49 protein-coding genes and 1 riboswitch (2 of these 50 running past the window's edge) are annotated in these 57,671 nt (G+C 56.7%); of the genes, 26 read left to right on the forward strand and 23 right to left on the reverse strand.

The window, feature by feature from the left end; genetic code table 11:
- Positions 1 to 214, reverse strand: the 5' end (the start) of a protein-coding gene (locus O5O45_RS18045) for a fumarylacetoacetate hydrolase family protein (RefSeq protein ID WP_305906223.1). The gene continues 440 nt to the left of window position 1, outside the view; the window shows 214 of its 654 coding nt (coding positions 1-214); the start codon lies at positions 212 to 214; the stop codon falls past the left edge of the window.
- A gap of 22 nt (positions 215 to 236) precedes the next feature.
- Positions 237 to 1,640, reverse strand: coding sequence for an FAD-binding oxidoreductase (locus O5O45_RS18050; protein WP_305900756.1), 1,404 nt, complete (start codon positions 1,638 to 1,640; stop codon positions 237 to 239).
- A gap of 368 nt (positions 1,641 to 2,008) precedes the next feature.
- Here O5O45_RS18050 and serA point away from each other — a divergent pair, with 368 nt between their 5' ends.
- Together serA and O5O45_RS18060 are read left to right on the forward strand one after the other, a co-directional pair.
- Entirely contained in the window at positions 2,009 to 3,238 is a 1,230-nt protein-coding gene (gene serA / locus O5O45_RS18055; RefSeq protein ID WP_305900757.1) for a phosphoglycerate dehydrogenase, read from the forward strand.
- 309 nt (positions 3,239 to 3,547) lie between these two features.
- Positions 3,548 to 4,219, forward strand: coding sequence for a response regulator (locus O5O45_RS18060; RefSeq protein WP_305900758.1), 672 nt, complete (start codon positions 3,548 to 3,550; stop codon positions 4,217 to 4,219).
- 15 nt (positions 4,220 to 4,234) lie between these two features.
- On the opposite strand, the gene O5O45_RS18065 is transcribed toward O5O45_RS18060, so the two are convergent.
- Positions 4,235 to 6,034 carry a hybrid sensor histidine kinase/response regulator gene (locus O5O45_RS18065; RefSeq protein WP_305900759.1) on the reverse strand — a complete coding sequence of 600 codons (1,800 nt, stop codon included), beginning with the start codon at positions 6,032 to 6,034 and terminating at the stop codon, positions 4,235 to 4,237.
- A 473-nt stretch (positions 6,035 to 6,507) separates the two neighbouring features.
- On the opposite strand from O5O45_RS18065, the gene O5O45_RS18070 reads away from it, so the two are divergent.
- Positions 6,508 to 12,402, forward strand: coding sequence for an alpha/beta fold hydrolase (locus tag O5O45_RS18070; protein ID WP_305900760.1), 5,895 nt, complete (start codon positions 6,508 to 6,510; stop codon positions 12,400 to 12,402).
- 245 nt (positions 12,403 to 12,647) lie between these two features.
- Here O5O45_RS18070 and O5O45_RS18075 read toward each other — a convergent pair whose 3' ends face one another.
- The 3 genes from O5O45_RS18075 to O5O45_RS18085 are packed head-to-tail and all read right to left on the reverse strand — an operon-like array spanning position 12,648 to position 15,612.
- Positions 12,648 to 14,183, reverse strand: coding sequence for a tripartite tricarboxylate transporter permease (locus O5O45_RS18075; RefSeq protein ID WP_305900761.1), 1,536 nt, complete (start codon positions 14,181 to 14,183; stop codon positions 12,648 to 12,650).
- The gene (locus tag O5O45_RS18080; RefSeq protein WP_011395567.1) at positions 14,183 to 14,620 is read right to left on the reverse strand and encodes a tripartite tricarboxylate transporter TctB family protein; all 438 of its coding nucleotides are present in this window, start codon (positions 14,618 to 14,620) and stop codon (positions 14,183 to 14,185) included. The genes O5O45_RS18075 and O5O45_RS18080 overlap by 1 nt, the downstream gene beginning before the upstream one ends.
- Before the next feature lie 5 nt (positions 14,621 to 14,625).
- Positions 14,626 to 15,612: a Bug family tripartite tricarboxylate transporter substrate binding protein gene (locus O5O45_RS18085; protein ID WP_305900762.1), complete on the reverse strand. Its 987-nt coding sequence runs from the start codon at positions 15,610 to 15,612 to the stop codon at positions 14,626 to 14,628.
- A 337-nt stretch (positions 15,613 to 15,949) separates the two neighbouring features.
- Between O5O45_RS18085 and O5O45_RS18090 the strand changes: the two genes are divergently transcribed.
- The 6 genes from O5O45_RS18090 (at position 15,950) to tdh (ending at position 22,175) form a co-directional block, all read left to right on the forward strand.
- Positions 15,950 to 16,621 carry a response regulator transcription factor gene (locus O5O45_RS18090; protein WP_127972865.1) on the forward strand — a complete coding sequence of 224 codons (672 nt, stop codon included), beginning with the start codon at positions 15,950 to 15,952 and terminating at the stop codon, positions 16,619 to 16,621.
- On the forward strand, positions 16,611 to 18,044 hold the full coding sequence (locus tag O5O45_RS18095) for a sensor histidine kinase (RefSeq protein WP_305900763.1): 1,434 nt from the start codon (positions 16,611 to 16,613) through the stop codon (positions 18,042 to 18,044). Before O5O45_RS18090 ends, O5O45_RS18095 begins: the two co-directional genes overlap by 11 nt.
- Positions 18,034 to 19,167, forward strand: a complete 1,134-nt coding sequence (locus O5O45_RS18100; RefSeq protein WP_305900764.1) for an ABC transporter substrate-binding protein — start codon at positions 18,034 to 18,036, stop codon at positions 19,165 to 19,167. Before O5O45_RS18095 ends, O5O45_RS18100 begins: the two co-directional genes overlap by 11 nt.
- Complete coding sequence (locus O5O45_RS18105; protein WP_305900765.1) at positions 19,164 to 19,742, forward strand: helix-turn-helix domain-containing protein; 579 nt, start codon at positions 19,164 to 19,166, stop codon at positions 19,740 to 19,742. Before O5O45_RS18100 ends, O5O45_RS18105 begins: the two co-directional genes overlap by 4 nt.
- Before the next feature lie 183 nt (positions 19,743 to 19,925).
- Positions 19,926 to 21,128: a glycine C-acetyltransferase gene (locus O5O45_RS18110; protein WP_305900766.1), complete on the forward strand. Its 1,203-nt coding sequence runs from the start codon at positions 19,926 to 19,928 to the stop codon at positions 21,126 to 21,128.
- A 3-nt stretch (positions 21,129 to 21,131) separates the two neighbouring features.
- A complete protein-coding gene (gene tdh / locus O5O45_RS18115) occupies positions 21,132 to 22,175 on the forward strand; it encodes an L-threonine 3-dehydrogenase (RefSeq protein WP_305900767.1) in 1,044 nt (347 codons plus the stop codon).
- A 77-nt stretch (positions 22,176 to 22,252) separates the two neighbouring features.
- On the opposite strand, the gene O5O45_RS18120 is transcribed toward tdh, so the two are convergent.
- The 6 genes from O5O45_RS18120 to O5O45_RS18145 form a co-directional block, all read right to left on the reverse strand.
- The gene (locus O5O45_RS18120; RefSeq protein WP_305900768.1) at positions 22,253 to 23,194 is read right to left on the reverse strand and encodes a hypothetical protein; all 942 of its coding nucleotides are present in this window, start codon (positions 23,192 to 23,194) and stop codon (positions 22,253 to 22,255) included.
- A gap of 101 nt (positions 23,195 to 23,295) precedes the next feature.
- Positions 23,296 to 26,016, reverse strand: coding sequence for an ABC transporter substrate-binding protein (locus O5O45_RS18125; protein ID WP_305900769.1), 2,721 nt, complete (start codon positions 26,014 to 26,016; stop codon positions 23,296 to 23,298).
- Between the two features lie 147 nt (positions 26,017 to 26,163).
- A complete protein-coding gene (locus tag O5O45_RS18130) occupies positions 26,164 to 26,559 on the reverse strand; it encodes a hypothetical protein (protein WP_305900770.1) in 396 nt (131 codons plus the stop codon).
- On the reverse strand, positions 26,556 to 27,392 hold the full coding sequence (locus O5O45_RS18135; RefSeq protein WP_305900771.1) for a hypothetical protein: 837 nt from the start codon (positions 27,390 to 27,392) through the stop codon (positions 26,556 to 26,558). The genes O5O45_RS18130 and O5O45_RS18135 overlap by 4 nt, the downstream gene beginning before the upstream one ends.
- A gap of 195 nt (positions 27,393 to 27,587) precedes the next feature.
- Positions 27,588 to 28,211 carry a response regulator transcription factor gene (locus tag O5O45_RS18140; protein ID WP_305900772.1) on the reverse strand — a complete coding sequence of 208 codons (624 nt, stop codon included), beginning with the start codon at positions 28,209 to 28,211 and terminating at the stop codon, positions 27,588 to 27,590.
- 129 nt (positions 28,212 to 28,340) lie between these two features.
- Positions 28,341 to 29,222, reverse strand: a complete 882-nt coding sequence (locus O5O45_RS18145) for a LysR family transcriptional regulator (RefSeq protein ID WP_305900773.1) — start codon at positions 29,220 to 29,222, stop codon at positions 28,341 to 28,343.
- A gap of 138 nt (positions 29,223 to 29,360) precedes the next feature.
- Between O5O45_RS18145 and O5O45_RS18150 the strand changes: the two genes are divergently transcribed.
- On the forward strand, positions 29,361 to 30,092 hold the full coding sequence (locus O5O45_RS18150) for a sulfite exporter TauE/SafE family protein (protein WP_305900774.1): 732 nt from the start codon (positions 29,361 to 29,363) through the stop codon (positions 30,090 to 30,092).
- A 93-nt stretch (positions 30,093 to 30,185) separates the two neighbouring features.
- Here the strand turns inward: O5O45_RS18150 and O5O45_RS18155 are convergent, their stop codons facing one another.
- A complete protein-coding gene (locus tag O5O45_RS18155) occupies positions 30,186 to 30,506 on the reverse strand; it encodes a hypothetical protein (RefSeq protein WP_305900775.1) in 321 nt (106 codons plus the stop codon).
- Positions 30,507 to 30,707: 201 nt separating this feature from the next.
- Here O5O45_RS18155 and O5O45_RS18160 point away from each other — a divergent pair, with 201 nt between their 5' ends.
- A complete protein-coding gene (locus O5O45_RS18160; RefSeq protein ID WP_305900776.1) occupies positions 30,708 to 31,256 on the forward strand; it encodes an SRPBCC family protein in 549 nt (182 codons plus the stop codon).
- Between the two features lie 4 nt (positions 31,257 to 31,260).
- Here O5O45_RS18160 and O5O45_RS18165 read toward each other — a convergent pair whose 3' ends face one another.
- Positions 31,261 to 31,986: a glutathione S-transferase family protein gene (locus O5O45_RS18165; RefSeq protein WP_305900777.1), complete on the reverse strand. Its 726-nt coding sequence runs from the start codon at positions 31,984 to 31,986 to the stop codon at positions 31,261 to 31,263.
- A 253-nt stretch (positions 31,987 to 32,239) separates the two neighbouring features.
- On the opposite strand from O5O45_RS18165, the gene O5O45_RS18170 reads away from it, so the two are divergent.
- Both O5O45_RS18170 and O5O45_RS18175 read left to right on the forward strand, forming a co-directional pair.
- Positions 32,240 to 34,471, forward strand: coding sequence for a putative bifunctional diguanylate cyclase/phosphodiesterase (locus O5O45_RS18170; protein WP_305900778.1), 2,232 nt, complete (start codon positions 32,240 to 32,242; stop codon positions 34,469 to 34,471).
- 10 nt (positions 34,472 to 34,481) lie between these two features.
- A complete protein-coding gene (locus O5O45_RS18175) occupies positions 34,482 to 36,434 on the forward strand; it encodes a sensor histidine kinase (RefSeq protein WP_305900779.1) in 1,953 nt (650 codons plus the stop codon).
- Between the two features lie 169 nt (positions 36,435 to 36,603).
- Here O5O45_RS18175 and O5O45_RS18180 read toward each other — a convergent pair whose 3' ends face one another.
- Positions 36,604 to 37,428, reverse strand: coding sequence for a phosphotransferase (locus O5O45_RS18180; protein WP_305900780.1), 825 nt, complete (start codon positions 37,426 to 37,428; stop codon positions 36,604 to 36,606).
- Between the two features lie 30 nt (positions 37,429 to 37,458).
- A complete protein-coding gene (locus O5O45_RS18185; RefSeq protein WP_305900781.1) occupies positions 37,459 to 38,019 on the reverse strand; it encodes a GNAT family N-acetyltransferase in 561 nt (186 codons plus the stop codon).
- A 117-nt stretch (positions 38,020 to 38,136) separates the two neighbouring features.
- Positions 38,137 to 38,275, forward strand: a riboswitch (TPP riboswitch).
- A 51-nt stretch (positions 38,276 to 38,326) separates the two neighbouring features.
- On the opposite strand from O5O45_RS18185, the gene thiB reads away from it, so the two are divergent.
- The 3 genes from thiB (at position 38,327) to O5O45_RS18200 (ending at position 41,586) form a co-directional block, all read left to right on the forward strand.
- Positions 38,327 to 39,346, forward strand: coding sequence for a thiamine ABC transporter substrate binding subunit (thiB, locus tag O5O45_RS18190; RefSeq protein ID WP_305900782.1), 1,020 nt, complete (start codon positions 38,327 to 38,329; stop codon positions 39,344 to 39,346).
- Between the two features lie 64 nt (positions 39,347 to 39,410).
- Positions 39,411 to 40,982: a thiamine/thiamine pyrophosphate ABC transporter permease ThiP gene (locus O5O45_RS18195; RefSeq protein ID WP_305900783.1), complete on the forward strand. Its 1,572-nt coding sequence runs from the start codon at positions 39,411 to 39,413 to the stop codon at positions 40,980 to 40,982.
- Positions 40,975 to 41,586 (forward strand): ATP-binding cassette domain-containing protein, encoded by a 612-nt coding sequence (locus O5O45_RS18200; RefSeq protein ID WP_305900784.1) that lies wholly within the window; start codon positions 40,975 to 40,977, stop codon positions 41,584 to 41,586. Before O5O45_RS18195 ends, O5O45_RS18200 begins: the two co-directional genes overlap by 8 nt.
- A gap of 18 nt (positions 41,587 to 41,604) precedes the next feature.
- On the opposite strand, the gene O5O45_RS18205 is transcribed toward O5O45_RS18200, so the two are convergent.
- Positions 41,605 to 42,666, reverse strand: coding sequence for a tRNA-queuosine alpha-mannosyltransferase domain-containing protein (locus O5O45_RS18205; RefSeq protein WP_305900785.1), 1,062 nt, complete (start codon positions 42,664 to 42,666; stop codon positions 41,605 to 41,607).
- 334 nt (positions 42,667 to 43,000) lie between these two features.
- On the opposite strand from O5O45_RS18205, the gene O5O45_RS18210 reads away from it, so the two are divergent.
- The 4 genes from O5O45_RS18210 (at position 43,001) to O5O45_RS18225 (ending at position 45,717) form a co-directional block, all read left to right on the forward strand.
- Entirely contained in the window at positions 43,001 to 43,624 is a 624-nt protein-coding gene (locus O5O45_RS18210; RefSeq protein ID WP_305900786.1) for an ABC transporter ATP-binding protein, read from the forward strand.
- A gap of 21 nt (positions 43,625 to 43,645) precedes the next feature.
- Entirely contained in the window at positions 43,646 to 44,443 is a 798-nt protein-coding gene (locus tag O5O45_RS18215) for an ABC transporter permease (RefSeq protein ID WP_305900787.1), read from the forward strand.
- A 150-nt stretch (positions 44,444 to 44,593) separates the two neighbouring features.
- Entirely contained in the window at positions 44,594 to 45,028 is a 435-nt protein-coding gene (locus O5O45_RS18220; protein ID WP_305900788.1) for a GNAT family N-acetyltransferase, read from the forward strand.
- An 8-nt stretch (positions 45,029 to 45,036) separates the two neighbouring features.
- On the forward strand, positions 45,037 to 45,717 hold the full coding sequence (locus O5O45_RS18225) for an alpha/beta hydrolase (protein WP_305900789.1): 681 nt from the start codon (positions 45,037 to 45,039) through the stop codon (positions 45,715 to 45,717).
- A 68-nt stretch (positions 45,718 to 45,785) separates the two neighbouring features.
- Here O5O45_RS18225 and tpx read toward each other — a convergent pair whose 3' ends face one another.
- Complete coding sequence (gene tpx, locus O5O45_RS18230; RefSeq protein ID WP_305900790.1) at positions 45,786 to 46,283, reverse strand: thiol peroxidase; 498 nt, start codon at positions 46,281 to 46,283, stop codon at positions 45,786 to 45,788.
- 213 nt (positions 46,284 to 46,496) lie between these two features.
- Here tpx and O5O45_RS18235 point away from each other — a divergent pair, with 213 nt between their 5' ends.
- Positions 46,497 to 47,348, forward strand: a complete 852-nt coding sequence (locus tag O5O45_RS18235; protein ID WP_305900791.1) for a hypothetical protein — start codon at positions 46,497 to 46,499, stop codon at positions 47,346 to 47,348.
- Positions 47,349 to 47,361: 13 nt separating this feature from the next.
- Here the strand turns inward: O5O45_RS18235 and O5O45_RS18240 are convergent, their stop codons facing one another.
- Positions 47,362 to 47,637, reverse strand: coding sequence for a hypothetical protein (locus O5O45_RS18240; RefSeq protein WP_305900792.1), 276 nt, complete (start codon positions 47,635 to 47,637; stop codon positions 47,362 to 47,364).
- Between the two features lie 259 nt (positions 47,638 to 47,896).
- On the opposite strand from O5O45_RS18240, the gene O5O45_RS18245 reads away from it, so the two are divergent.
- From O5O45_RS18245 to O5O45_RS18260, 4 genes are all read left to right on the forward strand, one after another.
- Positions 47,897 to 48,226, forward strand: a complete 330-nt coding sequence (locus tag O5O45_RS18245; RefSeq protein WP_305900793.1) for a hypothetical protein — start codon at positions 47,897 to 47,899, stop codon at positions 48,224 to 48,226.
- Positions 48,227 to 48,248: 22 nt separating this feature from the next.
- Complete coding sequence (locus O5O45_RS18250) at positions 48,249 to 49,076, forward strand: DUF2145 domain-containing protein (RefSeq protein WP_305900794.1); 828 nt, start codon at positions 48,249 to 48,251, stop codon at positions 49,074 to 49,076.
- A 181-nt stretch (positions 49,077 to 49,257) separates the two neighbouring features.
- Entirely contained in the window at positions 49,258 to 50,388 is a 1,131-nt protein-coding gene (locus O5O45_RS18255; protein WP_305900795.1) for a sterol desaturase family protein, read from the forward strand.
- A 77-nt stretch (positions 50,389 to 50,465) separates the two neighbouring features.
- Positions 50,466 to 51,029 (forward strand): BPSL1445 family SYLF domain-containing lipoprotein, encoded by a 564-nt coding sequence (locus tag O5O45_RS18260; protein ID WP_305900796.1) that lies wholly within the window; start codon positions 50,466 to 50,468, stop codon positions 51,027 to 51,029.
- 51 nt (positions 51,030 to 51,080) lie between these two features.
- Here the strand turns inward: O5O45_RS18260 and O5O45_RS18265 are convergent, their stop codons facing one another.
- From O5O45_RS18265 to O5O45_RS18275, 3 genes are all read right to left on the reverse strand, one after another.
- Positions 51,081 to 53,381, reverse strand: a complete 2,301-nt coding sequence (locus tag O5O45_RS18265; RefSeq protein WP_305900797.1) for a hypothetical protein — start codon at positions 53,379 to 53,381, stop codon at positions 51,081 to 51,083.
- A 2-nt stretch (positions 53,382 to 53,383) separates the two neighbouring features.
- A complete protein-coding gene (locus O5O45_RS18270) occupies positions 53,384 to 55,186 on the reverse strand; it encodes an ATP-binding protein (RefSeq protein WP_305900798.1) in 1,803 nt (600 codons plus the stop codon).
- 159 nt (positions 55,187 to 55,345) lie between these two features.
- The gene (locus tag O5O45_RS18275) at positions 55,346 to 56,239 is read right to left on the reverse strand and encodes a LysR family transcriptional regulator ArgP (RefSeq protein WP_305900799.1); all 894 of its coding nucleotides are present in this window, start codon (positions 56,237 to 56,239) and stop codon (positions 55,346 to 55,348) included.
- 170 nt (positions 56,240 to 56,409) lie between these two features.
- On the opposite strand from O5O45_RS18275, the gene O5O45_RS18280 reads away from it, so the two are divergent.
- Complete coding sequence (locus O5O45_RS18280; protein ID WP_305900800.1) at positions 56,410 to 57,015, forward strand: LysE/ArgO family amino acid transporter; 606 nt, start codon at positions 56,410 to 56,412, stop codon at positions 57,013 to 57,015.
- An 11-nt stretch (positions 57,016 to 57,026) separates the two neighbouring features.
- On the opposite strand, the gene O5O45_RS18285 is transcribed toward O5O45_RS18280, so the two are convergent.
- Positions 57,027 to 57,671, reverse strand: partial view of an XdhC family protein gene (locus O5O45_RS18285; RefSeq protein WP_305900801.1) — the 3' portion only. The gene runs 291 nt beyond the window's last position; 645 of the gene's 936 nt are visible here — the last part of the coding sequence; its start codon lies beyond the right edge, outside the window; its stop codon occupies positions 57,027 to 57,029.

Consider the following 57,671-nt stretch of genomic DNA (forward strand, 5'->3'; position numbering starts at 1 on the left):
CGATCTCCGTTTCATAATGCACATCCCCTTCAGGAATAACGAGTGGGCCCCGCATGTCCACCACCGATGTGTTCGGCTTGATAAACAGGATAGGTGTGGTCGGCACCGGGTTGTTTAATTCCCGGGCGTGCTCAGCGTAATTGCGCCCTACGCACACCACTTTGCCGATCTGACTTTCAAAATCGCCGCCGCCAATAAAATGCGCCTTGACCATAGCCATCGCTCCGCTTTCCCGTTTAGATATCCAGCACTTTGCCGGGGTTCATCACATTGTTGGGATCAAACGCCACCTTGATCGCCTTCAGGTAAGCGATTTCTTCCGGAGTGCGGGTGTACTGCAGATAGTCCTTTTTCAGCAAGCCCACGCCATGCTCGGCGGATACGCTGCCCTGATGACGCTGCACGGTTTCAAACACCTGGGTGTTCACTGCTTCACACTTGGCGAAGAATTCCTCTTTAGCCAGTCCTTCCGGCTTCAGAATATTCAAGTGCAGGTTGCCGTCGCCGATATGTCCGAACCAGATGATCTCAAAATCCGGGTAGCGACTGGCGACAATTTCGTCAATTTCAGTCAGGAATTCAGGCACCTTACTGGGAACGACTGAGATATCATTCTTATAAGGCGTGAACTTGGAAATGGATTCGGAAATATCTTCACGCAGACGCCACAGATTTTTGGCCTGAGTTTCGCTCTGGCTGATAACGCCATCCACCACCCAGCCGTTTTCCATGCATTCCTCGAATACGCCCATGGCTTCTTCCAGGGTTTCTTCCATCAACGACTCAAACTCCAACAGCGCGTAAAACGGCGCTTCGCCCTCGAAGGGCGCCGTCACATCGCCGTTAGCCAAGACATGGCGCAGCGCCTTGTCGGAGAAAAATTCGAATGCGGTCAGGTCAATGCGGCGGGAAAACGCCTGCAAAACATCCATCACATGATTGAAGTGACTCAGGCCGAGCACCAGCACCGTGAGATTTTTAGGTTGACGGGTCAGCTTCATGGTGGCTTCGGTGATGAAGCCCAGCGTGCCCTCGGCGCCAATAAACAGGTGGCGCAAATCATAGCCAGTGTTGTTCTTGGCCAGACCTTTGTTGAGTTCGAGAATATCGCCCTTGCCGGTAACCACTTTCAGGCCGGCCACCCAATCGCGGCTCATGCCCCAACGGATCACCTTGATGCCGCCGGCGTTAGTGGACAGGTTACCGCCAATCTGACTGGAGCCGGCGGAGGCGAAATCCACCGGGTAAAACAGCCCCTGTTCCTCGGCGAAATTCTGCAGTTGCTCGGTAATCACACCAGCCTGACATACCAGGGTGCGGTCGGCGGGGTTGAAGTCGCTGATCTTGTTCATGGCGTCGAACGCCACCACTACCTCGCCGGAGGCCGCCACCGCGCCGGCGCTAAGACCCGTACGGCCGCCTGACGGCACCAGGGCGAAGCCCATTTCATTAGCCGCCAGCACAATCGCCTGCACTTCTTCCGTGGTTTTGGGCAACACGACAGCCACGGGATCGGGCTCGTATTTTTTGGTCCAGTCCTTGCCGTACGCCTGTAAAGAATCCGCATCCGTCAGCACTTTGCCGGAAACGACAATGGCCTTAAGCCTCTCAACGATCTGTTCCGCCGCAACCTTACTCATAGAATTTCTCAACAACACCTTGTAATCAGCGTCCGGAAAACCGCGTCGCCACTGCGCGCGCAGCCTTTTCCCTCATGGGGTGGAGAGACATCGGTCAACCGGCGATTTATATGAATATGCGAGTTCAAAAAGCGGCGATTATGGTATCATACGCGCCCTGCGCTGTAGATCCCTGATGCGATTTATGTCTGAATCCGGGGTTTGGTCACCAACAGCAGAGCCCAAAATGCTAAGCGCCAGTGGCGGAGTTTGTCGGCGCCGTTCCCAGCCTGAAAAATAGAACAACGATGGAGGCGGCCCGGGAAGCCTTTCTGTTTAAGAACTTAGCGGCGGAAATAAGTGCGATTACACAAAAGGTCCGAACCGATATGACACAGACGTCCTTAGACAAGAGCAAGATCAAGTTCCTTCTTCTCGAAGGTGTGCACCAGTCTGCGATAGACACCCTGCAAGCGGCTGGCTACACCAATATCGAGTATCACAAGGGCTCCCTGCCCGAACAGGAACTGAAAGAACGCATCGCTGACGCTCACTTCATCGGAATACGCTCCCGCACCCAGCTCACTGAAAGCGTGCTGGAAGAAGCGAAAAAGCTGATTGCTATCGGCTGTTTCTGTATCGGAACCAACCAAGTCGACCTTGACGCAGCGCTGGCGAAAGGCGTCGCCGTCTTCAACGCCCCCTACTCCAACACCCGCTCCGTCGCCGAACTGGTGCTGGCGGAAGCCATTCTGCTGCTGCGCGGCATTCCTGAGAAAAACGCTTCGGCGCATCGCGGCGGCTGGTTGAAGCACGCGAAAGACAGCTATGAAATTCGCGGCAAAAACCTGGGCATCGTGGGATACGGCAGCATCGGCGCTCAGTTGAGCATCATGGCGGAAGCCATGGGGATGAAAGTCTACTTCTACGACGTTTCCACCAAGCTGCCCCTGGGCAACGCCGCACCAGTGGACAGCCTGAACGAATTGCTGGCCATCAGCGACATCGTCACTCTGCACGTGCCGGAAACCCCCAGCACCAAGAACATGATGGGCGCAGCGCAATTCGAAGCGATGAAGGACAAGAGCATCTTCATCAACGCCTCCCGCGGCACTGTCGTGGATATCGACGCCCTGGCGGACGCACTGCGCGCCAAGAAGCTGCTCGGGGCCGCTATCGACGTGTTCCCGGTGGAGCCTCGCTCCAATGACGAAGAGTTCGTCTCTCCCCTGCGCGAATTCGACAACGTCATTCTGACGCCTCATGTCGGCGGCAGCACCATGGAAGCCCAGGAAAACATCGGTCGCGAAGTCGGCGAGAAACTGGCCAAGTACAGCGACACCGGCGCCACCGTGACATCCGTCAACTTCCCTGAAGTGTCTCTGCCCTCGCATCCGCAGAACCATCGCTTGCTGCACATCCACGAAAACGTGCCGGGCGTGCTGTCCGAGATCAACAGCGTGTTCTCCGACAACGGCATCAACATCTGCGGTCAGTACCTGCAGACCAACGACAAAGTCGGCTACGTGGTCGTGGACGTGAACAAGGATTACAGCGATCTGGCGCTGCAAAAACTCAAGTCCGTCAAAGGCACCATTCGCTGCCGCGTGCTGTTCTAAGCAGCCCGGCACAGTGAAGCTCGACGCAATTCGCACTGATCGAGAGATCAAGACGACGGCGTCAAAAAAACGGGCGCGGTGGATAACCATCGCGCCCGAGCTTCTTCTCAGAGAGATGACTGTCAGTCCCCACCCGTCGTATCTCCTGTCTCAGCTTCAGTTATACGCCTCTCGCTTCCGTCCGCCTATCCACAGTCCCGCCTAAACCAAAGTTTAGGGCCAAAGAAATGTCGATTTTATTGTTGTGCTGCGCCAGCATTACTACACTGGAAATCAAGGCGTATACGCGATTTCGCCAAGGGGAAAAACATGGAAAGCACTCATTGCGCTGACGTTCGCGCCCTTCTGGTCGATGACCACCCGATAGTGATCGACGCACTCTCCACTTCGTTACTGGCGTTGAAGCTGTGTAACTGGATCGACAAGGCCAACACGCTGGCGGAAGCCAAGGAAAAACTGGCCAACAACGCGGATTTCAGTCTGGTTTTGCTTGATCTGCACCTGTCTGACGCCGAGGGCATCCACGCGATGATGACGATGCGGGAGGCCTATCCCGACATCCCCATCATTATCTTCTCCGGCGACGACTCCACCGACACCATCGCCAAAGCGTTTGAGTACGGCGTACGCGGGTACGTACCCAAGAACTCGCCGGTTGAAGTGGTGGTGAGCGCGGTCAAAGTCGTGCTCGCCGGCAGTTGCTACATCCCGCCTCACGCCATCCGCATGCTGGGGTTCGAACCGGCGGCGGGAACCGTGGCCATCGGCAATACCGCCGTTGAGTCCCGCCCCTATTTCTCCCCTCGCCAGGAACAGGTGTTTCATTATTTGCTGGAAGGCATGCCCAACAAGGTGATCGCTGCGCGCCTGGACATGGCGGAAGGCACAGTGAAAACCCATATGAACACCATCTTCAGGGCGTTGGGAGTGCGTAATCGCGCACAGGCGATTCTGAAGGCGCGACAGCTGGGCGTAATCTAAAGCGCTCTGTAGCCGCTAGTGGTGCGCGACGGATTCTATCCAGGTTTGCAGTTGGTGCGAAGAGATGGGTTTGGTGAGAAAGCTGAACCCACTTTCCTGCAGCTCTTTTACTCGCTCGGGCTGCACATTGCCGGACACCAGCAGCATCTTTTCCTTCGGCATCTGCCGGGACAGGCTGTCGGCGATATCCAGCCCGTCCTCGCCTTTGTCCAGCATGTCGTCGAGAATCAGCGCGTCCGGCCAGCCCTGGCTGCGATGGCGCAGCGCCAGCAGTTCATCCTTGTTGGCGACGATTTCATAGCGGCACCCCCAGGCGTCGAATTGAAAAGACAGCGCAGACCTCACCAACGGGTCGTCCTCCACCAACCAGACATTAAGATCGATGAAAGCATTGTCCGGGGCTTCTATTTCTCGAAGGCTGGGCGCCAGACAGGCATATTCCGCCTGGGGCGCGTAAAAGGAAAAGCGCGATCCCTTGCCCGGAGAAGACTGCACGGTCAGCCCCGCATCAAGGATTTCATTGATGCGGCGTACGATAGCCAGCCCCATGCCGATGCCCTTATCCCGATTGCGACTGGGATTATTGAGCTGCACAAAGTCTTCAAAAATGCGCACTTGGTCGTCTCGCTCAATCCCCGGTCCGGTGTCGCTGATGGTGAACGCCACTCGATGCCCTTCCACCGCCGCGTCCACCCTGACTTCGCCTTTGTGGGTGTAACGGATGGCGTTGGAAATCAGGTTATTAAGCAAACGACTCAGCAGCTCCAGGTCGGAATAGAGACTGACCCGTGTATAACTGCATCGCCAGGCCAGCCCTTTGGCCTGACACAATGGCTGGAACTCCGCCTCCAGAGGCCGCATCACTTCCTCCAGAGACAACGCCTTCATATTGGGTTGAAACTTGCCTGCTTCAAAACGCGATAGGTCCAGCAGGTTGTTGAACAGCGTACGCAATACTTCAATCGCCTGCCGTTGTTTGCTGACAATTTCCTGCGCCGTCTCCCCCAAAGGCTGATACGACAGCGTGTCCGTCAACAGTGACACCGCGTACAAGGGCTGGCGCAGATCGTGGCTGGCCGCGGCCATAAAATAGGTCTTGGCTTTATTCGCCTCCTGCGCCGCCGCCAACGCCTCTTCAGCTTTTTTACGCTCCGCCTCGACCTTGTACAGCAGCGCGCTCTTTTCAAAGCGCATCGCGACGCTTTCCGCAAAAGTGCGACTGCTGCGACGCACCGAGCTGATCATCAACAGCGTCAGGGTCGCCAGAGGCGCGGCGATGCGCAGCTCGTCCACCCCTTGCAAGGACCAATACAAAATAGGCTGCCCCATCAACAGGGGAATGGACAATAGAAAGGAGCGGTAATCGGACGCCAGATTCACCATGGCCCCCACCCCATAGAGGCTGATGGCCAGCGTCATGAAAAAAGCGACATTGTCCGTCTCCACCGCGCCGACGCTCCAAATGCCCGTGCCGACCAGCGCCTGATTGAAAAGGCTGCTGCGCAGCAAGCGTCTGTCGCTGTGCAGAATTTCCTGAAAGGTCATGCTGTCCAGCTGACGCATAATCTGACGACTGATCTGCAATCGTAGTATTTGCGCCGCCGCGACGGGCCCCACCCACAGCAATATGCGCGACAGCGGCGCCTGGTCCCATAACATGAATAAAAAGATCGCCATGATGAGAAACACGCCCTGCACCGCAGGAAGCGTCTGCTGGCATCGGATTTTGACGGATTCGATCAGATGGGCGCGCTCAAACTCCTCCGGCGCCGTCCCTAAGCGACTGGAATCCTTAGCTTTATGCTCTTGTCTCACCTTGCTCTCCGGGCTGGGCTGAGAACGCATCTCATCGGTGGATGAGCGACACGCCACGCTCTCTTTTAATCTTAGATGAGTTTGATTGCCGCGCGGCGATTCAACTTCAGTTTAACAGCAGAATTTTCGTCGTTTGCAAGTAAACCTAGGTTTAGGCCCCTCGTTTATTCCTTTCTGCGTATTCAACCTGTATTTTGTTTAAAAAATAACCAAGTCAAATTTTCATTGCTATTCTGATTCAAGCAGTCCTCTAACAATAATGATCCGATCGACAGATAAGCCGAACGCCATCCTCTTATCGGTCAACATGTTGTCGGTCAATGCAATGCGCCCAACGCATTGACATAGCCCACCACCCTGGAACCAGAGCGGCGAAGTCCGGCGCTCCCCTGCGTCCGGACATCGCAGTCCAAACGCCGCCGAACGGACATCAACCTCATAACAAGTCCTTTGCTAGGGAAGGAGTTCCGGCCATGCACTTTCATCTTTCCGAACCGTTCGAAACCTTGATTAAAGATGCGCCCCCTGAGACGCGGGTTCACGACACCGACGTATTGATTATCGGTTCCGGCTATGGCGGCTCCATCGCCGCCATGCAACTGGCGGGCGGCAAGACCTCCAAGTCCAGAACCAGTGGCGCGACAGTAACGGTATTGGAACGAGGCAAAGAATATCGCCCCGGCGATTTCCCGGAAGCCCTGGGCGATATTCCCGGCCACATGCAATTACTGAAGTCCGGCTCCAACCGCCCCATTGGCTACGCCGACGCGCTCTATGATTTTCGTATTGGTAAAGAGGTGGATGTTTTGGTGGGCTGCGGACTTGGCGGCGGGTCGTTGATCAACGCCAATGTGGCCCTGGAGCCGGACGCAGAAACGTTGGCGCAGGCCGTCTGGCCTCGTGAGTTTCGGGAGCATCCAGGACTGCTGCTACCGCACTTTCAGAAAGTACGTCACTTGCTGGGAGTACGCGATCAGGATCAAACCGCCCGCGACACCCTATGCCGTCTCCCCAAGTTTCAGGCGCTAGCCAGGCTCGCCAAGTCGATTGACGCGCCAGTGGAAACCGCGCCATTGACCGTCAGTTTACGTCCTGGCGCCAACGCCGTTGGCGTTGAACAGCCGGGATGCAATCTCTGCGGCAACTGTGTGTCCGGATGCAATCAGGGCGCGAAAAATACGTTGGCCATGAACGTCATTCCACTGGCGAAAGCCCGCGGCGCCAGATTCTACACCGGCGCCACGGTTCTCACACTGGAGCCCATCGCTCCGTCAGCAGACGACAATGCGACGGGATCGAACAGGCGACGTTGGCGGGTACGGGTACGACGCACCGCCACGGAGAAGAACAGTCTGGCCGACGAGGTATTCTGGATTGAAGCCGCCACCGTCATCCTGGCGGCGGGCGCGCTGGGCAGCACGGAAATTTTGTTGCGATCTCAGGAGTCCGGCCGCTTGCGGCTTTCCGACAGGCTGGGCAAGCGATTCTCCACCAACGGCGACGGTTTCGCCATGAGCTATGGACAGGCGGACCCGGTCATGGCGATCGGCAAGTCTGACGAGTCTTTACAAGCCGGCGAGGAGTCCAGCGTTGGCCCCACCATCACCGCCGTGTCCCGCCCGATAGCGCGCCATCCCAAAACCGGCGCCGAAGTGCGCTTGACCCTGGAGGATGGCGCCGCACCCTATGGTGTGGCGCGCCTTTTCGGCGAAATCGCCACGACCGGCGCACAACTGAACCGTCTCACCGACATGACGTTGCCCGCCTGGTTTCTTAATGCAAGCAAAAACGGCGTGTTCAAAGATCCTCTGGCTCACCACAGCGACGCCATGGAGCGCTCGCAAATTCTTCTGGTTATGGGGGACGACGGCGCCGCCGGCGGTCTTTCTCTGCGCGCCAGCGATAACCCCGCACAGCAGGCTGACGCCGATTACTCCCGTATCCGCGTCGAATGGCCCAAAGCGGCGGAGAACGCCTGCCTGACCGCGGCTGACGCGTTGTTGCGCAGCCAGGATAGAAAGGAAGGCTTCGACGGCGGCCAGTACGTCCCCAACCCTCTCTGGAAAACACTGCCGGATGACGCCTCTACCGTCATGAGCGGCCAACTTCCCGGCGGCCGCGTCATCACCGTACACCCGCTGGGCGGCTGCGCCATGGGCGATGGTCCCGACACCGGCGTCGTCAACCATTACGGTCAGGTCTTCAAGGCCGACCCGGGCGCCCAGAACACGGGCGAACCCGCTTTGCATGAAGGGCTATACGTGCTGGATGGCGCCATCCTGCCGACCGCCCTGGGCGTCAATCCGTTCCTGACCATATCCGCGCTGTCTCTTCGGGCCGCAGAGGCGATTCAGAAGCAACATGACTGGCTCGCCCCAACGCAGGAGCGGGTCAATCCTGAGTTGGCGCAAGCCATGTCGCCAGTGAAACAGCCGGCGGAGACCACTGCGGCCAAATCCGGCGCGACGGTGACGCTGAGCATCAGTGAGCAGATGTTCGGCCGTTTGCATGCGCAGGAGGTCCACGCGCATCTGCCTGACTGGATAGAAAGCTGGATCAGGCAGTGGGCCGAGGCGCTTCCCACTGAATCTCAGCCTGCTAGCGGCGCCGCTGCGCGTCTCACTGGCGATCAGGGACTGATTTTCAAAGTAGAAACGCAAATAGAAGACCTGCATGACTGGCTGGAGAAACCGGGAACGGAGTTGAAAGCAACCGCCAGGCTGTACCTGAATCCGCTGAGCGCAGAGCAAACCGCCAAAATGCACACCTACGGTCTGCCTCCAGAGCTGTTGAAAAGCGTGGTTCCCATCGCCGTCGGCGAGGGTGTAGTACGTCTGCTGCATTGCGACCAACCCGGCCCGCTGTCCACCGCCTGGCGCGGCGTCCAGGCGCTCAACGCCTATCGCACGCGACGCCAGTCCTTGTCCGGCTTCGCCTTGCGTCAGCTCAAACAGCGACTCAGTCGCTGGGATTCGGATGCCCCGCAGAAAGAGTCAGCGCCGGGATTGGTCAAACAAATCAAGGGCTTCTGGACCGTCGCCAGGCATCATGCGCAATATCGCCGCATGAGTTACAACTTCCAGTTCACGCCCAACGCCAATGGCTCGCACGCCCCTCTTTTCGAGAACATGCCTGGGGCAATGATTCATCTGCGTGGAGAAAAACTGCTGGCCTGGAAGAACGGCGTTCCCAGACTCTGGCGCGCCTTGACCAATCTTCCCATCGAGCTATCCCACGAACGACATGGCGACGCTGTGTCGGGCTCTCTGTACGTGGACATGGAGTACATGTCGGAAAGGGGGCTGGCTCAGGTGGTCAAATCTCCCAACCTGCCGGAGTCCGCCATGGCGGCGGCGGGTTTGGGTATGTTGTTTCTGCGCTGTTTGCTGCAAACCCAGTTCTGGGATTTCGGCTCGCCACATTACCCTGATAAGCCCATCGCCTCCAATCCGCATCCCCGGGCCTTGCGCGTCGCGGAAAACCGGGTCATCAGCCCACAACGGACCGAGCTCAGCGTCCCCTTAAATGATGTGTCCTCGGAGCAGATCGGCATTGTTTTGACCCGCTATCCGCAAACTAACGCGCAACGGCCCGGCCAACCTGTGCTGCTTATTCATGGACTCGCCCAGGGCAGTCTTATTTATTGTTCCGAGGCCATCCCCGAGAACATGGCGGTTTATCTGTGGCGCGCCGGCTTTGATGTGTGGCTGCTGGATTATCGACTCAGCAACGCCCTTCCCGCGCCGGCGCCTCTGCAGGGCTGGAGTATTGAAGAAATCGCGCGCTACGATATACCCGCCGCGGTGCGCCATATTCACCGGGTCAACCCAGGCAAGATCAACCTGTTCGCCCATTGCGTCGGCGCCACCGCCACTACCATGGCCATACTCAAAGGCTGGCTCGACGATCCCGCCGATCCCTTTATTGGACGAGTGGCTTTCAATGCGATCCATCCCTGGATCATCCCTTCCCCGGTCAACCGCAGCCGCGCCAAGCTGGGCAGTTTCCTGCGCGATTCCGTCAATGACGCACAGCTCAACCCTATCCCTCAACCCAATCCCAGCGCCTTTGACTCCATGTTTGATCGTCTGGCGTTCTCCCTGGCGCGTCTGGGCGAGCTGCAGGAAGCAGAGGAAGGCAGAGCGCGCAACGGCGACGAGCGGAATGCGCACAGCGACCATGCGCCCGACGGTGGCGTGGAGATCTCCCAAGGCATCTGCGACAAAATGAGCTTTCTGTACGGCCGCATGTGGCGACACGATCAGATCTCCCCCGCCACCCACAAAGCCTTTCAGGATATGCTGGGTCAAGCTCCCGGCGCCGTCTATCGACACTTGTATTATTTCGCCCAGCAACAACGGGTGACTTCCCGGGACGGTGAAAACACTTTTCTTACGCCCTCTGCGGTGCGCAAACACTGGCGTTATCCCACCTTGTTCATCCATGGCGAACAAAGCAAGGTGTTCAATCCGCAATCCGCCACCCGTTCCGCCATCCGGCTCAGTGAAATGCTGAAAGGCAGTCCATCCGCGCCCCCGGTGCTGTTGAAGCGGGCGCCGCATTACGGCCACATGGATGTCATCCTGGCGCAAAACGCTTACAAAGACACCTTTCCCAGTTTGCGCGCCTTTTTCAGCGAAGATGCGGAATGTCTGCGCCACTCCGCCGGGGAGCGCGTCGAATTTCACCATCAACTGTTTGACAGCTATCGCGCCGCGGATGACCTGCATGCCGTGAGCGCCAACCTGTTCAGCGCCGGGCCGATCATTCGCGGCGCCTGGCTGGATAGCGCCGGCATTGGTCGCCCGCGCATTGTGCTGCGCCTATGGGCGGAGCTTTCCGATCTGGCGGACCTCGCCGACGCCCAGGCCACGCCCACTCGACGTCTGGCGCTGGAGGGCGCCGAATTGGTTCAGTGTCAGTTCTGCACCGCCAATGATCCGCATCATTTACTGCTGGATGTGGCGGTGAAGGTCGATCCGGGGCAGGAACGGGACGTACGCATCCGTTTCAGTCTGACCCAACGCCAGTTTGATCCAGAAACGCAGCAGGCGTTATCGCAGGCATTGCATATCCCCGCCTCCGCGGGCTGGTTGCGCCGCCTGCGCGAACTATGCCTGCATCGTGGCGTCAGCCCCGCTATGCGCTTTCTGGTTGGCTCCTGCCGCTATCCGGGCGCGGTGCTGGAACGGGATCTCGCCGATCTGGCGTTTGTCGGCATGGGACGTCAGGTCAGAGGCGACGCCCAATTGCCCGGCGCGGATTCAGTTTTCTTTATTGGAGACCAGATATACGCGGACGCCACCGCTGAGGCGTTCGACAACACCGCCCTGAAAGAACGCTACATCACGCGCTACCGGGAGGCGTTCAGCTCTCCCAACATGCGAAAGCTGCTGCAACTGGCGCCGGTTCACTTTACCGTGGACGACCATGAGTTCAGCGACGATTGCTCTGGACGTCCGCCGCAATTGGACGCGCACCAGAAAGAACGCGAGCGCTTCGACTTCGCCCTGCGCGCCGCCCGCAGCTTCCAGTGTAGCGGGCGCCAGCCGGACGCCGCGCTCTGGTATCCCCAATGCGTTAGCGCAGCCCGGGAGTTCGACTGTCCGGTCTTCGTCATGGACACCCGCACCGAACGGCGGCTGCGTAGCGCCGGCCCCTCCGGCGCGCAGGCGGAAATGATCGACGCAACGCAATTCGCCGCCTTGTCCAACTGGTTATCAGAGGCGCAACGACTGACCCCGGAGCGGCCCAAATTTATCTTCTCCGGCAGCGTGATTGCGCCAGTGGAAAAACGCTTCACGCAGTACCCAGAGCTGTGGCGCAATCATGACGGCTGGTGCGGCTATCCTCACACTCTGGCGGCGGTGATGGGGATGATCTACGAGCGACAGATCGCTAACGTAATCTTTGTCGGCGGCGATCAGCATCTATGCGCCTTGGCGCGCATGACCTTGGCCAATCCTGCGGATCAGGCGGTATCGAACCGTAAACCCGTTACGGTATGGCAGATCGTATCGTCCGGGTTGTACGCGCCGCTGCCCTTCGCCAACGCCAATCCCCGGGATTTCGAGTGGGAAAAACCCAGCGTCGTTCCCATGCACGGTTCGCAATTACAACTGCAGGCGGAGGCGCGTTTGTTGCGCGCGGACAAGTCCCAGTTCGTACGAGTGGACGCCATTCCCGTCGGCGAGAACTGGACATTGGAAGTTCGCGTATGCGATCCGGAAGGTCTTGTGACGCCAGTGGCGCAACCAAAGACGCTGAAAGATGGCGAGCTGGAGGACAACGACAGAACCTGGCGCATCCGGCTGACGGCCAATGTCGAGGCGGAACCGGGCAAACCCGTCCGACCAGAACCGGCGTAGTCAGAACAGTCAATCAGCAATAAGGAACATGAAGGAAGAAAAGAAGAAAGAAAAATAGTCAGGGAAAAGAAAGGCTGCGACGGCGAAAATCGGGGGCCGCGCAGCCAAGGCAATGGAAACTATGTCTTTAACAGGAGGAGAGCGGGCATAGTTTCCACACCGAGGAAAAAGGGTCTTTCGACCCGAAAATGGGACCAAGACTTACAATCAAATCTCAGTTGCGCGCCCGTCCCTGGACGCAAGGGTCAATCGGCGGTCACCGCCTCGTCCACTTCGTGATCGACGCCTTTCATGCGCTTGCGCAGAATCGGCCCGATAACGTAGGGAGCGATTAGACCCACTCCCGCGACGATCCAAAGCGTGATGGACAGACCGCTACCCCAAAGGATGCTCCAGTCGCCGTCCGACAACGTCATGGCGTGACGCAGGTTTTTCTCCATCTCCGGCCCCAATAAGGTTCCCAGAATGACGGGGACCAATGGGATTTCGACTTTGCGCAGAACATAGCCGAGCACGCCGAAGAAAATCATGAAGTACAGATCAAACACACTGTGGCTGATTGAATAGACGCCAACAAAAGCGACCATGGTGACAATCGGCAACAGGTATTTGGGCGGCACCGACAGCAGTTTCACAAACACGCCGACCAGCGGAATGTTGAGCAACAGCAGCATCAGGTTGCCGATTAACAGCGCGGCGATAACGCCCCAGACAATGTCTCCATGCTGTTGAAACATCAGCGGACCAGGCGTGATGTTCATGGAAATCAGCATCGCCAGCAGAACAGCGGTGGTGCCGCTACCAGGCACGCCCAGGGTCAGCATAGGCACCAGCGCGCCATTGGCGGCTGCGTTGTTGCCGGCTTCCGGCGCAGCTACCCCGCGAGGGTCGCCTTCGCCGAATCTGGCCTTTTTGCCCAGAATGCGTTTTTCCAGGGTATAGCTGACAAAGCTGCCCAGTGAAGCCCCCGCGCCAGGCAACACGCCCGCCAGAAAGCCGATAGCGCTGCCGCGAAGCGATGTAGGGAGAATGCTGGTGAAGTCTTTCAACTTCATTTTCAGCTTGTTCATCGCGATCATCTTGCGGCCTTCGCCGGCATGCGCCTCGATGAAAAACAGCAGTTCCGAGATAGCGAACAGACCCACGATCAGAATGATGAAATCAACGCCTTCATACAGCTCCAGGGTATTGAAGGTGAAGCGCTGCACGCCGGTGTTCATGTCGATGCCCACCGTCGCCATCATCAAGCCTATGGCCGCAGCCAGAATCGTCTTCACCGGGTTCTTGCCGGTGATGCCGCCCAACGTGGCGAACGCCAGCACGAACAGCGCAAAATATTCCGCCGGTCCAAAGGTCAGAGCGAAATTCGCCAACCAGGGCGCCAGCAGAATCAAGCCGATCGTCGCGATAACGCTGCCGATAAAGGAGGCCACGGCGGAGATCGCCAGCGCTTCTGCGGCCCTGCCGCCTTGCGCCATGGGATAGCCGTCCAGACAGGTCATCATCGCCGGCTCGTCGCCGGGGATATTCAGCAGGATCGACGAAATGCGTCCGCCGTACATGGCCCCGGCGTACACCGAGGTCAACATGATTAAGGCCGTTTCCGGTTTCAACCCCAGAGTGAACGCCAACGGAATCAGAATCGCCACGCCATTGGCGGGGCCCAATCCCGGCAGCGCGCCAATCAGGGTGCCCAGGAAGCAGCCGAGGAGCGCGAACATCAAGTTTTCCGGCGTCAGGGCGACAGCAAAGCCCTGCATCAGAAAGTTCAAAGTTTCCATCAGCTTACCTCCAGAACGCCCAGGGGCAACGGCAATTCAAGTACGTAGTTGAACAACACGAACACCACTACGCCGCCAATCAGACCAGACATATAGGCCGGGAACTTGCGGGCGCCCATGCGCCAGCTCAGTGTGCCGACCGCCAGCGTCGTGGTAATGATGAAGCCAAGCGGCTCCAGCAACACGCCATACAGCGTCAGCACGACAACCGCCACCACCATTTCCACGCCAGTGCGGTTCCAGGGCCAGTGATTGTCCGGGTCGGGACGCAGCATCAGATAAAGACTGCTCAGACCAAGCACCACCGACAGGAGAATCGGGAAGGTCTCGGGCCCGACCGATTCATTGCCGCCGAAGGGCTCGGGCAGTTGATACGCGCCCCAGCCGTAGGCGACGGCCAGGACGAGCATCACTAAACCGAAAATACGGTCATTCATGGCGATTAACGGATCAGGCCAATTTCTTTAGAAAGCGCTTGGATGTCCGAGATTTGCGCTTTCACGAAATTGTTGAATTCAGCGCCGCTTTTGTGGAACGGCATCAGTCCATTTTTTTCCATCAATGATTTCCACTGCTCGCTGGAGTAGATCTTGTCGATGGCGGTGGTCCAGTACTCTTTTACATCAGCTGGCGCACCGCCAGGGATGTAGAAGCCGCGCCAGTTGGGAGCGATGGACTCAATGCCCTGCTCGCGAGCAGTAGGAATGGTGGCGAATTTGCCGGGCAGCCGATCTTCTGACAGCACCGCCAGTACGCGCAGGTCGCCGGATTCGAAGAAGCCCTGCACCTCAGTGATGTCGCCGGTGAAAGCGTCAACGTGACCGCCCACAACCTGAGTCATGGCTTCGCCGCCGTTGTTGTATGACAGATAGGAGATTTTCGGCAGGTTGGTTACGCCAGCGGCCTTCGCGCTGATCAGCACCTTCAGGTGATCCCAGCCGCCATTGGCGCTGCCGCCAGCGAATTTAACGGAGCGCGGATCTTGTTTCAGCGCCGCCATCAGATCGCTCAGGCTTTTGTAGGGAGAGTTCTTGGATACGGCGATGACGCCATAATCCGCGCCGATCGCGCCAATCCAATTAACCATTTCCGCGTTCATGCCGGGATACTGTCCCTGGGCCAGACGGGTTGTCGTGGCGGTGGAAGCGGCGACTACCAGATTCTGATCGTTCTTGCGCTTGCTGACGGTATGCGCGAATGCGACGCCGCCGCCTGCGCCCGCCATGTTAATAGTCTGTACGCTGCCGGGAACCAACTTCAGTTCCTCCATCACGTTGCCGACGCTACGGCAGGTGAAGTCCCAGCCGCCGCCAGGATCCGCAGGAGCGATACATTCAACTTTGCCTTTTGGTTCGTAGGCCATGGTCAAGGTGGCGCTGACGGTCAGCGCGGCGGCCACAAGCATTTTAATCGGAGTTCTGATTGTCATTATTGTTACCTCACACAGGTTACAGGAATTAATTCGATCGCAAATATATTGGTTTTGCCCTTATGGGGCTACCGGCGTCCGCCGTCCCGCTTATTAAGCCGGCGGCATTCCAGGTGCTGGGGGGTGGGATTGTCGAAAAAGATACGTTGTGTTCATGTCACGCTCCTATTATTTTTGTTGCGCTTTATAGTTAGTCGCTCGTTGCGGTTCTAGAAACTTGGTTTCGATTACCTCTCCAGCGACCTATGCTTGATATGGAACAGGTAATGACTGCATCCTAACTGCTGAACCTGTCATAAACCTGTCACGTCCTGATTCGAAAAAGTGAAGTCGGCGTATGCATATCCTTGTTGTAGAAGATTCTGAATTGCTGGGTGAATCCATCCAGGCGCGACTGCAGAAAATGGGCCACGGCGTAGACTGGGTGAACAACGGACGCCAGGCCAACGGTTTGTTGCAGCACCAGCAATTCGATCTGATCATTCTGGACCTCAACCTGCCTGAACTGGGCGGCGAACAGATTCTGTCGGAGCTGCGCAAACGCAAAGACACCACGCCGGTGCTGATTCTGACCGCCCGCGAACAGGTGGACGACCGCATCAAGCTGCTCGACGCCGGCGCCGACGACTACCTCACCAAACCCTTCGATTTCGGCGAGCTGGAAGCACGCTGCCGGGTGCTCATGCGACGCAACCAGGGCTTTTCCAGCAACCTCAGCCGACACGGCAATCTGTCTTTCGACCGCTCCGCCAAAGCGGTGTACGTCAATGAAGAAAAGCTGGACTTGAAGAACCGCGAGTTCCGCCTTCTGGAGGTATTTCTCGGACATCTGGGCCGGGTCATGAGCAAGGAGGAGCTGGCCGACCGCCTGTTCGCATTCGATGAATCGCCCGGCCCCAACGCCATCGAACTGTACATTGCGCGCTTGCGCAAAAAGCTGGCGGAGTCCTCCGTTCAGATACGCACCTTGCGGGGATTAGGGTATCTGGCGGAATGCGATGATGACTGATTCGCTGTTGCGTCCGGATCAGCCGGTCTCACTGCGCAACAGGTTGATCCTGGGCGCCGTGGCGCTGATTCTGGTGCTTGGCACGTTGGCCATCATCGCTATCGACGGCTACGGCAAGCGCGCGGCGGAACTCTCTTATGACCGCCTGCTGGCCAGCGCCGCCTTTCAGATTGCGGACGCCATTCACGTTCGCGACGGCGTAGTGGACGTGGATCTGCCGGTAGCGGCCTTCGAAACCCTCGCCCTGGCTCGCGACGATCGCGTGTTCTATCGCATCAGCGGCCCCCGCGACGCTTACCTCACCGGCTACGCCGACCTGCCCCGCCCGGCGGCGGACCAGGGCTTCAGCAAAGACGGCGCGCGCTTGATCCAGCAGCGCTTTTTCACCAGTCGCTATCTGGACGAACCGGTGCGTTTCATCGTGTTGCGTCGCCTGCTGACGGAGGCGGACATCACCGGCTACATCACCGTGCAATTGGGACAGACCATCAACGCCCGCGCCGATCTGGCGGAAGACATCACCGGCAAAGGCCTGCAACTGATCGCCATCGCGTCCGTCATCGCACTGGGATTGCTGGGGTATGGCATCAAACGCGCCTTCTCGCCTCTGGATCAGATCGAACGGGAGCTGGCGGCGCGGAGTCCGACCGATCTGACGCCGTTGCATGTCACACCCATCAAGGAAACCTGGCGCTTACAGCAAACCATCAATCACTTCATGCAACGCCTGCAGGATACCTTGGACCGCATGCAGCGCTACACCGGCGAGGCGGCTCACCAGATCCGCACGCCTCTGGCGGGGCTGCGCGCAGCGTTGCAGAATTTGCGCGATCACCCCGATATCGACGACCCCAAGCCAGTGTACAACCGCATCATGCAGTCGGTGGACCAACTTAACACCACGGTATCGCAACTGCTCAATCAGGCGACCATCACCCATCGCCTGCAGAGCGAGGCGTTGCGGCGCATCGAACTCAACAAAGTGGTGAAAGAGGCCTGCCTGGAGCTGGCGTCGCACGCCATCAACGAGAAAGTGGAGCTGGCCTTCGAGGCGGACGCCGAAGACACCACGCTGCTTGGCGACGCCTTTGCATTGAAGCAACTGTTCCGCAATTTGATCGAAAATGCGGTGAGATACAGCCCAGTGGGTGGCGTGGTGGAAGTGCGCATCCACCAGAACGTCAACCGACTGTTCGTGGAAGTGAAAGACAACGGCCCCGGCATTCCGGTGGAATATCGGGACAAAGTATTCTCCCGCTTTTATCGGGCGCCAGCCGCCGTCGGCGTGGGCAGCGGACTGGGGTTGGCCATCGTGCGGGAAATCGCGGAGCGCCATAACGCGGAAGTGGGACTGATGGATAATCACCCTCAAGGCCTGACAGTGCGGGTAGGCTTCCGCAAGGAGAGCGCCCATGGCAAATAGCCGCCTCGGTTTTTTCCGTATTGACTCGCTGATCCAGGCGTTCCTCTTGTTCGCCGTCATCAGCGTCGCGCCTGCTCAGGCGGCCTCCGGCCCGCTGCCGGTGGTGCTCTATCCCGCGCAGCAAAAGCCAGTCAGCGTACTCAATATTCATGCGGTGCTGGATTACGTGGTGATGAATCCAATCATCAAGGCGTTCCAGCAGCGTTACCCCAATGTGGAAATCCGGCTGATTGAATTTGAAACTGCCGATCTATTCCAGCACACCGTGGAAGGCTCCACCCATACGACGGAGCCGCCAGACGCCATCGTCGGCGATCTGCTGATCAGCTCGGCGATGGACCTGCAGGTGAAGCTGGTCAACGACGGCTATGCGCAGCGCTATGAGTCGCCCTACACCCGTCGCATTCCCGATTGGGCGAAGTGGCGCAACGAGGCTTTCGGCTTTACCTTTGAACCGGTGGTGACCGTGGTGAACACCAAATTATTGCCGGGTGCGCCGCCGCAGGACCGCCAGCAATTGCTAGAGCTGATCCGCAGCCAGGGCGAGAGTCTGGCGGGAAAAATCGCCACCTATGATATCGCCCGCAGCGGCGTCGGTTACCTGTTCGCCGCCCAGGACAGCCAGCAGGCGACCACCTATGGTCGGCTATTGGAGGCCTTTGGCACCCATTCGGTGCAACTGGCCTGCTGCACCGGCGACATTCTCGACGGCCTGGCTTCCGGGCAATACGCGATCGGCTATAATCTGCTGGGCTCATACACCAAGGCCCGGCTAGCGTCGGCGCCGAATCTGCAAATGATCCTGCCGGCGGACTATACCTTGATCATGACGCGCATCGCCTTGATTCATAAGCACGCCGTCAACACGCAGAACGCCCGGGATTTCCTGGACTTCCTGTTGTCGCCAGCCGGTCAGCAGACCCTGGCCAGCGAGTCGAAACTGTATCCCATCGACCCTGGCGTGCACGGCGAAGTCACCGCGGACTGGCTGAACAAGCACGCGCCGGGGCCGTTGAAACCCATTACTGTGGGACCGCAACTGCTGGTTCCGCTGGATAAATTGAAACGGCAACGCTTTTTAAGCGAGTGGCGCCGCTCTCTGGAACGTGAAACGAAACAATGAAAGACACCGATTTAGTCGCCAGACTGGGCAAACGCATTCAACAACTCCGCAAGTCAGAAAAGCTGACCCTGGAGCAACTGGCGCAACAATCCAACGTATCCCGCTCCATGTTGTCGCAAATCGAACGCGGCCAGGCCAATCCGACTTTCGCCACCCTGTGGAATCTCACCCGCGCCCTGGGCATTGAGTGGTCGGAACTGGTAGATGAGAGCGAAGGCGTCTCCCATTCTCCCATCGAACACATCATCGCCGCGCAAACGCCAAAGATAGACAACCCTCAGGGCGGCTATCACCTCAGCATTCTCAGCCCGCCCCATTTGGTAGGCTCCATTGAATGGTACGAGCTGCGCATGCGTCCCCAGGGCAAATTGGAAAGCCAGGCCCATACACAGGGCTGCATGGAGCACCTCACCGTACTGAGCGGCCAACTTGAAGTCGTCAGCGGCCAGCAATCCCAGCGTCTGGCCCAGGGCGACACCGCCCGTTATCACGCTGACGTCGCCCACACTATTTTGAATCCCGGCGACAGCGACACCATCGCCTTGTTAGTGGTGATGAATCATAGCCATCGCTAGAGTCTGGCGTCGTTTAGGCGCCGCCATGGATAGACATTCCGCTTAATAATCTAGTTAGGCGACGCGACGCGGCAAGAAGGCCGCAACGGCCCTGATTCAGGGGGCTGGGTATATTTTTCCCTATTGCTTTGCAGACATTTTTCCACTATACAGGAAACACGTCCGATATAAGGGAAAAATCCAATGAACCAGACATTCCAACAACAATTACAGCAAACCCTTGATGAGATTGAAAAAGCCGGCCTGTTTAAAAAGGAGCGTGTGATCGACACCCCTCAGGCGGCCGCGGTCAAGCTCGCGGGTGAAGCTGGCGATAAACACATTCTCAATCTTTGTGCGAACAATTATCTGGGCTTGGCGGACAACCCGGAAGTCATCGCCGCGGCGCATGAGGCGCTCGACAAATACGGTTTCGGCATGGCTTCCGTACGCTTTATCTGCGGCACGCAAACGCTGCACAAAGAACTGGAGCACAAAATCGCTGAGTTCCTGGGCATGGAGGACAGTATTCTGTTCGCCGCCTGCTTCGACGCCAACGGCGGCCTGTTCGAGCCGTTATTGAGCGCCGAAGACGCTATCGTCTCCGACTCCCTGAACCATGCCTCCATCATCGACGGCATCCGTCTGTGCAAAGCCAAACGCTACCGTTTCGGCAATCGCGACCTGAACGATCTGGAAGCCCAGCTGAAACAGGCTCGCGCCGATGGCGCCCGCAACATTCTAGTGGCCACCGACGGCGTCTTCTCTATGGACGGGTATATCGCGCCGTTGAAAGACATTGTCGCCATTGCGCGTAAATACGACGCCCTGGTGATGGTGGACGACTGTCACGCCACTGGCGTCATCGGCCCGCAGGGCAAAGGCAGCGCCGCCTACAACGGCGTGGAAGTGGACATTATTACCGGCACGCTGGGTAAAGCCCTCGGCGGCGCAGCCGGCGGCTTTATTGCAGCGAGCCGCAATATTATCGAACTGCTCCGTCAACGCGCCCGCCCCTATCTGTTCTCCAACTCCCTTCCCCCGCCTGTCGTCGCAGGCAGCCTGAAAGCCCTGGAAATTTCCATCGCCGGCGATCATCTACGCGACAACCTGCGCGAACACGCTGCGTTTTTCCGCAACAGCCTGAGCGAAGCCGGCTTCAAACTGCTGCCCGGCGAACACGCCATCATTCCTGTCATGCTGGGTGACGCCAAGCTGGCGCAGGATTTCGCGAAAGCGTTGTATGAGCAGGGGGTATACGTCACGGGATTCTTCTATCCGGTGGTGCCGCAAGGTCAGGCGCGCATCCGCACCCAGATGAACGCGGCGCTGACTCGCGAACAACTGGAGCAGGCGGTGGCCGCCTTCACCCGCGTCGGTCAACAACTTGGGGTTATTGGAGGCTGAACCATGCAGTCGTCAACCATGAAGGCGTTGGTCAAAGCGCAATCCGCTCCCGGACTCTGGCTGCAAGAGCAGCCGATCCCCGAATGCGGGCCGAACGACGTGATCATCAAAATCAAGCGCACCGCGATCTGCGGCACTGACATTCACATCTATAACTGGGACGACTGGGCGCGCAACAACGTTCCCGTCCCCTTGACCACCGGCCATGAATACAGTGGCGAGATAGTGGAAGTCGGCAGTCACGTGGACGGCCTGCATATCGGACAGCGCGTATCCGGTGAGGGTCACGTGGTAGGGATGCTCAGCCGCAACGCCCGCGCAGGACGTTTCCATCTGGCGCCGGACACCAAAGGCATCGGCGTGAATCTGCCCGGCGCTTTCGCCGAGTACCTGCGTCTGCCAGCGTTCAACGTTGTGCCTTTGCCAGACGCAGTGAGCCTTGAGCTTGGCGCGATCCTGGACCCGCTGGGCAACGCTGTGCATGCGGCCCTGGCCTATGATCTGGTGGGTGAGGACGTGCTCATCACCGGCGCGGGACCTATCGGCATTATGGCCGCCGCAGTGGCGCGCTTCGCCGGCGCTCACAAGGTAGTCATCACCGACATCAATGACTATCGCCTGGAGCTGGCGGCCAAGGTTGCGGATGTGGAGCCGGTGAACGCACAACGGGAGTCTCTGCGCGACGTCATGGGACGACTGAAAATGAAGGAAGGCTTCGATGTGGGCCTGGAAATGAGCGGCATTCCTTCCGCCCTCAACGATATGCTGGACGTAATGATGATGGGCGGACGCATTTCCCTGCTGGGCCTGCCCTCCAAGCCGGCGGAGCTGGATCTCAGCAAAATCGTGCTCAAGGCGCTGCAGATCAAAGGCATCTACGGCCGTGAGATGTTCGAAACCTGGTACAAGATGCTGGCGATGCTGGAGGCGGGATTGGACATTGAACCGATCATCACCCACCGCTTCGAATACGCCGACTACGAACAAGGCTTTGACGCCATGCGCAGTGGTCAATCCGGTAAAGTCATTCTGAACTGGTCAGACTGAGCTTCCTAAGCTTTGCCCTGGGAGCGACCGCGTCGCTCCCTCTTGTTCTTTGTTACCCCTATTAGTTTCTCCCACTATTACTGACAGCGATTATTGCCATCCCGCAGCCACTGGGTTCCATCCAGATATAACTTGTTGTTAGCCAGCGCCAGCGTGAAGGTGACGCGCTCTCCACCAGGGCCGGATTCATTCCAGTCAAAGCCCGGCGTGCTGCCCTGCATGCTGTAGCCGGGGCCGTATTGCAGAATTAACCTGCCCTGGGCGTTCAGCGCCCCCTGGGCTTCCCATTTACCCGAGCCCTGACTGCCAGTAGCGCCGCTGGCTCCGCCGCCATAGCCCCCACTGTTGCCGGAGCGATAGAACTCGCCATTGCTGCACAACCAGATGTGCTCTTCTTCGTGATAACCGGATCCGGAGTAATAGCGCACGATATGACGTCCTCGCATGTAGGTGCTCCAGCCGCCATCCCCCCCGCCTTGCGCCAAGGGTTTTGGCGCGGAGAATTTAACCGATGAGGCCACTGTCTCCGCCACTTTCCAGACCTGTGCGGCGGTGCTCTGATCCGCAACGGCGATCAACGCCACGGAGGTGGAGCCTTTACCGGTGACGGCGCTGATGCGGCCTTCCATGTTGGGCATATTGCCGATGCTGTAATCCGCCGTCAGGCGACCATTGCGTTTTTGCGGCGCGCTTTTGGGGTACAGGATAACGGAAGCGTCCAACGGCACCGGTTGCGCCATTTGTTGCATCAACGCCTGCTCGCCGGACTGGTCGATATACACGAAGATATTGGCTTTCAACGCCTGGGATTCCAGCACGAAGAGTTCCGAGCCCGCCGGCCAGGCGCCCTGCCAGCCATCAGGAATCTTAAACGACAAACCCAGCGAGCCGGACTCAATCAGGGTTCCGCCTTCGTACAACTGGTTTTGCTGAACTTCCACCGCCGTGGCGGAGGTCGCGCACAGACTGCAGTAGAGCCCCATGGCGACCCATAAAGATTTCGCTGTTACGCCGCTCATTTCGCTTCGCCTCATGCTGAGTCCGCAGCGCACGGCCCGGTCTGGCGCATCCTTCATCCAGCCGCATCGGACGCCGCAGAGATGATGTCGGAATGGCCGGGCTACAGCGTTTCTTTCTTACTGAGCCTGACCGCCTCAAACGCTCCATCGCGATTCAACTGGGTTCCCCATACCCGATGACTGCCCTGGTGATCAGAGGCATGGAAACTGATCGTCTCCCCGATGCCCAGGTCCACGCCGTCAAAGGATTCCAGCGTGTCCACCAGTGATTCGGTATCAAAGTGTCGACCCGCCTGCTCCAACGCATGGAAAAACAAGGTCGCCACAATGTAGCCCTCCAGAGAAATAAAATCCGGCTGCTCGTTGGGATAAAAACGGCTCAAAGCCTCTCGATAGCGCAGCACGCCGGTGGCATAGGAATCAAACGGCGGCACCACCTGTGACACCACCACGCCCTCGCCGTACTCCATACCCAACTCTTTGAATTGCTCCGCCAGGGCTCTGGCCCCGACGAAGGAAACATTGGCGAAAGGCCCGGTGAATCCGGCCTGACGCAGACGTTTGGTCAAGCGTGCGCTAGCGGTGTAAGTGCTGATGGCCACCACCGCCTGTATATCGCTCAGCCGACTCAACATGCCCTGCGCCGCGCCTTCAATCTGCGCCGTATTACGCTGATAGCTGAATTTGGCGATTTCATGGGGACGCACGCCGTAATCCGACAGCGCATCCTCCACTCCTTTCAAACCGTCCTGCCCGTAGCCGTCATCCTGATAGAACACGGCGATCATTCTGGGGTCGACGTCCTGTTCTTCGATGAAGTAGCGAATCAAGGCGCTGGTTTCATCTTCGTAACTGGCGCGATAGTTGAACACGTATCGCTCTGGCGGACTTTTCCGCAGCAGAGCCGCGCCGGAGAAGGTGCCGAACACGATGGTTCTATCCTTCAGGGCCACCGGCAATATCGTTTCCGCCGTAGGCGTTCCCACATTGCCCAGCATGGCGAATACGCCGTCCGGTTGCATAAATTTCTCGACGTTCTGGTGCGCCGCCGCAGGTTCATATCCATCGTCCAGGGCGCGCAGTTCGATATAGCGTCCGTGGATGCCGCCCTTCTCGTTAATTTCGCGAATACGCACGTCGACGCCCAACTGCATGGCGCGACCCAGCTCCCTGGCGCCGCCGCTGAAGGCCGCGCTCATTCCCAGCGCCACCCGGTTTTCACTGACGCCGCGGGGCGCCTGCCAGCCGGTTAACTCCGCATATCCGTCCGCCACGCTGTAACGCACGACAGGGATGGCGTAGCCCACCCCTAGCAGGACGAACATCAGTGCTGTCAAGCTCAACCAAAGCGGCGCGCGACGCCGGGCGCTCTGGCCAGGCGCCGTCGCAACGCCGGGGGCCATCGGCGCCGGCGTTCCCGGCCCCACCACGGTTGTGGCCTGATCTTCATCCAGCACCGGCGCCACAGGATGCGTATACCCTTGCACTCCGAACGGCGGCGGTTGTGAGCCCAGATGCATAGGCTCCGCCAAGGTGGAGGCCGCCACCACAATGGGCTGACTCATGGAGCGTTCATCCATGTTATGCGCAGGATCGATGCGGGTGGCGGTGTCCATTTCCTCGATCTGCCCTAGAGCGCCGGCGGCTTGAAACGCCTCGTCGTACTTTTTCGCCTTGCCCAGGCTGAGATTCTTCTTCACCACCACCCGCTTACCGCTGAACAAACGGGCGCAGGCGGCGTCGCTCAACCCCAGCGCTGCTTTCAGCTTTTCCTGGGTATCCTGCAACGCCACATCGCCGCGAATTTCGCCGTAGAAAATGAACTGATAGACGTCCGGATTAGGCGGCGCCATCTCCATGGCTTTGGAATATTCCGTAATGGCGGCGTGAGCGCGGTTTTGGATATCCCGCACCATCGCCTGCGCGTCGGGATAGCGATCATCCGGTCGCAGCGCCATGGCCTTCAGAATCACCGGCTCCAGGGCTTTATTGCGGGCGTCGGTCAAGCGGTTTTCCCGCAGCGCCGGCGGCGGTCCGGCGCATTGCCGGTTCATGATGTCCTGAGGGCTTTCGCCGGTATAAGGGCGTTCGCCAGTAATACAGTAATAAAGAATGGCGCCCAGGGCGTAGATATCGGCGCGTTTGTCGATATTGCGCGCGCCTTCAATCTGTTCCGGCGCCAAATAGCCAGGCGTTCCCATCACCATGCCCAGGCGGGTGTATTTAAGATCTCCTTCTCCCAGCGGCTTACTGATGCCGAAGTCCAGCAGCTTGGCGACGGAATGGTCGCCGGAAACTCTTGCGACAATGATGTTGCCAGGCTTCAGGTCACGGTGCACGATGTTCATCTGATGCGCAGCCTGCAAACCGGCGCCGATCTGCTCCAGCAGCCACACCACGTTTTCCAGCGGCAGCCCGCTGCGTTTTTCCACCAGTTCGGACAGGTTCTCTCCGCGCAGGTACTCCACCACCAGATACATCATGCCGTCGTCGGTGTTGCCGAAGTCGATCACATGCATCACGTTGGGGTGATTCAATTGGCTGGCGATGCGGGCTTCACGGAAAAACAGCTGGATAAAGTCATGATCGTCCATACCCGCCCGCAGCAGTTTGACCACTACCAGACGGTCCAGCGATAACTGGCGGGCCACATAGACCAGACTCATGCCGCCTTCCGCCAGACGGGATTCAATGCGATACATGTCCTTCAGCATTTTGCCGATAAGGGGATCGCGGCGCTGCTTATCCACCAATGTGGCCCCATCGGCGGGACAGTAATCGCCCTGGGGAAAATCCGTACTGCAAATGGGACAAACCTTCATAGACTCCCCGAGTCGCAAACTGCTGAACTATCGCTTCAGATTCGTGTCCGGCGTCAGGAAAATAGCTGGCTGGACGAAGAAACAGGAATGAATGCTAGGGAGTATAGACAGGGAATAGCCGCAGCGCGAACGCCGCGACGGGAGGGATCAATCTCTTCTGCTGGCCTTCCACTCCTTGTTGCTGCACAGCCGTTCCGCTTCACGGCCAAGCTCATATCCCGCCGCCTTGATCTGGGGGATGAGACAGCGCATGACCTCCAGATCTTCGTTATGCAGCGCCAGCCGACACCAGCGCTGTAATTCCAGAGCGCACTCTGCAATGGTGGGTAGCCCCTGGCTTTCCGCCGTGGCGACGATGCCGCTGGCGATATCCCGCATCATGACTATCATGCGGGAAGTCTCCATCAGACTGGCGCAATGCAACCGGGAACCGCTGGCGCTAATCAGGGACATGCTGTCGGCGAGATGTTCCAAAAACTTACTTCTGACAACATCAGCGGCGAAGGCCCCTTCGTTTATGGTCATAAGCTTCTCTGCGTTCATTTCGTTTCTCCGGCACAGCCAGCATTGAGCTGCGACAAACTTTCCTTCACCGAGCGGATATAGTTTTCAATGATTCGGGTGGAGGTTTGTTGGTGCTCGAATTGTTCCACCAATTGATCGACGATATTGAAAATACTCTGTTCCGCTTCCATATCCAGATCCAGGCCCATGATGGAGCTTTGAATCGTCCACTTCAGATCCGAAAAGCTCTGAATGGAGTGCGCGCCGCAGTCCAGCACCATCTTCATGATGTTGTCCAGCAACGCCTCCGTACGCCGCACCGCCCGTTGCATGATGCCCTGACGCACCATTTTCTCCTGCGTCTCCCTCACCAGATCAGCCAGCACGTAGTTCGCTACTTGCGCCAAACGGGTAAGATCGTCCAAATGAGCCTCTTTTTCCTCCACCGTCATGGTCAGACAGATCGAGAAGTACGGAAAATTAATCAGCGTGTATTGGTCAAAGTGCACAATGCGCTCGCGCTGTAGCGTCAGTGTGGTGATCACGTCGAACTGCAGATTGGTGACGTAGCTTTTACCGCCGAACACATAGTGCTGCTCAGGCAGGTTGAGAATAAATACGTAAGGGAGCTGATAACCGCTCAACGCACTTTCCATCGCTACGCCAATCTCTGAAGGATCGCGACTTTCCGAGCAGCGCTCGAAGAATTCAATCATACCGCCCAGGAAGCTGTTGGAGCGCAACAACCCCATCGCCATTTGATTCACACTGGCGAGGCTTTGCTCCAACTCGGCAATCTTTTGTCTGCTGCGTTCCAGCTCGTCTTGTGGCGTGTTGACTGCGACCAGGGAAACTACTCGATTTGCTGACATAAACCCTCCTGAACTTTATAGGCACAGAATACGCACTTTGCCCAGGCAAAAGGATTCGTACGCTTACTGAAATATCAGGTAGGTTCTCAGTAGTAATACTTAACCGAGGAGACGCTGGTCGCCAGCGTCAAAGGATGCAAGGCGGCCATGGGACAAGACGCGCGCAGCAGGTTGGCGGGGCAAAACGCGAGCCAGTCAGCTTACGCCATTCTTCTCCGCCGCCAAGGGCAGCACTTTGACCAGCAGATCCTTGATGGAGGAGACGTCAAACTTCGCCAACACGTTGCGGCAATGCGTCTCAATAGTGCGGGGACTGATAAACAGTCTGGCCTCCATCTCCTTGGTGCTGAGTCCCTGTAACAGCAGATCGTAAATCTGTTTCTCACGAGCGGTCAGCTGGGCGATGGAGTGCTGAATGTCGAGGCGTTTCTTATAGCGTTCGCGGTGCAGTTTTTCGTGGGCCACGGCCTTTTCCAGCAACGGCCCGACGTCAGTAATGCTGATGGGTTTGAGCAGAAAATCAAAAGCGCCGCCCTGCAACGCTTCTTTCACCACCGGCACCGTGGAGTAGGCAGTCATCAATATCAACGGCGGCAGGTAACCGGTTTCGGACATCCTGTTCAGCAAGTCCAGCCCCGTCATGTCCGGCATCATGATATCGGAGAGAATCACGCAATTGTGATCATTGCGGAACTCAGATAAAAACGCTTTCGGATTGCCGTAGGCTTTGGACTGGTAACCATAGGATTCCAGAATCGCCGACAGCAGATCCGCCTGCATCTGGTCATCTTCGATGATATATACGCACGTATCTTTCATGGCGTTTTTGCTTATCCCAAGCAGAAAAACACGGATGGACCCTTATTGTTATCCTCGCCGCCCCCAAGCGCCATCCAATACGAAGCGCCCTCAGTTAATTGATAACTATTGGACAGAGTCCGGGTAATGTCAAAGCGAAGCGCCCAACATTTCATCCCAGAATTCCTGCGCCAGCGGCGATAACAATTGATTGCGCAAGCGAATGAGATAAATGGGAACCAAACTGCGCGAGGGGAAGTTCTCCACCTGCAGAAACGTCAGTTCCCCCCGCTCCAACTCGGCGTCCACCATATGCAGGGGAATCCGCGCCCAGCCCATCCCAGACAGAAGCAGTCCCTTTTTCATCAGGAAGTCATTCACATACCAGCGATGGCCGCCGGGAATCACATTGACATGATCAAAGGGCGCCAGGGAGCCGCTGTCGGCGATCAGAATATGCGGCCGATTGCGCAGTTGCGCATGACGCACCACACCGTCCGCGCCGGCTTCGACAAAGCCTGGCGCTGCGACTGTGACCTGGGTGACTTTCGCCACCTCGGTAAACTCATAGCGATCATCCAGACCGACCTGGGGACCAATGGCCACTTCCGCTTTTTCCAGCAGCAGTTGCTCCAACACTCCGGACAAGTGCTCCGTATGCAAATGCAGGCGCATCTCAGGACGTTTTTTAGCGAACGCTTTCAAGGTATCCAACCCCGGCAAATGCGCGCACATGGCGCTCAGGGAAATGGACAGCTCCGGCGCTTTGCCCTGGGCCAGACGATGGCCCAGCATTTCCAGATCATGGGCTTTGGACAGCAGCGCCTTGGCTTCCCGGAACAATGCCTTGCCTTCAATGGTCAGCGTCGGTCGATAGGTTTCACGGCTGAACAACTGCAAATCGAACTCTTGCTCCAGGGCCGCCACCGCGGCGCTGACCGTAGACTGTGTTTTAAACAGAGCCGCCGCCGCGGCGCGAAAACTGCCATGCTCCACCACGCCAACGAATGCGCGTAACTGCTCATTGGTCATGCTCGATCTCCCCTGAAAGTCCCGCCAATTTAAACCACAATACCAATCGATAGCATCGATCAACTTGAGCGATATATATCGTTATTTTGCGTTCATATAACGGAGTAAGCTTGCCCCGTCAAGATCTGAGAGGGTTGTATGGACTTTGATACCGCATTCTTCTGCATTCTCGCAGCCGGGTTTATCACCGGCTTTTCCAAGTTCTCCATTGGCGGCATGGGGCTGCTCATCCTGCCGATTATCGCTATCGCCTATCCCGGCCCCGAAGCGCTGGGGATTTTGATTCCCATGTACATCGCAACGGATATTCTGGCGGTGAAAAGCTATGGCCGACACGCCTCCTGGCCCATCGTGCTGCGTCTGCTGCCTCTGGCCATGATCGGCATAGGTCTGGGCATCTGGTTATTGTCCAGCATCAATCCAGAACAGTTCACCCTGTTACTCGGCGCCATGATTGTGTTGATCCTGGCTCTGGGGCTTTGGCTGGATTATCGCCCCTCCGCCCTCATGCGACATCCGGCGGCCACCCAGGCCATGGGGTTGCTGTCCGGATTCGTCACCATGACCGCGAACGCCGCCGGTCCTCTGCTCAGCCTGTATCTGATGGAGCAGCGTCTGTCCAAGGAAACGTATGTGGGAACTCGGGCGTGGGCGTTCATGATCCTGAACAGCGCCAAGGTTCCATTGCTGATGGCGGCGGGATTTCTGAATGAGGAGATCATCCTGCGCAGTCTTGCCGGATTGCCGGGACTACTGGTTGGATCGTTGGCAGGCTATTGGCTGCTGAAAAAGCTGAACATCAACCAGTTTAAATGGTTGATACGGGGCATGGCGGCGATCGCCGCAGTCAAGATGCTGGCGTTCGGCTGAACGCCGCCAGTGACGGTTTAAATCCATTCATGAGAGTCCGGAGTCAGCGCTATGCCGCTGCGTCTCCGGGCCTCGTCCTGCTGTCCGCAATGCTTACTTGATAGGAAAGACTACGACAATGCCGTCATCGTTGTAGCGGCGTTGGTTGTAGTAGCTGTAGCGATCATCCCATCTACGGTCGTCATGATGTCTGTAATAACGATGATGACGGTGATGGTGACGACGATGGTGGTAGTGACGATTATGATGCTTATGATGTCCGCCACGATGACGACGGTTATCGTGATGACCATGGTTATGGTGGTTATCGTAACGCTGACCGTCGTGACGTCCGCCGTCATGCGCCACAGCGGAAGTGGATGCGCCGGCGATCGCCAGCCCCAGGGTCAATAACAACATCGGTAACTTTTTCATTTTTAATTCCTCGCAGGTCTATCGATCACAGTTGTTACGATAAGCCGGCTAACGTGAACCTTAACTGAATGAAAAACCGAATATTTATCCCCGGTTTAAACCGGGCTCACAGCATCTTGGCAAAGCTGACGCCAGGGGCTACATTGCAGTGGGCGTCGCCACACGCTTCCGCCCAATAATAAATAAATTGAGAAAACCTCCATGAAGAAAGCGCTTAAATCCACTGGGCAAACCCTGCTTGGCGTCATTGTATTGGCCATTGTCGTCGGTTTTTTTCTACCCGACTCCACTCATGTCGAACGCAGTGTGGTGATTAACGCACCGCAGCGGCAGGTGTTTGATTTCCTCAATAGCTACCGCAACTTTAACGACTGGTCGCCCTGGGCAAAGCTGGACCCCAACGCCCAATACCAGTTTTCAGGGCCGCAGTCCGGCGTAGGCGCCAGGATGAGCTGGCGCAGCGACGACCCGAAAGTGGGTCAGGGTTATCAGGAAATTGTCGCCGTCAAAGAGATGGAGGAAATTCAAGTGGCGCTGGATTTTGGCGATAACGGTCAGGCATCTGCGTTTTACCGCCTGCAACCCGCCGACACGGGAGTGAGAGTCACCTGGGGCTTCGGCGCCAAACACGGCTTCAACCTGTTCAACCGTTATATCGGCCTGCTACTGGAAAGGTTGTTGGGGCCCATGTACGAAGAGGGACTGCAAAGCCTGAAGCAGCGCCTTGAAAGCTCTGGAGCCGCCAGTTGATGGATCAACGATAACGGGCGTAGATCCGCCGCGCCCATTGTAGCTGCGGCTCCAGCACTTTGACGGTTTGCGCCAGCGCCGGCGGCGGGTCCTGCGGCCACGGGATATCGAAGGATTCCGGCTGCAGAAACGGCGTCAACAATGCCGCGGCGGTCAGATCCGCCCGAGTAAAATAGTCTCCCACCAGATAACCGTCGTTCCCCACTCGTTCATTGATACGGGCCAGCGCCGCCTGAATGCGACGCAATGAGTCCGCCGCCGTTTCATCATTAATACGCATGTGCTTGCGCATGATCTTGCTTAACTTGCCGAAGCCGAGACGCAACACCCACTTGCCATACCAGGGTCCGCGATGCGCCAGCATGGGAATCACCTGATCCGGACGCGTCAATAAATAGTGGTAACAATAACAGCGGATAGAGACGCCAATTTCCCTGTCCAGATATTTTTCCCACTCCAGGGCGGCGGATCTTGCTCCCGGCTCCACCGGCGTCAAAGGTCTCTCCGACGATAGGCCATCAAGATAATTAATGATTTCCGCCGAGCCCTGCACAATTTTTCCGTCATGCTCAATGACCGGAACCGTGGACTTCCCCGCCATTTTTTTAATGGCTTTAATATGCGCCCCGGGCATCAGGTTTTTCACCTCATATTCCTGCCCTTTATAGTCGAGCGCCCAGCGCGCTTTTTCACAGAAATGAGAAATAGGGAACTGATAGAGAGTAATCATGCGTCCATCCATTGAGATAGAAAAAACCTTAGCCAGAATACGCTGCAAACGATTTGAATATAAGACGGATTGATTAAATTATAAGGCACTGTCACATCCTGTGTTGACAGTGGGACTCCGCGCTTCTATCTTCAAAATATCCGCTTTTTTCAAGGCTGTTCCTCGCGCGCATCCCTTGAATGACGCGCCTTCCAGCCAAACGTTGACAAGGTCGGGACCAAGTTGACAGGGGTATATAGAACGGAAGGACATTATGGAAACCATGCCGATGGACGACGATGTCATCAGCTTCGCGCAAGATGAGCCGGACTTACCGGAGCAAACTACGCGGGAAGCCTGGAAGGTGCTCACCGTCGATGACGACTTCAACTATCAACGCTCTACAGAGTTCGCACTCGCCGGCCTGAATATTTTAGATCGCCGCATCCAGCTACTACGCGCTTACAGTTACGCGGAAGCCTCCAAGCTGCTGTCGGAACACGCCGATATCGCTATCGCCTTGATAGACGTGGTGATGGAGACTGACGACGCGGGCCTCCGTCTCGTACGCGCCATCCGCGAAGTGCTCGGCAACGCGGAGATCCGTTTGGTGCTGCTGACAGGACAGCCCGGTATGGCGCCCATGCTGGACGTGATGAAAGAGTACGATATCAATGATTACTGGACCAAATCCGAGCTGACCGACACGCGGCTGCAAACCGTGTTGACCGGTTGCGCCCGCTCTTATATCCAGATTCGGGAAATTGCGCGGGCGAAACGGGGTCTGCAGTTGATCGCCGAGTCCAGTGATTCCGTTTATTCCGCCAAAAACCTGCAGGAATTTTCTGCGCGCATGCTGGCGGAACTGGCCAAACTCTTGGGGCTGCCCCCTGACGGGCTGGTGTGCGCCAAAGCGTATACGACCTCCAAGCCTGAAAGTCGGGAAAGCTACATCATCGGCGCGGCGGGGATTTACTCCAACTGCATCGGCAAAACCCTGATGGAGTTTGAAGAGCCCAACGTGCGAGAGCACCTGAACCGGTGTCTGCAGACACGCAAGTCCATTCACGAGGCAGACTACACCTGCCTGTTTTTCCTTGATCCTATCGGCGCCGCCGATTACGCGGCCTACATTGAAACGGGCCACTCCCTCGACTCTACCGAGCAGGAGCTGATTCGTGTATTCAGCCTGAATATCGCCAATGGCTTGCAAAACGTCTCCTTGTTCAACCGACTGGAGCGCCTGGCCTATGAAGACGACACTCTGCGTATCCCCAATCGCAATGCGCTGCTGCGCAGACTGAGCCAAATTCTCTCCCGCACGGACAGAAACCAATATCAGCTGATGCTGGTGGATATAGACGGTTTCGCCAGCATCAACACTGTACTGGGCGCGCGCTACGGCGACTCGGTTTTGAAATTGGTGGCGAGCCGGCTCAAGGACGCCTTCAAGGGAACCGTTCAGGTTTCCCGGGTCAAAGACGATTTGTTCGCGGTGCTGGGAAGCGTCGAAGAAGTCTCCGTCGACAAGTTGGACGGCTTGTTCAATGGTCTCTCCGTCAGCGAAAAAAGTTTAAAGCTGCTTAACATCAGCACCGTGATCTATCCGCTCAATCATCCTGACAGCTCGCCGCCGGAGGTTATCACTCGCGCCGGCATCGCCTTGAAGCAGGCGAAAAAACGCGGCATTCGCCAGCATTCCACTTATGATCCGGAAGCCGAAGCCGCCGCTGCCAGCCGCTTTCACCTGCTACAGGCGCTGCAGGACGCGTTGACCAAACAGAGTATCTTCGCCGTGCTGCAACCGCAGGTGGACATAGAAACCAATCAAGTCACCGGGGTCGAAGTGCTGGCGCGTTGGCGCATGGAGGACGGCGCCCATATCCGGCCGGATCAGTTTATTTCTCTGGCGGAAACCACCGGCCTGATCCTGCCTCTGGGGCAACAGATTCTCACGCAGGGCTGCGCCGCCTGCCATCGCTTGCAGGACGCCGGTTACCGCGATATTCGCATTGGCGTGAACTACTCCGTCATTCAGTTCGAACAGGACGATATGGTGGACACTCTCATCCGCAGCGCAGAGGCTGTTGGCGTCAGCCCCCAGCAAATCGAAGTCGAGATCACCGAGTCCACGGTCATGCATAACTTCTCACTGGTGCGGGATAAATTGGAGCGTCTGCGGGAAATTGGCGTCGCCGTCGCCATAGACGACTTCGGCACCGGCTTTTCTTCCTTGGCTTATCTGAGCCGCCTTGCGGTGGACAGATTGAAGATCGATAAATCATTCATTGATAAAGTCACTACTGACAAAGGCGCCGCCGCGATCGCCAAAACGGTTATCCAGCTTGGGGAAAGCTTCAATCTCGACATTATCGCTGAAGGGGTAGAAACCAAGGAACAGGCGCAATGGTTGCTCGACAACGGTTGCAGGAACGTGCAGGGTTATCTGTACGCCCGTCCGATGGTGGTGGACGACCTGCTGCAATGGCTGGCTCAACGACGCTGACGCAAACCTTATGACTATCCAGGAGCCCTCCCTCTACCGCATTCGCAAACGCCTGCTGAATTTCATCGCGCCCTGGAGCATTCTGCTGCTGGCCCTCTCCTTCTTTCTGTACGACTACCTGCTGGATAATAAGCTGTCTCCCTTGCAGGAGACCGCTTCCGGATCGCTCAGCTCAGCCTACGAGACAATGGCGAGAAACTTCGGCGATCTGGCTACGGACATTCGCTTCCTGGCGCACAATAAAGCGCTTCGCAACGCGACGCCGGAAAATAAACAAAACGCCGCAACCTTGTTGCAGGACTTTTCAGAAGCCTCCGGCATCTACGACCAAGTACGCTGGCTGGGCCCTGACGGCACTGAGTTAGTGCGCATAGAAATGTTCGGCGCTCAGGCGATACGCATTCCCGAAGAACAGTTGCAGGAAAAAAGTAACCGTTACTATTTCATCTCCGGCATGGCGCTGAACCCGGAAGAAATCTACTTCTCTCCATTGGACCTAAATGTCGAGCATGGCGCGATCCAGATTCCGCATAACCCTGTGCTTCGCGCGGTCTCCCCTATTCATAAAGGCCATGGCGAGCACAACGGTCTGGTAGTATTGAACTACAAAGCCAATTTGATGCTGCAAGCCCTGCGCAATTTACATCTGCTTTCCAGCATGCGCCTTCACCTGCTGAATTCCGATGGATATTGGCTGCTAAGCAATAATTCCAAAGACGAGTGGGGCTTCATGTTCAAGCGCAATGAACTGCGCTTTGGCGCCCGGCATCCTGAAGGGTGGAATCGCATCATCAACACCAACTACGGGACCTTTACGGATGATGACGGCCTCTGGTTGTTCACAACGTTCTCGCCCACCTCGAACCGGGGCAAGAGCGACCAATACTGGAAACTGGTAATAAATGTGGACGCCGCCGCTATCTCAGCGCTACAGAGGGAAGCGCTCGCCACCACCCTTGGGTTGATCATCGCGCTCTGGGTGATTTTGTTTTTTGCCTCCATCCGCATCGCCAAAGCCGACGCCGTACGAGACACGCTTAACGCTCAACTGAGAGTGCGGAGCAGCGAGCTGGAGCACGCCAATACCCTGTTGCAAGAATCGCTGGACAACCTGATGCGCACTCAGGACGAACTGGTTCGAGCGGAAAAACTGTCATCCCTGGGGATGATGGTGGCCGGCGTCGCCCATGAACTCAATACGCCTATCGGCGCCTCCCTGGTGACGCTGTCGTCCATGCAGCGGCAAGCGGAAGAGTTAAAAGAAGCCTTCGCACGCGGTCTGCGTCGCTCGGATATGAACGACTACTTTAGCCGCTTCGAACAAGGCTCAGGCATCATCCTCAGCAACCTCAACCGCTCGGCGCAATTGGTGCACAGCTTTAAACAGCTCGCCACTGACCGCGCCGGCGCGGAACGAAGAATATTCTCACTAAAAGGATTGATTGAGGACATGCTGCTGACCACCTGGCTGCGTATTCACAAGAGAGAACACCAACTGGTGACGGATATTGATCCAGGTCTGGAGCTGGACAGCTACCCCGGCGCATTGAGCCAAGTATTGGAAAATCTGGTCAACAACTCCATGAAACACGCGTTTCAGGAGATGCCGCAAGGCAGAGTCTGGCTCTCTGCTCAACGCCGCAACGATCAGGTTGCTGAAATAGAAGTCCGGGACAACGGCGCCGGCATCCCGCCGGAAAACCTGCCCAAAGTCTTCGACCCTTTCTTCACCACCAAACGCAACCAGGGCGGCACCGGCCTGGGATTGCACCTGACGCACCAACTGGTCACCAACGTGCTGGGAGGAACCATCAACATCTCCAGCGCCGTTGGACACGGCTGTGTGGTCAAAATAGAGCTACCGCTGCATGCGCCCGCCACAGCTGAACAGAATGAAGGAAAAGGCCAGGAAGAAGAGAAAGAGTCAGACTTCGGGTCTCAGGATGCGTCTATAACTTATTAGAGTCGACGGAAAATATCTGCGGTAAGGACAACTTTAACCCTCCCCTCGCTCTTTGAAATACTTGTTTTTGCATATGCGTCTGAGTTGGGCATGCGTATGTCTTGGAGTCACTTTAGTGGCCGGGCTGGTCCAGGTTTTATTTGGCGAAGTTCAAAAAGGATAAAATCAATCACCCAGTTTGCTCCTCTCTCACCGCAAACCAAAGTTGCTCAAGGAGTTGATTGATATGCGCGGCAAGTTGCAGTCGCTGTTCGATTTCCGTTGCGCTCAAGTTGGCGCAGGCGGGCAAGGCGTATAGGTCATCCGCTTCCAGGTCGTGGTGTTGCAGGAGCGAGGCCATGTCCAGCCAGGGCCAGCCCAAGCCGGCATATTCCCAGTCCAGTACGATCAGCTGTCCTTGATCCAGACACAGGTTGCCTGAGTGCAGATCATGGTGGGTCAGCGCCATGGTGTCGTTGGGGATAGCGGAAAACGCATCTTCCAGTTGCTGCAGACAGGCCTGATGTGCAGCCGCAGCGGCGCGCTCCTGTAGACGACGTCGATAGAGCGCCATCAAAGCCTGGTAATCAAATGCTGGCCCTTCGGTGATACACTGCAGATCTGCGACGAACGCCAGTAACTGCCTGAGGGTCTGTTGCGAGGCGACGTCCTGATCGCCGGCTTCGGTCAGGCTGGAGCCATGATGCGTCATCAACAGCCAACCTTCCCGCCACGCGTTACAGAGCACTCTCGGCGCCCAGCCAGCGCTCTGGATCAGTTGCAGCACCTCCGCCTCAAGCCGCCGATCAACGCCAAAGGCGCGCAGCGAGCTGGCGTTGATACGCAGCACCAAATCGCCTTGCGGCCCTTGCGCTCGAAACAGCATATTGCTGTGCCCTGACGCCAGCATGAGCCGCCAGTCCATCTCCGCCCCCAGAAAGGCGTCAGCCGCCCGCAGTCGCTCCGTAACAAACGGGCGTTGTGTGGGGTCTTGTGGCTGCAGGATATCGCTCATGCCGTTCTCAATGATTGTGGGTATTACAGGTTAATGGGTAGTCCAGTTTCCTGCCGCAATTCTCGCGTACACGCAGGTGTGACGAAACTGTCCCTGGTTATCCATGCGCTCGTTGCGCAACACGCCCTCAAGCTGAAATCCGGCGCGCTCAGCCAGCTTGCGACTGCTGAGATTGCGTTCGTCCGTAGTCAGATAAACCCGGCTGGCCGCCAGCTCAAGTAGCGCATACTCCGCCAAAGCCTTCACACCCTCAGTCATATAACCAGCGCCTTGCAGGCGCGCCGACCCCCAATACCCCACTTCATGATGTCGCAAAGCGGCGTTGGCTTTACGCAAACCGCACACTCCCGCCAATGCGCCGTCTTCCTTGCGCAGCAGCATCAGATTCACCTCTTCCTCCAGCAGATAGCGTGCGTAAGCCTGCCGGCACCAGCGAACCGTCTCCTCCACGCTCGGCGGCGGCGTCATCCAGTCCAGCCAGGGCTGCAACTGATCCAGAGACTCTATTATCGTCTGGTTCAGCAGCGGCCCGTCTTCCGGACTCACCACCCGCAGCGTCAAACGCTCGGTTTCCATCTTTGTAAACGCCATCCTGTCTTGACTCCTTGTTAAGGTTTACTCGCATCAGGCAACCGCAGACAGAGTTTCCTCACTGCAAAATATCCCGCGTCCGCGTAGATTGTCCCATCGCTTTTGGTTAGAATCCGGGCAGTCTCATCGGGGCGCCTGACTCCACTGCGTTTATTCGATGCGCCATTGCGCTCGAACACACGCCAGTCAGGCTGAGAGTGTACCCGTAGAACCTGATCCAGTTAATGCTGGCGTAGGAAATGAGGCCGGCTGATCGCTTCCTGGATCAAGCCGCCGCTTCCGCGCCTCGCTGTTTAGAGGAGCTTCCATGTACAACCTGTTTCATCATACTGCATCCGTATCCCGCGCCGCCCGCACGCTTATCGCCGTTTCTGTCGCGACTTTCGCCGCCAGCGCGAGCGCTGCGGAAGAGCTGACGGTCTACACCTACGACTCCTTCGTCAGCGAGTGGGGGCCCGGACCTGCGCTGGAAAAAAGCTTCGAAGCCACCTGTCAGTGCGACCTTAAATTCGTCGCCCTGGAAGACGGGGTCAGCATTCTCAACCGGCTGCGCATCGAAGGCAAGAACGCCAAAGCGGATGTGGTGCTGGGCCTGGACACCGGATTGATAGAAGAAACCCGCAAAGAAGGTCTGGTGCAACCGCACTCGGTCGCCTTTGACGCCCTGACGCCAGTGCTGAAATGGAGCGATAAAGACTTCGTACCTTTCGATTACGGTTATTTCTCATTCATCTACGACAGCCAGAAAATCAAACAGCCGGCGCAATCTCTGCAGGAGCTGGTGAACTCCTCCGCCTCCGTGATTTACCAGGACCCGCGCACCAGCACGCCGGGCCAGGGGATGATGATGTGGATGAAAAGCGCGTACGGCGATCAGGCGGAACAGGCCTGGAAGCAATTGGCGCAGCATACGGTCACCGTCACCAAAGGCTGGTGGGAAGCCTACAGCATGTTCCTGGAAGGCGATGCGGATTACGTTCTCAGTTACAGCACATCCCCTGCCTATCACCAAGTGGCGGAAGACAAATCGCAGTACAAGGCGGCGCTATTCAGCGAAGGCCATGTAATGCAAGTGGAAGTCGCCGCCATCGCGGCGAACAGCGAGAAAAAGGAACTGGCCAATCGCTTTCTTGAATTTCTGATTTCTCAAGAAGCCCAGGAAGTTATCCCTGTGACCAACTGGATGCTGCCGGTCCGCAAGGGAGTCAAGCTGCCCGAAGCCTTCGATACGCTGATTCAGCCGAAGCCCATTGAGCTGACGCCAGAGTATATTGCCGCAAACCGTAAAGCATGGATCAAAGAATGGCGCGGCGCCGTCGCTCAATAAGCGCCGCCGCGACTTTAATTTATTGTCTTAACTTGTCAGCTTTTTCCATGCAGGTTGTACTTTGATGAAGCTGGGTGCATTCACCACAGGCAAATGGGCGGGCTGGCCCGCTCTGTGTCTGGTCGCCGCCGCAACGGCCCTGGCCTTCGGCGGTCTGATCGGTTTCAATCGCAGTGAGTTCGATTGGAGCTATTTCAGCGATCCCTACTTTCTCGCCATCCTGCGCTTCACCCTGTTGCAGGCGACGTTGAGCGCAGTGCTCTCTGTAGCGCTGGCCTGGCCGATGGCGTTGGCGCTCAGCTATCTCAAAGACAGCACGCACAAACGCGCGTTTCTGAGTTTGTGCGTACTCTGTTTTGTGATGCCGACGTTGATCGTGATCACCGGCATCATCAGTCTGCTGGGTCGATCCGGCAGTCTCAGCCCTTTGCTGGGAGACGACTGGAACCTGTACGGCCTGAGCGGCATCCTGATCGCGCATATCTACCTTAATCTGCCGTTTGCGGTGCGCACCCTGTATCTGCGCCTGCAATCCATTCCTGACGCCAGTTGGCGTCTGGCGCGCCAGCTCAAATTCACCCGCGCGCAGCGTTTTTGGCGCCTGGAATGGGCGGCGGCGCACAGCGCTACCTGGCTATTGCTGGGCTTTATTTTCGTCATTTGCTTCAATAGCTTCGCCGTGGTGTTGGCGCTGGGCGGCGGTCCCAAAGCCACCACTCTGGAAGTAGCCATTTATCAGGCGCTGAAATACGACTTCAATATCTCCGAAGCCCTGGCGCTGGCCTGGGTGCAGTTGCTGATCGCCGGCTCCGCATTTCTGCTGGTGTCGTTCTGCGGCAAAGTGTCCTGGCTCAGTCCCGCCTCCGCGCCGGCGCAACTGCGCCCCCCGGCGACGGGTCTTGAACAGTTGGCGTACCGCCTGCTCTACCTCTGCGGCTGGCTGTTTTTATTAGCGCCGCTGCTGGCGCTGACGCCGCGCGTGGTTCATGGCGACGTGGGTATCGAATTCTGGCGTTCTCTGAGCCGCCCATTACTGGTCACACTTGGCCTGGGCGTCGTCTCTACGGTGTTGTCGATCAGTCTCGCCTACAGCGCCCTGCGCCCCTATCGTCGCGCTCGCATGCAACAATCCCCCGCCGCGCTGTGGCTGGACTGGCTCACCTCGCATTCGCTGGCGGTGCCCGCCATGGTGCTGTCCGTAGGACTGTTTGTGTTGCTGTTGCCGCACCTGGATCTGGATCATTGGGGTATCTGGCTGGTGGCGGTGATTAATGGGTTGATCACCGTTCCTTTCGCTGCATCGCAGTTGAAGCCTGCGCTATTGAACTTCGACAGCCAGTATCATCGCCTTGCTCTCTCTCTGAAACTGACTTCCTGGGAGCGCCGGCGCATTGAATGGAGCTATATGGCGCCGGCCATTCGCACCGCCGCCGCCTTCGTCGGCATGCTGGCTATGGGAGACGTGGCGATTTACTCTATTTTCGGCAACCAGGACTTCGTCACCCTGCCCTGGCTGATTTACGGTTACGCCAGCACTTATCGCCTGAATGAAGCCTCACTGGCCTCCATGGTATTCCTGGGCGTCTGCGGCCTGCTGATTTTTTATCTGGAGAAGCAATCCCCCCGACATGCTTGAAATTCGCGCACTTCAAATTAAACGGGGCGCCCGCACCCTGCATTACGATCTGCAAGTCGCCCAAGGGGAAATCATCGCCCTGCAAGGTGTCAGCGGCGTGGGGAAATCCACCTTGCTGGAGGCCATCGCTGGCTTTGTCGCGCTGGAGGCAGGTCACCTGTCGTGGGAAGACAAGGACCTCACCCACACGCCGCCAGAACAGCGACCGGTCGCCATGTTGTTTCAGGATTACAACCTGTTCGAACACCTCACTGTCATGGCGAATTTGAAGCTGGGGGTGGACGTTGCAATGCACTCCGAGATCCCTACACAGGCCCAGGCTTTGGGGATCGCCGACCAGTTGGACAAACTTCCCGGCCGCCTTTCAGGAGGGCAGCGTCAGCGGGCCGCTCTGCTGCGCACGATGCTGCGGCCAGAACCGTTAATTCTACTGGACGAGCCCTTTTCGGAGCTGGATGCCGACACCCGTCGCCTCGCCACCGAGTGGACCCGCACGATGGCGGAGCGATTCGGCAAAACCCTGTTGATGGTCACCCATCAAAGCGAGGACGTCAGCCGGCTTGCGCACCGCGCGATTCATCTCGACGACGCAAACGTCGTTTAGACAGTCACTCGTGAGCAATCACGACCGATCCGCCGTTTTACTCAACACATCGGCATAAACGCCGCGCAACGCGCTCCAGGCGTACTCGCGCATATCGCAGGGGCGCACAGAGCGAGCGCCCAGCAATAAATCCACGGCTTCCTCCGCATCCCGATAGCGGCGGTTCAGCGGAAACAGTTCAGGATAGCTCAAACGGTCCGGCGTCACTGGCGCGCACCCAAGCGCCGCCGCCTCCATCATCGCCAAGCCCTGAAACTCATGCTGAGCCGTGGATAGCGCCGCATGCGCACGACTCAGCCAGCGCCAGTAATCTTCGCGGCTTTCTGCGTAATCATCGAACAGCAGATGCGCAGCGAACTCTTCCTGCAGTTGGCTCCAGGCGGGAGGCGCCTGTCGGAAGCGGCGTCCGAGCAAGACGAGCTGAAAGTCATGCGTCCTCGCCCGTAGTCTTCGCACAATCATCAATAGATCATCCACGCCTTTGTCGTATTCCACCCGATGATTCCAGGCGATGGTCAGTGGCCCATCTCCCTTTTCCTCCCGTGGAAAGCGCAATAGTTCGTCTTCCAATGGGACCGGAATTACCAGGCTTTTATCGCGTATGCGGCGACACAGCTCTGCGTCCACCGCATCCGGCAAACGGTTGATCAAATTCTCCAGACCGGCAAGAAAGGATTCCAGATTGAACGTCGTGTTGAAAACGACTCGGTCAGCAGCCAGTGCGGCGTAAATATTCACCATGGCGGGATCGATACTATCGTGTTGCTCCTCCGAACAGGGGTAAGCCAACTGATTTTCGTGAAAGTAGACCAGCAACGGCGTCGCCGCCAGATTCGGATACAGCCCACGCAGAGTGGCGACATCCACCATGGAAGTGGCCACGACCAGATCATATGCCCTGTGCAGCGCTTCGTCTTCATACAGACTCCAACTGATCGGCGCACCGCGAATGCGCCAGCGGAAGAAGCGAGGCGGCAGGGTGAGCGAAACCCAATCGTGTTCTGGGAACGCATCGAGCAAACCTTGTCGCCAACGTTTATGGCTGTCTACATCGTAGGCGGATAGCAGCAGTATTTTCATGAGTGATCCGTTTTCTGGATGTTGGCGGCCTCGCTATGTTTCAGCGCCCGGTTATTATTAATATGGCAATGATATTGGCATGTTAATAACAATCAGGGAGTTAGAAAACGTCTCTAAATGGCCTAAAAACCCCGCCCATAATTCCACAAAGTTTTACGGGCGTTATACGATTTTTACGATAGACTTTTATTGAGCGGCGCGTTCAAAAGCGACCCTGGCGGAGCACTTCCGTCCCGTCGCCAATGCGGCGCCGCAAGCTGTATGCGAACAATTTCCCCTGGCCTGATTTTCAGCAGACCTTCGTGATACTCACGAGCGTGAGCAGGTTGACGCAATGCCGCTGTTGTCACTTAGAGACCTAGCCATAGGTTCTCTCAAACCTTTCTCCAATCACCTCTACGAGGGTGACTGCGTCGCTCTGAGCGGCCCGTCCGGCTGTGGCAAAAGTCTGATATTACGCGCCATCGCCGATCTGGACCCGCACTCTGGAACCTGTTTCTTGCGCGGGGAAGCCTGTGATCGGATTCCTGCGCCGGAGTGGCGACGCAGGGTAATGCTCACTCCCAGCGAATGCCGCTGGTGGCTGCCCACCGTGGGAGAGCACATGCCCGCCGGCATGCCGCCGTCCTGGTATGAAAAAGCCGGGTTCAATCCTGATGTGGCGGGCTGGGAAGCGAGCCGCCTCTCCAGCGGTGAACGTCAACGCCTGGGCCTGATCCGAACCCTGTCACGCGCGCCCGCCGTCGCGCTGCTGGATGAGCCGAGCGCCAATCTGGACAACCGCAATCGTGAGCGCGTCGAGCGGATGCTGACCGCCTATCTGGCGGAGCCCGGCCGGGCGATCTGCCTGGTCAGCCACGATCAGGAGCAGTGTCTGCGCCTGGCCAATCGCTTCTGGAACATCATTGACGATAAAGTGAGAGAACTGAGCGAGCTCACTCCCACTTTCCAAGTTTGAGCGCCGTTTTTAGGCTGAACGATGAGCATTATTCATTTAAGCATCTGGGACCTGGGCTTGTGCGCATTGTTGGTGTGCAGTCTGGCCTGGATCAACTGGCGACAGGCGCCGGACCTCAGCTCAGGCATACTGATCGGCGTCGCGCGCCTGACCATCCAACTGAGCTTGATCGGTATGGCGCTGAAATTTCTGTTCGCCCAGACCTCCTTACCCTGGGTGCTTATGGTCAGTCTGTTTATGGCGGCCATGGCGGGACGAGAAGTCGGCGCGCGACAAGAACACAGATTCACGGAAGGCTGGACTTTCCGCATCGGTCTGTTCGCCATGACGGCAAGCTCATATTCCATGATTTTGATTGTCCTGCTGGCGCTTATCCAACCTGAGCCCTGGTATCAACCGCAATACGCCATTCCTCTGCTGGGCATGATTCTCGGCAACACTCTGAATGGGGTGTCACTGTGCCTCGATCGTCTGACCGCCGGAGCCAGAAATCAGAAAGACCTTATCGAAGGTCGCCTCATGCTGGGCGAACCTGCCGAGGAAGCGATCCAAGACCAGCGCCGACAGGCTTTGCATGCAGGCATGACGCCGGCTATCAATGGCATGGCCACCGCTGGCGTCGTCAGCCTACCGGGTATGATGACGGGACAGATTCTCGCGGGCAGTCCGCCGGAAACCGCCGTCGCCTATCAGATCATGATATTTCTGATGATTGTCGCCGCCACCGGCTTTGGAACCTGGATCGCCAACCGACTGGCCATCTGGCGTCTGTTCGACGAGCGCCATCGTTTGCGCCTGGATCGTCTAGCGTTGAAATGATCTGCGCACGCTGTCATCAGAACGTCATCGCTCAAAGCCAAGATCGGCCACAGTTCTTTACGCTCCCGTTTCAGGCTATATTAGACGCACAACCAGCCGTCAGACGCCCGGCTCGGGCCAGACTCCAACCTAGCGAATCCGACTACGCCTATGCTGACCATCGATATCAGAGCGGCCTCTTGCGCCGACGCAACTCCCATCTCCCATTTAATGACGCAATTGGGTTACGCCGTCTCACCTCAGGAGACATCGGATAGAATCACCCAGATAGCCAAAAGAGGCGGCGAAACCTTCATCGCAGAAAAAGACGGCGTCGCCGTCGGCTGCATTCAAGCCAGTATTGACGTTCGACTGGCGGAAGGATGCTTTGGCGAGATTATCAGTCTGGTGGTGGACGAGAACGGACGCGGTTTAAGCGTGGGCAAACAATTGGTGATGGCGGCGTCAGAGTGGCTGCTGGCGCGCGGCTGCGAACGACTGCGCGTGCGCTGCAACGCCGTGCGGCTGGAAGCGCTGGAGTTTTATGGCAAACTTGGCTTCGAACATATGAAACAACAATCCATTCTGGAAAAAAGCATCGGTTAATCTATCACGTGACTACCCTAGCCCCCACTCAAGCACTACTGCCTCACATTGAAATTGAGCCCAATAAACCGGCGGACGCCGCCTTCATCATGCTGCATGGCCTCGGCGCCGACGGCAACGACTTCGCCCCGATCGTGCCGGAGCTGCGTCTGCCTGAAGATATGGCGGTGCGTTTCATCTTTCCCCATGCGCCGTCTATCCCTGTCACGATCAATGGCGGTTACGTCATGCCGGCCTGGTATGACATTCTGGAGATGAATATCGAACGCAAAGTGGACGAAGCGCACTTACAAGCATCCGCCAACGCAGTGCGCGCATTAGTGGACAGAGAGATCGCACGCGGCATAGACAGTCGCCGCATTATCGTGGCGGGCTTTTCCCAAGGCGGAGCGGTCGCCTATCAGACCGCGTTGACCTACCCTAAACCACTGGCGGGCCTGATGGGGCTTTCCACTTATCTGGCCACCATCGCCAGCCTGAAGCCTGACCCGGCGAATCGCGACATTCCCATCCGTATCTGTCATGGAACCGTGGATTCCGTCGTGCCGGAGAGTCTGGGACGGGCCGCCCTCGGCCACCTGCAGACAATGGGGTATGCGCCGGAGTACAGTACTTACCCGATGGATCACAGTGTGTGTCTGGAAGAGATTCACGATATATCGGCGTGGATGCAGAAAGTGCTGGCCTAACCTTCGCACCGGCGCGCTAAACGCGCCGGTTTGGTTTTCCTCAAGCGTTCACACGCCTCGCTAACCGCTTAGAGCGCAGACAGCGCCGCTTCATAATCTGGCTCGTCGGCGATTTCCGCCACCTGCTCGGTATGCAGAACCTTGCCGGATTCGTCGATAACCACAACCGCTCGTGACAACAGTCCTTTCAGAGGACCGGTCATCACCGTTACGCCATAACGATCACCGAACTCGGCATTACGGAATACCGAACCGTTATCCACGTTCTGTAAACCTTCCGCGCCGCAGAAACGCGCCATGGCGAATGGCAGGTCAGCGGACACGCACAGGACGGCAGTGTTGTCTTTCTTGCTTGCTTTCTCGTTGAACTTGCGAACGGACGTGGCGCAAGTAGGAGTATCCACGCTGGGGAAAATATTCAGCACCAGACGCTTGCCGGCGTAATCCTTGAGCGTCGCCTCGGACAGGTCAGGTTTGACCAGGGTGAAATCCGGCGCGCTGGAGCCGACTGCAGGCAGGTCGCCCTTGGTTTCAACCGGATTGCCTTTTAAGGTGATAGAAGCCATGTTTTATCCTTTTCGACAGGTAAGTAATTGAACGGAAATCCCTGAATCCAGCGGGAAGGCAGGGCCGTTTACAAAACTAGCACAAATCCCATTGCGGAGAGATGAAATCTTGGCAAGCAGCACCCAGGCATATGAGAAGCGACAATGACCTTATGGCAGGCTGAAAAATGGCCTATTCAGTTTAGTCCCGCCGATCCGCTATGCTAGCGCCCTATGAAAAATAAAATACTCTCTCTTGCACAAACATCCGTATTGCTTGGCGCTGCTGCGTTCAGCTCGCACAGTCTGGCGGACTGCCAGGCTCAGGCCCGCACCGATATGGAGCGTCTCTACTGCGAAATTCAGGACAAAGGTGAAGGAGCCACGCTGCCAAAACTGGAGGATTTTCGCCGCAACGACCGCCAGATTCAGGCGTTGCTGCTTAAACGTCCCGCCACCAAGCTGGGGTTATCGCTGCCCGGCGCCGGCAAGTCGCAGAAACCGCGGAAAACCGAGTCCGCCGCCACGCCTCCTGCAACCGCTTCCAGTAATAGTTCTCGCTCTGAGCCCAAGACGGATGAGCAACCAGCCTCCCGCTCCAGCGCTCCCGCAGCCAACGACTGCCTGCTCTACAAGGATCAGATAACCTGCGGCTCTCACCAATATCACCTGGCGACCAACAAGCAGAACAAGTTTTTGAAGCAAGGCGCTCTGACGGAGGGCAACAAATTAAACCTGCCCTCTTTCCAGGGTGATCCCGCCAATGAAGCCGCGGTGAAGGACTATCTGTCTCAAGCCTATCGCGTCTATATTCCCAAAATGCTGGAGATAGGCCTGGGCGACGCCACTATGAGCTTCACCAAGTTCTATTACTCCTTCAAGGATATCCAAAAGCAAAATCTGAGTTTTTCAGACCGTTTTGAAACCATGTACGGCTTCCTTAAACGGGATAAATCCGCCATGGCGATCCAGTCTCGCTATTCGAAAGAATTGCCGTCGGACATCAACCAGTGCAACGGTTTGTCGGACGCCATTATCGTTTGCGATAACGGCGCCACCAACTGGGTTTACGTACGCCAATCCTGAGCGCTCTCTGCGCTCAGCCTTCGCTTAATTCCACGCAGTCATAGATGCCGGTGACGTTGGTGAAGTGCAGCACCAATGTGTGAGACAGGCGCTTATCCGAGTCATGTAAATGGTACTTAAAACGCGTTTGCTTACCGGTTTGCAAGAAAGCGTCGTAGTCTTTCAGCAACTCTCTTACATCACTGACCACCTCCGTGCTCCAGGTCGCCTTGAAGGGCCCCAGCACCGCTCCCCCCTTTAAGCAAACAGTGACTTCGTGATTGGTCAAACCTTTGTTTTTGGTTGTCATAGATCGTCCTCTGAAAAGATTTTTCGCCCTGTGTTCACTATAGAATAAAAACCTCTCCGCCATGTGAAAAGCTCAACGCCCCCTCCCTTTTACCATAGTCAAAGTCGTGAATGACGATACTTTTCAGTCCACAACATGCGACTTTACCTGACTTACTATCGATTTTGTTCAGCCCAGGTTCATGCTGGCTCGGCCTTGAGGTTGACGACGTTTGCGTCCTCGACCTTTTTCAGCAACACAAGAAAGTGAGGTATACGCTATGGCGATAAAAATGATCTCTACGTTAACAGCAAGCGCCTGTTTGCTGTTCGCATCCACCAGCTTCGCGGCTGACAGTATGCAACATTTCTCTCAAGCTGCGACCCACTCCGCACAAGCGACAACCAACACTGTCTCCGGCGGCGTCAAACTGGCGTCAGGCGCCGCGGCGGTTCCGTTTAAAGCCATTGCTGTGGTTGGCGAAGCCAGCGCCAAGATCGCTGAACCACTGTGGAACAGCGCTACCGGCAAGAAGTCCGGGTCACTGGAAGTATCTGATGAAAACGTGACCGCAGGCCCTGCTCCCGCATTAGCAGTCGCCGCCCGCTAAGTCAATGTACAAGAGGCTTACCATGTCCGCATTAGACTCCATTTCGGGAACACGCATCGTATTTGCTGCGTTAGTCCGGCTTGTGGCGCTGACCGTAAGCCTCTTTTTATTTCAGTCCAACGCTTACGGCGGAAGTCGCCAACAAGAGGGGCCTTCCCCTTTCACAGCGGAAGAAATCGCCCTCTTTGCGAAAAAAGTCGAGAAAACCGCCGCAGCGCGAGGCGCATACGTCTTCTTGCTGGCCAGGCAAGGCGTCCCCAGCAAGGATCTCCCAGAAGGCGTGGAATTCACCCATACCGGACTCGCCGTCTACTCCACCATCACCACGGAGCAGGGAGAGACGCTCAAGGGGTACGCCATCCACAATTTATATCAAGACGATGACAATCCCCGTCGCAGTCATCTGGCGATGGATTATCCCATCGACTTTTTCTCTGGAGCCAAAGTGTTAAAAGCCGGCGTCATCATACCTGCCCCGGCCTTGCAGCAGCGGATTCTGCAAAGTCTAGAGTCGGGCATTTTGGAGAACGTCCACAACAAGAACTATTCGATGGTGTCCAACCCGTTCAACAGCAAGTATCAGAATTGCACGGAGTATGTGCTGGACATTCTTTTCGCATCGATCTATCAAACCGATAGCATTAAGCAGATCAAAGTCAATGAACGCGCATGGTTCCAGCCGCAAGAAATCAAGCTTGGGCCGTTAAAAGGACTGCTTGCGCCGCTGATAGCGAAGGAATTCCGTACCTCTGACCATTCTGGCGACATCAGAACCACCACTTTCGGCGCTATCGCCGATTTCCTGAAAAGCCAGTCTCTGGCCGATGAGGTGTTTGTAGTATATCCCTGATCTGCGACATTGATCCGTTTTAAAGCCTTCCTGGTATTTGGTATCGGTTATCGATACTTAACTGCGAACATACCAGCACCCGAAAAGCGTTGATAGCCGGACACCCGGAAATACTCCATGATGGCTTCCATGACGACATCTCGCTTATGCGATATTTAACGCTTACCCTCGGGAAGACATTATGAAACTGATCAACGATTATCTCAGCCGTCACGGTCATGCTCCTTTTAAGTTTGGCCAGGGCCGTATCTCCGGATACATTTCCGCCACGCTTGGCATTCTCAGTTTCCTTGCTGTTTTGTGTTTCCATTTCCCTGAGTATCTGACCACGCAGGAATTGCGTCAGGTTTACACCGAGCAGTTCGCTCGCACTCTCCTGCTGGTCGCTCTCTCCGCCTCTTTCATTTTGGGACTGCTCAGCTTCCTGTTGAATCAACAAAAGCGCCTCAGTATGACCGGGGTTCTGTTTTCCACCGCTGCAGTAATCGCCGGCGGCGCAGACATTCAGCTCAACAGCATTGGCGAGACGCCCTACTCGCTGGGCCTGGACTGGTTCATTCTGGCGCTATTCTTCTCCGCCCTCGTCTTTATTCCCATGGAGCGCACATTCGCGCAAAAGCCGGAAACGCATACGCTGCGTCCTGAGTGGCGCACCGATCTGGCTTACTTCTTTATGAGCCATATGCTGGTGCAGTTCATTCTGATTTTCACCACATCCTCCTCCTCGTTTTTAGTGGGCTGGGTGGCCTCAGACTTCCTGCGTGACGCCATTCAATCCATGCCTGTCTGGGCGCAGTTTCTGCTGGCTGTATTTATGGCTGATTTCTCTCAGTACTGGTTCCACCGCCTGTATCACACTGTGCCTTTTCTGTGGAAGTTCCACGCAGTGCACCACTCCAGCAAGCACATGGATTGGTTGGCCGGCTCCCGCGTACACCTGGTTGAAATACTGATTACTCGCAGCGTGGTTATGGTTCCTTTGTTCCTGCTGGGCTTTTCCGCCGAAGCGCTGAATGCATACGTTATTCTGGTGGGAGTGCAAGCCGTGCTGGCGCATGCCAACCTGAACTTCAACTTCGGCTTTCTGAAATACATTCTGGTGACACCGCAGTATCACCACTGGCACCACGCGGATGACCCTGCTTACGCCTATAAGAACTATGCAATTCACTTACCGATTATTGATATGCTGTTCGGCACATTCAAACTGCCTGGTAAAGAATGGCCAAAAAGTTACGGACTGCTGAACAACAAAACCGTACCAAAAGGCATCGTGCGCCAGCATATGTTTCCTTTCGGATACGACGAATAACTCAATCTATTGATGCGCCCCGGAAAACCACAGTTTTACCGGGGCTTGTTAGGTTTATAATAAAGGGGACTCATTCAATGACTGGAAGTATGCATCTGATGATAAAAACCAAAAAACTCATTTATTCCCTGCTATTGATTATTGGCGTCGTTTTCAACGCTTCAGCGGCGTCTAAAGTCGAAATTGACGCCAAAGTGAACGCCGCCCTGAAAGTCTTCTACAACAAAGTCCCTTCTGGACAAGAACTCGCCGCCAAAGCGCAAGGCGTATTGGTGTTTCCTGAAATACTGAAAGCCGGCTTCATTGTCGGCGGCGAGTACGGTGAAGGCGCACTGGTGAAAGGCGGCGCGATTCAGAGCTATTACAACATAGCTTCCGCATCAATCGGCTTTCAGGCGGGAGTGCAGGAGAAAACTGTCGTCATGCTGTTCATGACGTCCGATGCGCTTAACAAGTTCACACGAAGCGAAGGCTGGGAAGTCGGCGTTGACGGCAGCGTCGCCATTGCGGAATTCGGCGCAGGCAAGTCAATCGACACCAACACCATACAAGAGCCTATCATCGCCTTTGTCGTCTCCAACAAAGGCCTGATGGCGGGCGTTTCCCTGGAAGGCTCCAAGATCACGCCTATCGTGAAATAGTCTTTTCCTGAGGCGAACACAAGAAGGGCGTCTCAACGCCCTTCTTGTCGACTACAAATCGTACTTTTCCTGAGTTTCCAATTGCGCTTCCAAAGCAGCTTCATCTCCCAGTTTTTCCAGTAGATCCGGCCAAATCAGAGGATGCTCTAACTCAGCGGAAAACCCGTTCAGTAACGCATTAACAGCCTCAAGGTCTACGCCGACAGGGACCGCGATGTAGATATATATCCCAGGCAACTCAACATCGTCCTCCAGATACAGGACATAGTCTTCATTGCTGCGACGGTCAAAGTGCACCTGCAAGTCCGCCAGGCTATCTTGCAGTCGCGCCAGATTTTCGACGCCGGGATGCACGCCATCAATGGCGAAATAGTCATACTCAGGAGATTTGAGGATATGCACTACGGAAAACAGCAAAGTGTAATATCCTTCGCTATCACGCATGACGCCTTCTTCATCTTCCTGATCCAGTTTGTTCAGCGGCGCGGCGTCAAACACCACTTCACATCCAAAGCGTTGGGACTCGCCCAATCTGGCCAAACCGATTACACGAGCCGTGACTGGACCATTGCGCACAGCCAGATAATCCCGCGTCTCTCCATCCGCATCCGTAAAGCGAACTCTCACATAAATGCTGTCTTCATCGATAGGTCCTTCGCCTTCAGGAACATCCATCCCCAAGGCTTGCATGGATTCCCTGACGCAAATCCAGTCGCCAGCGATAGTCGCAGGAACCATGCGGTCCCAATGCAGATTGATTTCCTCCGGATCCAACTCAATCAGGCGCGTCCACCAGCTAACGGACTCCTGATAGCTACCGAGTTTCATCGCCAGCCGCGCAGCGGCGGCAATAGCGAAGCCTGCGTCTGGCGAGCGATCAATCAATTTGCAGACATGCTCATAGGCCTGCTGCGGATCGCTATTGGAATAGAAACGCATTTTCAGCCAGCACAAACGACAAAACAGATCATCGTCCAATGCAGGGTCAATTTCCGCGCCGAATTCACGCAAAAACTCATCCCCATGATCCTGATCAATGAGAATATTGCCGTAGGTCATCAGCAGTCGTGGAACGTGAAAACCAGATTTCTCCCGTAATACTGCGAGCGCTGTCTCACTCCAGCCGCTGGCGTCCAAGAGTTGGGTATATTCAAGCAGCACTCGCTCGTCATCCGGCCACTTCCGCAAGGCGTCCGCCGTCATTTCCAGCGCGGATTCACGGGTTTCCGCCTGCTGCTCAAGGAACTGCTCGATTTCGGAGAACTCCCACGGCGTTCTTTGCGCCGCCGCCTGAGTAACCGCTGCATTCAAAGCAGCCAGCTCTTCTGTGGCGCCGCAATCCCGGTGCAGTTGCTGAACCGCTTCCTCCACACGTTGGACGCATAAGCGGGCGATAGAGACAGCGCCTCGCGCCAGCGCAAGCTGAGCCTGCACCAGCCCAAGATTGACGGTATCCCGCCAGGCTTTGCTATCGTATAGCTCAGTGACCATGGCGTTGATTTGCAAGTCCAGCTCTTCCGAGTTGGCGCTGGCTTGTCTGGACGCCAACACTTCCTTCGTTTTGATCCAGGGTTCAAAAAACGCGGGAGAAAGCATGGTCTCTTCATAGCTTAGTAGGGCTTCCTCCGCCTCTTCAGAGCGTTCAAGCAACGCCAGGCACCAAGCCAGATAATTCTTTCTACGGCGCTCGAAATGCTCTCCGCCGCCATCGTTTCTGGTTTTACGCGCCAGCTTTTCCGCTTCTTCGTATCGGTGCAGTCCAATCAGAGCGTCCAACTGACAAAACAGCATATTGGTGTCATCAGGTGAGCGATGGCTCGCGGTTAACGCTTTTTTCTGCTCGCGAACTGAGGCCAGCGCATCCTCGAAGCGGCCCGCGTCAATCAACGCACTGTTGTATTCGCCGCCAATACAGGTGAAGCAAGGCCAGGTCGCATCGATCCTGCTCAAGGTTTCCTGCGCCACCGCCAGTCTTTCCTCTACATAGCCGGGGCCGTCGGTAATCGCATAGCAACAGGCCAGGTCCTGCACGACGCAGATGCTTTGCGGACAGTCACGGGTTTCTTCCCGGTGAGCGAACTCCAATAAGTCCACCGCCTCCCCCAACATGGCCTGTCCCTTGCGCCGGGTCAGCACCTGACTTTGCAGATGCCAGTGACGAAAATAAATCTCCAGCCATTTATCGCCATGCTTGCGCGCCAGACTCAGCGCTTCCGGGTACAACGCATCCACTTTGTGGTGCTCATCATTCACCGAATAGTGGGAAATGTCATAGACAAACTCCGCCAGACGATGCTCGCCACTTTCTCTCAGCGCCGAGACGCGCTCATGAACCCAATTCCAGATATTCATCGTTACACCCCTCGCGTGATCGCCAGCAGCGCCTCGCTGAAGCGCTTGAGTTCATCAGAAAAATTAGAGTCGCTATCGTCGACCTGATGGGTTAACGATTCCATATAGGCCCGAACCGCCACCGCCAAATGCCCCGCCGACTCTTGGGACGCGTCCATCATGGCCGTAACCAGCGGCGAATTCAGGTTAACGTAGAGACGCCGTTCAATTTCCGCCGAAATGGCTTGCGTATGCAACCGCGCCAGACTCAACGCCGCCGAGCCGATGCGCTTATCCGCTTCATCCCGCTCAATCCGTTTCTTGAGCGCCACGTCCTGATCATGGATGACCAGCAGCGGCACATGAGCCGGCTCAAATCGCGCACAGGACAACGCCTCATTTTTGCGCAACAAGAGCGCCGCCAGCTTGTCGTAAGTCGCTTCATCCACCGTCTCTACTGTGAACAGCTTGGTTTCCGCATCGCCGCTGCCCAGAATATGAGCTTTCAGTTGATTCCAGTGTGCGTACTTCTGACAAAAGCCGGACGCGGCATAGAGGTAGCCAGACACCAACGGCTTCATTTGCGCCCGGAACAGCAACTCTTCCTGGCTGTTCTTGTCCTCATTACGGATATAGATCACACCGCCGCTCTGCTTGAGATATGCAGGAAGCGTCACGTCGCCAATAGTGGTTGGTATTTTCAAGTCGTTCTGCATGACCTCAAACAAACGATCATCGCTCAACGCCGCCCCTAACAGCGTCTGGTTATGACGGCTGAGAATACGTCGCCACACGCTGCTTTCGTTGGCGGCGATGGTTCTCAAGCCCTCAATCAGCGTTTCGGCCAGGAAGTCGCGAATTTCATAAAAACGCTCGTCTTTCTGAATATCTTCACGGCTCGCCGTTGGCGACAGCGCCACCGACTCCACTACACCGCCAGCGAATCCCGCCCACAGCGGCAACAGCTCGCGACATTCTCCAGTGATGAACATACTGCGCACGAACACCGAGATATTGCGGTAGTCCGAGGTGGCGTAGCCGCCGCGATCCTGCACCCACAGCAATCCTTTCAGACTCCAGGGGTTATTTTCAGGAATGGGAATGGCGCACAAAGGCTCAAAAGCGCCTTCGAAAATGGCGGCGAATTCCAGACGCCGCTTCTTGCGCTGCAATTCGGATGTGGCGGCGTCCAATCGCCAGGGCGCCACCAGACTGTTGACCTGCTCATCGTCGTTATTCAGGAAAATGGGGACACGCAACAGACAGCAGTAGCGTTCGATCAGCCCCTGCAGAAGGTCGCTTTCCGCCAGGTGATAAAACTCCTCCCGCAGGTGCAGCTTAACGGTGGTTCCCACCTGCGCAGGCGCAGTAGCGGAAATGGCGAATTTCTTGCCGCCGGCGGTGGAGAAATACCAGGTCTGCTCCGGCGTTTGGTAAGAGGTGGTCCAGACTTCCACTTTCTCCGCCACGACATAGGCGGACAAAAAGCCCAATCCGAAATACCCCACCATATCCTCATTGTGAGAGCTATCCCGCAGCACGCGGGTATAGCCGGAGCCGATAGTGGCGAGATATTTCAGCACTTCCTCGTACGTGAGACCGGAGCCGTTGTCGGTGATGACAATCTGGTTGCGGTGGCTATCCGCCTGAATGCGTATGGCGAAATCGCCGTTCCGACCAGTCTCCAGCCGGGAACGCACGCAGGCGTCATGCGCGTTTTGAATGAGCTCCCGGATTGCGACAGCGGGAGTGGAATATAAATTGCGACCCAGCACCTCCAACAGTCCGTCGAGGTCAACCTGGGTTTGATGAAGTTCACTAGCCATGAAATAACTGCTTTTTTATTAATTGAAAACTATCAATCGAGCGACGATATAGCGAACACAGTGCATCGCTCGCCGCGCACGACATTAAAGGTTCAGTATCTGTGTTTAGTTAAAGGATCACATCCATTATGAGAGTAGGTCAATTTTGCAGGGAGAACTCTATTTAACCGTTATTTCTCCCTGATTTAAAGGGATCGCTGTGCATAAATGTCGAGTCAGACCTTCCAGCATCTCTCCCCCCTGTCGCCAGTAGTGCCAATACAACGGCACTTTTTGCGCATAACCCGGCTTCACCTCCACCAGTCGTCCCGCCATCACCGACTCCTGCGCCTGAATTTCCGGCATCATGCCGTATCCCAATCCCGCCTCCGACATACGAATAAACCCTTCTGACGAGGGGCATAGATGAAATGGAAACGCTCCCTGATAGCCCAGGCTTTGCAACAGGCGATGCTGCAATTGGTCGTCAGGACCGAAGTTAATGACCGGAGCGATCGCCAGCGCGTCAGTGGTCACCCCCACAGGAAAATAACGGGACATGAAATCAGGGCTGGCGTAGGCGCGATACACCAGGGTTCCCAGATAAACGCTACGGGAACCCTGCACCGCCTGTTCCGCGCTGCATACGCATCCCGCCACATCACCGTCACGCATCCGTTTGAGCCCGATATCCTGATCTTCAATCACCAGATCCAGCAACACGCCTTCGCGCCGGCAATAATCCCCCATCACAGGAAACCACCATGTGGCGAGACTGTCCGCATTTATCGCGATGCGGAGGCGTAACGCCTCCGCGCCCAGCGTCGGCACATCCTGCAACAGATCATGCTCCAGTAGGCGCACCTGCTGCACATGATTGAGAAGTCGTTTTCCCAGGTCAGTGGGCGCGAGTCCCGGGGAGCGGATCAGGACGGGTTGTCCCAACCTCGCCTCTAACAGCTTGATGCGCTGAGAAATCGCGGACTGGGAAATACCCAGCAAAGCGGCGCCCTTCTCGAAGCCTTGGCCTTCCACAATCGCCGCCAGCGCTTGCAGTAATTTGTAATCCAGCATGATCAATTTTTCTAATGAGAGGTTAGGATTATTTGTTTTATTAATATTTAGAAACACCCTAATCTTCGATGCAGATAAACGCAAGGCGCCTGCGACAACCTGAATCCTAATCATAGTCATGACAATAAACGGACATGACGACTTAGACATAACAAAAGGGTGTTAACTGCATGTGGCAGAGTTACTTCAACGGGTTTAGCCTTTCTTTGGGAATGATTGTGGCGATAGGCGCACAAAACGCATTCGTACTGGCGCAAAGCCTGAAGCGAGAGCATCACTTCCCCGTCGCCGCAATTTGCGCACTGGCGGACCTGTTGCTGATCGCCGCGGGCGTTTTCGGTATGGCTGCATTACTTAGAGAGTTCCCGCAGGTTGCGGAGTGGGCGCGTTGGGGAGGAGTGATTTTTCTCACCGCTTACGGCACCTTTTCCGTCAAACGGGCGCTCTATCCAGGACCAGGGCTGGAAGCGGAAGGCGCCGTCAAACGTAGCCTTGGCATTGTCGTAGCGACCACCCTGGCGGTCACGCTTCTCAATCCACATGTCTATCTGGACACCCTTTTCCTGATCGGCTCAGTGGGCGCTCAACAATCCGCCCCCGCCGCTTACGCAGCCGGCGCCGCCTCAGCCTCGATCATCTGGTTCTTCGGCTTGGCCATCGCCGCCGCAGCGTTGTCGCCCTGGCTGTCGCGCCCTTCATTCTGGCGACTGGTGGATGGACTGATCGCTGTGCTGATGTGGCGTATAGCCTGGGGATTGTTTCAGAACGGCGCGTAATACGCCGTTTTTTATACGCGGCGGGAAATAATTTCAGCGAGAATCGAAATCGCAATCTCCGGCGGTGATTTACCACCGATATTCAACCCAATGGGTCCTTTGACGCGATCAATCTCGGCCTCGCTGACGCCTTCCTCCGCCAGTTGCTCCCGCCGTATGGCCTGCGTCCTCAAGCTACCCAATGCGCCGATATAGAAGCAGTCCGTGCGCAACAGGTTGCGTAAAATGGGAATCTCCCATTCATGGTCGTGGAATAACAACGCCGCCGCCGTCCAGGCGTCGCTCCACGCCTCCTCGAAATGGTCCGGCGCATGCAATCTGGTCACTCCAGGTGGAGAATATCCAGACGCATCCCCCGGAGATACCGCTAACACTTCGTATCCCATCGCCGGCGTCAGCATCAACAGCTGCCGAAATATCTCTCCCCGTCCGAACGCCAGCAAGCGGATGGCGGGGTTATAGACTCTGACAAAACGATCGCCGTTCAAGTAGGAGTCAGAAGCCTGAGTTCCGGAACAGGCTTCCAGTTGCAGATGCGCGCCATCGCCACTCACCGCGCGCTCCAAGTCCATGCACAGTAGCGCCGGCTGACGTTGTAGTTGCCGGTCTCGCAAAGCGAACAACAAATCGGTGTCCACATTGACGTCAATCAGCAC

Source organism: Hahella sp. HNIBRBA332, from assembly GCF_030719035.1.
GTDB lineage: Bacteria > Pseudomonadota > Gammaproteobacteria > Pseudomonadales > Oleiphilaceae > Hahella.

Coding starts and splice junctions, on each gene's coding strand:
- O5O45_RS18075 (WP_305900761.1), bottom strand. CDS start 14,183: ATGGAAACTTTGAACTTTCTGATGCAGGGCTTTGCTGTCGCCCTGACG.
- O5O45_RS18270 (WP_305900798.1), bottom strand. CDS start 55,186: ATGGCTAGTGAACTTCATCAAACCCAGGTTGACCTCGACGGACTGTTG.
- O5O45_RS18080 (WP_011395567.1), bottom strand. CDS start 14,620: ATGAATGACCGTATTTTCGGTTTAGTGATGCTCGTCCTGGCCGTCGCC.
- O5O45_RS18215 (WP_305900787.1), top strand. CDS start 43,646: ATGAGCATTATTCATTTAAGCATCTGGGACCTGGGCTTGTGCGCATTG.
- O5O45_RS18165 (WP_305900777.1), bottom strand. CDS start 31,986: ATGATTACTCTCTATCAGTTCCCTATTTCTCATTTCTGTGAAAAAGCG.
- O5O45_RS18130 (WP_305900770.1), bottom strand. CDS start 26,559: ATGAACGCAGAGAAGCTTATGACCATAAACGAAGGGGCCTTCGCCGCT.
- O5O45_RS18205 (WP_305900785.1), bottom strand. CDS start 42,666: ATGAAAATACTGCTGCTATCCGCCTACGATGTAGACAGCCATAAACGT.
- O5O45_RS18280 (WP_305900800.1), top strand. CDS start 56,410: ATGTGGCAGAGTTACTTCAACGGGTTTAGCCTTTCTTTGGGAATGATT.
- O5O45_RS18095 (WP_305900763.1), top strand. CDS start 16,611: ATGATGACTGATTCGCTGTTGCGTCCGGATCAGCCGGTCTCACTGCGC.
- O5O45_RS18210 (WP_305900786.1), top strand. CDS start 43,001: ATGCCGCTGTTGTCACTTAGAGACCTAGCCATAGGTTCTCTCAAACCT.
- O5O45_RS18150 (WP_305900774.1), top strand. CDS start 29,361: ATGGACTTTGATACCGCATTCTTCTGCATTCTCGCAGCCGGGTTTATC.
- O5O45_RS18100 (WP_305900764.1), top strand. CDS start 18,034: ATGGCAAATAGCCGCCTCGGTTTTTTCCGTATTGACTCGCTGATCCAG.
- O5O45_RS18050 (WP_305900756.1), bottom strand. CDS start 1,640: ATGAGTAAGGTTGCGGCGGAACAGATCGTTGAGAGGCTTAAGGCCATT.
- O5O45_RS18265 (WP_305900797.1), bottom strand. CDS start 53,381: ATGAATATCTGGAATTGGGTTCATGAGCGCGTCTCGGCGCTGAGAGAA.
- tpx (WP_305900790.1), bottom strand. CDS start 46,283: ATGGCTTCTATCACCTTAAAAGGCAATCCGGTTGAAACCAAGGGCGAC.
- O5O45_RS18145 (WP_305900773.1), bottom strand. CDS start 29,222: ATGACCAATGAGCAGTTACGCGCATTCGTTGGCGTGGTGGAGCATGGC.
- O5O45_RS18220 (WP_305900788.1), top strand. CDS start 44,594: ATGCTGACCATCGATATCAGAGCGGCCTCTTGCGCCGACGCAACTCCC.
- O5O45_RS18120 (WP_305900768.1), bottom strand. CDS start 23,194: ATGAGCGGCGTAACAGCGAAATCTTTATGGGTCGCCATGGGGCTCTAC.
- O5O45_RS18170 (WP_305900778.1), top strand. CDS start 32,240: ATGGAAACCATGCCGATGGACGACGATGTCATCAGCTTCGCGCAAGAT.
- O5O45_RS18260 (WP_305900796.1), top strand. CDS start 50,466: ATGACTGGAAGTATGCATCTGATGATAAAAACCAAAAAACTCATTTAT.
- O5O45_RS18105 (WP_305900765.1), top strand. CDS start 19,164: ATGAAAGACACCGATTTAGTCGCCAGACTGGGCAAACGCATTCAACAA.
- O5O45_RS18060 (WP_305900758.1), top strand. CDS start 3,548: ATGGAAAGCACTCATTGCGCTGACGTTCGCGCCCTTCTGGTCGATGAC.
- tdh (WP_305900767.1), top strand. CDS start 21,132: ATGCAGTCGTCAACCATGAAGGCGTTGGTCAAAGCGCAATCCGCTCCC.
- thiB (WP_305900782.1), top strand. CDS start 38,327: ATGTACAACCTGTTTCATCATACTGCATCCGTATCCCGCGCCGCCCGC.
- serA (WP_305900757.1), top strand. CDS start 2,009: ATGACACAGACGTCCTTAGACAAGAGCAAGATCAAGTTCCTTCTTCTC.
- O5O45_RS18200 (WP_305900784.1), top strand. CDS start 40,975: ATGCTTGAAATTCGCGCACTTCAAATTAAACGGGGCGCCCGCACCCTG.
- O5O45_RS18195 (WP_305900783.1), top strand. CDS start 39,411: ATGAAGCTGGGTGCATTCACCACAGGCAAATGGGCGGGCTGGCCCGCT.
- O5O45_RS18125 (WP_305900769.1), bottom strand. CDS start 26,016: ATGAAGGTTTGTCCCATTTGCAGTACGGATTTTCCCCAGGGCGATTAC.
- O5O45_RS18175 (WP_305900779.1), top strand. CDS start 34,482: ATGACTATCCAGGAGCCCTCCCTCTACCGCATTCGCAAACGCCTGCTG.
- O5O45_RS18090 (WP_127972865.1), top strand. CDS start 15,950: ATGCATATCCTTGTTGTAGAAGATTCTGAATTGCTGGGTGAATCCATC.
- O5O45_RS18250 (WP_305900794.1), top strand. CDS start 48,249: ATGTCCGCATTAGACTCCATTTCGGGAACACGCATCGTATTTGCTGCG.
- O5O45_RS18180 (WP_305900780.1), bottom strand. CDS start 37,428: ATGAGCGATATCCTGCAGCCACAAGACCCCACACAACGCCCGTTTGTT.
- O5O45_RS18185 (WP_305900781.1), bottom strand. CDS start 38,019: ATGGCGTTTACAAAGATGGAAACCGAGCGTTTGACGCTGCGGGTGGTG.
- O5O45_RS18085 (WP_305900762.1), bottom strand. CDS start 15,612: ATGACAATCAGAACTCCGATTAAAATGCTTGTGGCCGCCGCGCTGACC.
- O5O45_RS18160 (WP_305900776.1), top strand. CDS start 30,708: ATGAAGAAAGCGCTTAAATCCACTGGGCAAACCCTGCTTGGCGTCATT.
- O5O45_RS18255 (WP_305900795.1), top strand. CDS start 49,258: ATGAAACTGATCAACGATTATCTCAGCCGTCACGGTCATGCTCCTTTT.
- O5O45_RS18240 (WP_305900792.1), bottom strand. CDS start 47,637: ATGACAACCAAAAACAAAGGTTTGACCAATCACGAAGTCACTGTTTGC.
- O5O45_RS18155 (WP_305900775.1), bottom strand. CDS start 30,506: ATGAAAAAGTTACCGATGTTGTTATTGACCCTGGGGCTGGCGATCGCC.
- O5O45_RS18135 (WP_305900771.1), bottom strand. CDS start 27,392: ATGTCAGCAAATCGAGTAGTTTCCCTGGTCGCAGTCAACACGCCACAA.
- O5O45_RS18070 (WP_305900760.1), top strand. CDS start 6,508: ATGCACTTTCATCTTTCCGAACCGTTCGAAACCTTGATTAAAGATGCG.
- O5O45_RS18275 (WP_305900799.1), bottom strand. CDS start 56,239: ATGCTGGATTACAAATTACTGCAAGCGCTGGCGGCGATTGTGGAAGGC.
- O5O45_RS18245 (WP_305900793.1), top strand. CDS start 47,897: ATGGCGATAAAAATGATCTCTACGTTAACAGCAAGCGCCTGTTTGCTG.
- O5O45_RS18235 (WP_305900791.1), top strand. CDS start 46,497: ATGAAAAATAAAATACTCTCTCTTGCACAAACATCCGTATTGCTTGGC.
- O5O45_RS18110 (WP_305900766.1), top strand. CDS start 19,926: ATGAACCAGACATTCCAACAACAATTACAGCAAACCCTTGATGAGATT.
- O5O45_RS18140 (WP_305900772.1), bottom strand. CDS start 28,211: ATGAAAGATACGTGCGTATATATCATCGAAGATGACCAGATGCAGGCG.